General features: G+C 69.2%; 54 protein-coding genes and 1 pseudogene (1 of these 55 running past the window's edge). 28 read left to right on the top strand and 27 right to left on the bottom strand.

The window, feature by feature from the left end; all coding sequences use genetic code 11:
• The 3 genes from tilS to dacB form a co-directional block, all read right to left on the bottom strand.
• Nucleotides 1–155, bottom strand: partial view of a tRNA lysidine(34) synthetase TilS gene (gene tilS, locus FLX08_RS26110; RefSeq protein ID WP_142622346.1) — the start only. The gene continues 856 nt to the left of window position 1, outside the view; only the first 155 of its 1,011 coding nucleotides appear in the window; its start codon is at nt 153–155; its stop codon lies beyond the left edge, outside the window.
• Between the two features lie 92 nt (nt 156–247).
• Complete coding sequence (locus FLX08_RS26105) at nt 248–1,297, bottom strand: zinc-dependent metalloprotease (protein WP_208761663.1); 1,050 nt, start codon at nt 1,295–1,297, stop codon at nt 248–250.
• 57 nt (nt 1,298–1,354) lie between these two features.
• The gene (gene dacB, locus FLX08_RS26100; RefSeq protein ID WP_244312893.1) at nt 1,355–2,740 is read right to left on the bottom strand and encodes a D-alanyl-D-alanine carboxypeptidase/D-alanyl-D-alanine endopeptidase; all 1,386 of its coding nucleotides are present in this window, start codon (nt 2,738–2,740) and stop codon (nt 1,355–1,357) included.
• Between the two features lie 86 nt (nt 2,741–2,826).
• On the opposite strand from dacB, the gene FLX08_RS26095 reads away from it, so the two are divergent.
• Nucleotides 2,827–3,330: an inorganic diphosphatase gene (locus FLX08_RS26095; protein ID WP_142622344.1), complete on the top strand. Its 504-nt coding sequence runs from the start codon at nt 2,827–2,829 to the stop codon at nt 3,328–3,330.
• 1 nt (nt 3,331) lies between these two features.
• On the opposite strand, the gene FLX08_RS26090 is transcribed toward FLX08_RS26095, so the two are convergent.
• The 4 genes from FLX08_RS26090 to FLX08_RS26075 all read right to left on the bottom strand — a co-directional run bounded on the left by FLX08_RS26090 (nt 3,332) and on the right by FLX08_RS26075 (nt 8,737).
• Entirely contained in the window at nt 3,332–4,498 is a 1,167-nt protein-coding gene (locus FLX08_RS26090) for a C40 family peptidase (protein WP_142622342.1), read from the bottom strand.
• A 103-nt stretch (nt 4,499–4,601) separates the two neighbouring features.
• Entirely contained in the window at nt 4,602–6,638 is a 2,037-nt protein-coding gene (locus FLX08_RS26085) for a hypothetical protein (RefSeq protein ID WP_142622339.1), read from the bottom strand.
• A 177-nt stretch (nt 6,639–6,815) separates the two neighbouring features.
• Entirely contained in the window at nt 6,816–7,916 is a 1,101-nt protein-coding gene (locus FLX08_RS26080) for a saccharopine dehydrogenase NADP-binding domain-containing protein (RefSeq protein ID WP_142622337.1), read from the bottom strand.
• 47 nt (nt 7,917–7,963) lie between these two features.
• On the bottom strand, nt 7,964–8,737 hold the full coding sequence (locus FLX08_RS26075) for an FxLYD domain-containing protein (RefSeq protein WP_142622335.1): 774 nt from the start codon (nt 8,735–8,737) through the stop codon (nt 7,964–7,966).
• Nucleotides 8,738–9,021: 284 nt separating this feature from the next.
• On the opposite strand from FLX08_RS26075, the gene FLX08_RS26070 reads away from it, so the two are divergent.
• From FLX08_RS26070 to FLX08_RS26060, 3 genes are all read left to right on the top strand, one after another.
• Nucleotides 9,022–9,891, top strand: a complete 870-nt coding sequence (locus tag FLX08_RS26070) for a helix-turn-helix transcriptional regulator (RefSeq protein WP_244312892.1) — start codon at nt 9,022–9,024, stop codon at nt 9,889–9,891.
• A gap of 82 nt (nt 9,892–9,973) precedes the next feature.
• Nucleotides 9,974–10,984, top strand: a complete 1,011-nt coding sequence (locus FLX08_RS26065; RefSeq protein WP_142622331.1) for an alcohol dehydrogenase catalytic domain-containing protein — start codon at nt 9,974–9,976, stop codon at nt 10,982–10,984.
• 16 nt (nt 10,985–11,000) lie between these two features.
• A complete protein-coding gene (locus FLX08_RS26060) occupies nt 11,001–11,894 on the top strand; it encodes an SDR family NAD(P)-dependent oxidoreductase (protein WP_142622329.1) in 894 nt (297 codons plus the stop codon).
• A gap of 21 nt (nt 11,895–11,915) precedes the next feature.
• On the opposite strand, the gene FLX08_RS26055 is transcribed toward FLX08_RS26060, so the two are convergent.
• A complete protein-coding gene (locus FLX08_RS26055; RefSeq protein WP_142622327.1) occupies nt 11,916–13,526 on the bottom strand; it encodes an ABC-F family ATP-binding cassette domain-containing protein in 1,611 nt (536 codons plus the stop codon).
• A gap of 165 nt (nt 13,527–13,691) precedes the next feature.
• Between FLX08_RS26055 and FLX08_RS26050 the strand changes: the two genes are divergently transcribed.
• The 6 genes from FLX08_RS26050 to FLX08_RS26025 all read left to right on the top strand — a co-directional run bounded on the left by FLX08_RS26050 (nt 13,692) and on the right by FLX08_RS26025 (nt 19,673).
• Nucleotides 13,692–14,267 carry an RNA polymerase sigma factor gene (locus tag FLX08_RS26050; protein WP_142622325.1) on the top strand — a complete coding sequence of 192 codons (576 nt, stop codon included), beginning with the start codon at nt 13,692–13,694 and terminating at the stop codon, nt 14,265–14,267.
• On the top strand, nt 14,260–15,432 hold the full coding sequence (locus FLX08_RS26045; protein ID WP_142622323.1) for a CU044_5270 family protein: 1,173 nt from the start codon (nt 14,260–14,262) through the stop codon (nt 15,430–15,432). The genes FLX08_RS26050 and FLX08_RS26045 overlap by 8 nt, the downstream gene beginning before the upstream one ends.
• A gap of 53 nt (nt 15,433–15,485) precedes the next feature.
• Entirely contained in the window at nt 15,486–15,776 is a 291-nt protein-coding gene (locus FLX08_RS26040; RefSeq protein ID WP_142622321.1) for a hypothetical protein, read from the top strand.
• 213 nt (nt 15,777–15,989) lie between these two features.
• Nucleotides 15,990–17,084: an AMP-binding protein gene (locus FLX08_RS26035; RefSeq protein ID WP_142622319.1), complete on the top strand. Its 1,095-nt coding sequence runs from the start codon at nt 15,990–15,992 to the stop codon at nt 17,082–17,084.
• Nucleotides 17,084–18,454: an aldehyde dehydrogenase family protein gene (locus tag FLX08_RS26030; protein ID WP_142622317.1), complete on the top strand. Its 1,371-nt coding sequence runs from the start codon at nt 17,084–17,086 to the stop codon at nt 18,452–18,454. The genes FLX08_RS26035 and FLX08_RS26030 overlap by 1 nt, the downstream gene beginning before the upstream one ends.
• A 103-nt stretch (nt 18,455–18,557) precedes the next feature.
• On the top strand, nt 18,558–19,673 hold the full coding sequence (locus tag FLX08_RS26025; protein ID WP_142622315.1) for an alpha/beta hydrolase family protein: 1,116 nt from the start codon (nt 18,558–18,560) through the stop codon (nt 19,671–19,673).
• Nucleotides 19,674–19,694: 21 nt separating this feature from the next.
• Here the strand turns inward: FLX08_RS26025 and FLX08_RS26020 are convergent, their stop codons facing one another.
• A complete protein-coding gene (locus FLX08_RS26020; protein ID WP_142622313.1) occupies nt 19,695–20,417 on the bottom strand; it encodes a GNAT family N-acetyltransferase in 723 nt (240 codons plus the stop codon).
• Between the two features lie 128 nt (nt 20,418–20,545).
• Here FLX08_RS26020 and FLX08_RS26015 point away from each other — a divergent pair, with 128 nt between their 5' ends.
• From FLX08_RS26015 to FLX08_RS26005, 3 genes are all read left to right on the top strand, one after another.
• Nucleotides 20,546–22,093, top strand: a complete 1,548-nt coding sequence (locus FLX08_RS26015; protein WP_142622311.1) for a hypothetical protein — start codon at nt 20,546–20,548, stop codon at nt 22,091–22,093.
• 382 nt (nt 22,094–22,475) lie between these two features.
• Complete coding sequence (locus FLX08_RS26010) at nt 22,476–23,132, top strand: class I SAM-dependent methyltransferase (RefSeq protein ID WP_208761662.1); 657 nt, start codon at nt 22,476–22,478, stop codon at nt 23,130–23,132.
• A 253-nt stretch (nt 23,133–23,385) separates the two neighbouring features.
• Nucleotides 23,386–24,540: a hypothetical protein gene (locus FLX08_RS26005; RefSeq protein ID WP_142622309.1), complete on the top strand. Its 1,155-nt coding sequence runs from the start codon at nt 23,386–23,388 to the stop codon at nt 24,538–24,540.
• A gap of 87 nt (nt 24,541–24,627) precedes the next feature.
• Here FLX08_RS26005 and FLX08_RS26000 read toward each other — a convergent pair whose 3' ends face one another.
• From FLX08_RS26000 to FLX08_RS25970, 6 genes are all read right to left on the bottom strand, one after another.
• Complete coding sequence (locus FLX08_RS26000; RefSeq protein ID WP_167530572.1) at nt 24,628–25,245, bottom strand: permease-like cell division protein FtsX; 618 nt, start codon at nt 25,243–25,245, stop codon at nt 24,628–24,630.
• Between the two features lie 37 nt (nt 25,246–25,282).
• Nucleotides 25,283–25,810, bottom strand: coding sequence for a sigma-70 family RNA polymerase sigma factor (locus FLX08_RS25990; RefSeq protein WP_142622305.1), 528 nt, complete (start codon nt 25,808–25,810; stop codon nt 25,283–25,285).
• A gap of 113 nt (nt 25,811–25,923) precedes the next feature.
• A complete protein-coding gene (locus tag FLX08_RS25985; protein WP_142622303.1) occupies nt 25,924–26,307 on the bottom strand; it encodes a nuclear transport factor 2 family protein in 384 nt (127 codons plus the stop codon).
• Nucleotides 26,308–26,466: 159 nt separating this feature from the next.
• Entirely contained in the window at nt 26,467–26,847 is a 381-nt protein-coding gene (locus tag FLX08_RS25980) for a hypothetical protein (protein ID WP_142622301.1), read from the bottom strand.
• A gap of 10 nt (nt 26,848–26,857) precedes the next feature.
• On the bottom strand, nt 26,858–27,889 hold the full coding sequence (locus FLX08_RS25975; protein ID WP_167530571.1) for an RDD family protein: 1,032 nt from the start codon (nt 27,887–27,889) through the stop codon (nt 26,858–26,860).
• A 120-nt stretch (nt 27,890–28,009) separates the two neighbouring features.
• Entirely contained in the window at nt 28,010–30,256 is a 2,247-nt protein-coding gene (locus FLX08_RS25970; protein WP_208761661.1) for an ATP-binding protein, read from the bottom strand.
• Nucleotides 30,257–30,420: 164 nt separating this feature from the next.
• Here FLX08_RS25970 and FLX08_RS25965 point away from each other — a divergent pair, with 164 nt between their 5' ends.
• Together FLX08_RS25965 and FLX08_RS25960 are read left to right on the top strand one after the other, a co-directional pair.
• Nucleotides 30,421–30,876, top strand: a complete 456-nt coding sequence (locus FLX08_RS25965; protein WP_142622295.1) for a carboxymuconolactone decarboxylase family protein — start codon at nt 30,421–30,423, stop codon at nt 30,874–30,876.
• 53 nt (nt 30,877–30,929) lie between these two features.
• A complete protein-coding gene (locus tag FLX08_RS25960; protein ID WP_142622293.1) occupies nt 30,930–31,379 on the top strand; it encodes an iron chaperone in 450 nt (149 codons plus the stop codon).
• 23 nt (nt 31,380–31,402) lie between these two features.
• On the opposite strand, the gene FLX08_RS25955 is transcribed toward FLX08_RS25960, so the two are convergent.
• Together FLX08_RS25955 and FLX08_RS25950 are read right to left on the bottom strand one after the other, a co-directional pair.
• Entirely contained in the window at nt 31,403–32,407 is a 1,005-nt protein-coding gene (locus FLX08_RS25955) for an aldo/keto reductase (RefSeq protein ID WP_142622291.1), read from the bottom strand.
• Entirely contained in the window at nt 32,404–32,850 is a 447-nt protein-coding gene (locus FLX08_RS25950) for a VOC family protein (protein WP_142622290.1), read from the bottom strand. The genes FLX08_RS25955 and FLX08_RS25950 overlap by 4 nt, the downstream gene beginning before the upstream one ends.
• 88 nt (nt 32,851–32,938) lie before the next feature.
• On the opposite strand from FLX08_RS25950, the gene FLX08_RS25945 reads away from it, so the two are divergent.
• Nucleotides 32,939–33,565 (top strand): TetR/AcrR family transcriptional regulator, encoded by a 627-nt coding sequence (locus FLX08_RS25945; RefSeq protein WP_142622288.1) that lies wholly within the window; start codon nt 32,939–32,941, stop codon nt 33,563–33,565.
• A 24-nt stretch (nt 33,566–33,589) separates the two neighbouring features.
• Here the strand turns inward: FLX08_RS25945 and FLX08_RS25940 are convergent, their stop codons facing one another.
• On the bottom strand, nt 33,590–34,513 hold the full coding sequence (locus FLX08_RS25940) for a LysR family transcriptional regulator (RefSeq protein WP_142622286.1): 924 nt from the start codon (nt 34,511–34,513) through the stop codon (nt 33,590–33,592).
• A 149-nt stretch (nt 34,514–34,662) separates the two neighbouring features.
• On the opposite strand from FLX08_RS25940, the gene FLX08_RS25935 reads away from it, so the two are divergent.
• A complete protein-coding gene (locus FLX08_RS25935; RefSeq protein ID WP_142622284.1) occupies nt 34,663–35,094 on the top strand; it encodes a PAS domain-containing protein in 432 nt (143 codons plus the stop codon).
• A 59-nt stretch (nt 35,095–35,153) separates the two neighbouring features.
• On the opposite strand, the gene FLX08_RS25930 is transcribed toward FLX08_RS25935, so the two are convergent.
• A complete protein-coding gene (locus FLX08_RS25930) occupies nt 35,154–35,489 on the bottom strand; it encodes a hypothetical protein (protein ID WP_142622282.1) in 336 nt (111 codons plus the stop codon).
• 10 nt (nt 35,490–35,499) lie between these two features.
• A complete protein-coding gene (locus FLX08_RS25925) occupies nt 35,500–36,084 on the bottom strand; it encodes a DUF5958 family protein (RefSeq protein ID WP_208761660.1) in 585 nt (194 codons plus the stop codon).
• Nucleotides 36,085–36,331: 247 nt separating this feature from the next.
• Between FLX08_RS25925 and FLX08_RS25920 the strand changes: the two genes are divergently transcribed.
• Nucleotides 36,332–38,506, top strand: coding sequence for a phosphocholine-specific phospholipase C (locus FLX08_RS25920; protein WP_142622280.1), 2,175 nt, complete (start codon nt 36,332–36,334; stop codon nt 38,504–38,506).
• Between the two features lie 302 nt (nt 38,507–38,808).
• Here FLX08_RS25920 and FLX08_RS25915 read toward each other — a convergent pair whose 3' ends face one another.
• Nucleotides 38,809–39,774: a ketopantoate reductase family protein gene (locus FLX08_RS25915; RefSeq protein ID WP_142622278.1), complete on the bottom strand. Its 966-nt coding sequence runs from the start codon at nt 39,772–39,774 to the stop codon at nt 38,809–38,811.
• A gap of 87 nt (nt 39,775–39,861) precedes the next feature.
• On the opposite strand from FLX08_RS25915, the gene FLX08_RS25910 reads away from it, so the two are divergent.
• Together FLX08_RS25910 and FLX08_RS25905 are read left to right on the top strand one after the other, a co-directional pair.
• The gene (locus tag FLX08_RS25910; RefSeq protein ID WP_142622276.1) at nt 39,862–40,431 is read left to right on the top strand and encodes a TetR/AcrR family transcriptional regulator; all 570 of its coding nucleotides are present in this window, start codon (nt 39,862–39,864) and stop codon (nt 40,429–40,431) included.
• Nucleotides 40,432–40,470: 39 nt separating this feature from the next.
• The gene (locus tag FLX08_RS25905; RefSeq protein WP_142622274.1) at nt 40,471–41,592 is read left to right on the top strand and encodes a sensor histidine kinase; all 1,122 of its coding nucleotides are present in this window, start codon (nt 40,471–40,473) and stop codon (nt 41,590–41,592) included.
• Nucleotides 41,593–41,813: 221 nt separating this feature from the next.
• Here the strand turns inward: FLX08_RS25905 and FLX08_RS25900 are convergent, their stop codons facing one another.
• Nucleotides 41,814–42,920, bottom strand: a complete 1,107-nt coding sequence (locus FLX08_RS25900) for a sensor histidine kinase (protein ID WP_142622272.1) — start codon at nt 42,918–42,920, stop codon at nt 41,814–41,816.
• A complete protein-coding gene (locus FLX08_RS25895; RefSeq protein ID WP_142622270.1) occupies nt 42,917–43,582 on the bottom strand; it encodes a response regulator transcription factor in 666 nt (221 codons plus the stop codon). The genes FLX08_RS25900 and FLX08_RS25895 overlap by 4 nt, the downstream gene beginning before the upstream one ends.
• Nucleotides 43,583–43,784: 202 nt before the next feature.
• Between FLX08_RS25895 and FLX08_RS25890 the strand changes: the two genes are divergently transcribed.
• Together FLX08_RS25890 and FLX08_RS43460 are read left to right on the top strand one after the other, a co-directional pair.
• Nucleotides 43,785–44,840 carry a ChaN family lipoprotein gene (locus FLX08_RS25890; protein WP_142622268.1) on the top strand — a complete coding sequence of 352 codons (1,056 nt, stop codon included), beginning with the start codon at nt 43,785–43,787 and terminating at the stop codon, nt 44,838–44,840.
• A gap of 238 nt (nt 44,841–45,078) precedes the next feature.
• Nucleotides 45,079–45,318: pseudogene (locus FLX08_RS43460) on the top strand (transposase); the annotation flags it as partial.
• Here the strand turns inward: FLX08_RS43460 and FLX08_RS25880 are convergent.
• The 4 genes from FLX08_RS25880 to FLX08_RS25865 form a co-directional block, all read right to left on the bottom strand.
• Nucleotides 45,236–45,625: an HAD family hydrolase gene (locus tag FLX08_RS25880; RefSeq protein ID WP_244312897.1), complete on the bottom strand. Its 390-nt coding sequence runs from the start codon at nt 45,623–45,625 to the stop codon at nt 45,236–45,238. The pseudogene FLX08_RS43460 and the gene FLX08_RS25880 sit on opposite strands and share 83 nt — an antisense overlap.
• 269 nt (nt 45,626–45,894) lie before the next feature.
• Entirely contained in the window at nt 45,895–46,947 is a 1,053-nt protein-coding gene (locus tag FLX08_RS25875; protein WP_142622266.1) for a hypothetical protein, read from the bottom strand.
• Between the two features lie 134 nt (nt 46,948–47,081).
• Nucleotides 47,082–47,741: an HAD family hydrolase gene (locus FLX08_RS25870; RefSeq protein WP_167530570.1), complete on the bottom strand. Its 660-nt coding sequence runs from the start codon at nt 47,739–47,741 to the stop codon at nt 47,082–47,084.
• A gap of 258 nt (nt 47,742–47,999) precedes the next feature.
• On the bottom strand, nt 48,000–48,443 hold the full coding sequence (locus FLX08_RS25865; protein WP_280117132.1) for a very short patch repair endonuclease: 444 nt from the start codon (nt 48,441–48,443) through the stop codon (nt 48,000–48,002).
• Nucleotides 48,444–48,733: 290 nt separating this feature from the next.
• Here FLX08_RS25865 and FLX08_RS25860 point away from each other — a divergent pair, with 290 nt between their 5' ends.
• From FLX08_RS25860 to FLX08_RS25835, 6 genes are all read left to right on the top strand, one after another.
• Complete coding sequence (locus tag FLX08_RS25860; RefSeq protein WP_167530569.1) at nt 48,734–49,912, top strand: DNA cytosine methyltransferase; 1,179 nt, start codon at nt 48,734–48,736, stop codon at nt 49,910–49,912.
• A 113-nt stretch (nt 49,913–50,025) separates the two neighbouring features.
• Nucleotides 50,026–54,246, top strand: coding sequence for a bifunctional RecB family nuclease/DEAD/DEAH box helicase (locus FLX08_RS25855; RefSeq protein WP_142622260.1), 4,221 nt, complete (start codon nt 50,026–50,028; stop codon nt 54,244–54,246).
• A 495-nt stretch (nt 54,247–54,741) separates the two neighbouring features.
• Complete coding sequence (locus tag FLX08_RS25850; RefSeq protein ID WP_208761658.1) at nt 54,742–55,065, top strand: hypothetical protein; 324 nt, start codon at nt 54,742–54,744, stop codon at nt 55,063–55,065.
• Nucleotides 55,066–55,150: 85 nt separating this feature from the next.
• A complete protein-coding gene (locus FLX08_RS25845; protein ID WP_142622256.1) occupies nt 55,151–55,348 on the top strand; it encodes a hypothetical protein in 198 nt (65 codons plus the stop codon).
• Between the two features lie 393 nt (nt 55,349–55,741).
• Entirely contained in the window at nt 55,742–55,942 is a 201-nt protein-coding gene (locus FLX08_RS25840) for a hypothetical protein (RefSeq protein WP_142622254.1), read from the top strand.
• Between the two features lie 211 nt (nt 55,943–56,153).
• Nucleotides 56,154–56,609, top strand: a complete 456-nt coding sequence (locus tag FLX08_RS25835; RefSeq protein WP_142622252.1) for a hypothetical protein — start codon at nt 56,154–56,156, stop codon at nt 56,607–56,609.
• Nucleotides 56,610–56,903 lie beyond the last annotated feature (294 nt).

Here is a 56,903-nt window from a genome sequence, read left to right as displayed (position 1 = left end):
GTGGCCGCCGCCAGCGCCAGCGAGTCGGCGCCGCCGCTGCAGGCCACGAGGACGAGCGCACCGGACGACTCCCGCGACCCGGGAGAGACGGCGAGATCCGCGAGCGACAGCCGTACGGCGCGGCGGACGTCGGCGACGGCGGGATGCGGGCCCATGCGGCCATTCTGGCCGCCCCGGGCGGGCATGGGAAAACGCCCGACCGGCGGGCCGGGCGGGCGCGATCGGGCGGAGGCCGGGTGGATCCGCGTCAGGCGGAGGTCAGGACGCGCGACATCCAGGCGTGCGGGTCCGTGATCTCCTCGCGGTCGGGCAGGGTCTCAGGCGAGGTCCAGACCTTGTTGAACGACTCCATGCCGGCCTCGTCCACGACGGTGCGGACGAAGTGGGAGCCCTCGGCATACTGCTTCATCTTCAGCTCGATGCCGAGCAGGCGGCGTACGAGCTGGTCGAAGCGCGAACCGCCCTCGCGGCGGCGCTGGAACTTGGCGCGGATCTCGGCGACCGACGGCACGACGGACGGGCCCACCGCGTCCATGACGTAGTCGCCGTGCCCCTCCACCAGCGTCATCACGGCCGTCACGCGGTCGAGCACGGCCTTCTGCTCGGGCGTCTGAATGGCCTCGATCAGGTTGCCCTCGCCGCCCCGGAAGGCGTCGGCGACCGCGTCGGAGGCGGCGCGCAGGCGCTCCAGCAGGGTCGTCAGGTCCATCTCGGACGCGAGGAGGAACTCGGTCATCTGGCCGCGGACGTACTCCCGGAGCCAGGGGACGCCGGTGAACTGCACCCGGTGGGTCTCCTCGTGGAGGCACACCCACAGGCGGAAGTCACGGGGATCGACGCCCAGCTCGCGCTCGGCGTGCACGATGTTGGGCGCCACCAGCGTCAGGCGGCCGGTCGGGGCGTTGCCCGAGGGGTCGGGCGGGAGGAACAGCTCATACTGCCCGAGCACCCGGGAGGCGAGGAAGGCCAGCACCGCGCCGACCTCCAGCCCGGTGATGCGCGAGCCGACCGCGCCGACGACCGCCGGCATGTTCGACATCTTCTGCGTCAGCGGCTCCAGCACCACGCGGAAGCCGTCCACGTTCGCACGGATCCACCCGGGACGGTCGACCACGGTCGCCGCCTCGGGCGTCGCCGAGTCGATGCGGGTGAACTCCCGCACGTGCCCCTCGGCGTCCCGCGACAGCCTCCGCAGTTCGAGGACCGCCTGCCTGGCCTCCTCGCGGCTCACCTGAGGGCCGGGCCGCACAAGGCGCACCCCGGTCGCGACGGCCAGATCCCAGTCGATCACCTGCATACCCACCACCGTACGTTCTCCGACTTCTCGCCGCGCATGCAGGCGCGAGGGGGATAACTAGCTCTGGGAGACGATCGTGGCCATTTTGTCGAGGGCGGTGATCGCCTCCGGGGGGTTGGCCACTTGGTCGGCCATGAACGCGAAGGTCAGCAACCGGCCCTCGGATGTGTACGCGATGCCCGCCAGGGTGTTCACCCCGTTCAAAGTGCCCGTCTTCGCGCGCACCAATCCGGCGCCGGCCTTCGTATCGGACTTCCCATATCGATCGTGGAGAGTGCCGGTGAAATGCGCGACCGGCAGGCCGCTGATCAGCGAGTGCAGCTCCGGATGGGCGGGGGACGCCGCCACGGAGAGGATGTGGGCGAGGGCCGTCGGCGTGATCCTGTTCCTGGTGGACAGCCCGCTGCCGTCGTGGACCTCCACGCCGCCGCCCACGCGGAGGCGGGTGAGCACGCGCCCGACCGCCGCGGGCACGCCCTGGAAGGTGTGCGGCAGGCCCTCCTTGATGGCGGCATGACGGGCGAGCGCCTCGGCGAGATCGTTGTCGCTGTGGGTGAGCATCCGCTCGACGAGCGCGTAGATCGGGCCGGACTCCACCCGGGCCAGCTCCTGCGCGGTGGGCGCCGCCTTCGCGGCGTCGACCCCCTTGCCCACCTTGATGCCGTTCTTCCTGAGCAGGGTGGCGAATGCATCGGCGGTGGCCTGGGCCGGGTCCGGATAGCGGGCGCCGTTGGCGGCCCGGCCCTCGTCCATCATGAGCGCGGCGACCGGGGCGACGCTGCCCTCCGGGATGTATGTCGGCTTCCAGCCCGGCGCCGTCCGCGGCCCGTTGAAGAGGGACGCGTCGTACGACAGGTCCACCGAGGTGATCTTGGCGGCCTTGAGCGCCTTGGCCGTGCTCGACGCGAGCCGGGCGAGCGACGCCGGGCGCGGATAGGTCTTCTCCTGCTCGGCGGCGCTCGTCCGCGGGCCGGCCAGGGTCGGGTCGCCGCCGCCGACCAGGACGATCGACCTGGCGGAGGCCCCCCGTACGACCCGGGTGGCGAGGCGGGCGTCCGGCCCCACGGTGGCCAGCACCGTCAGGCCGGTGACGAGCTTGGTGGTCGAGGCCGGGGTGATGGCGGCGCCCGAGCGGCCGTCGAAGATCGGCGTCCCCGTCGCGACGTCGAGCACGATCCCGGCGACGCTGCCACCGAGGGCGGGGTCACCCATCGCAGCGGTGAGCCGGGTGGTCAAAGTACCCTTGGCGGGGAGAGCCCCGTCCCCCGCCGCGGCCAGAACCGGACCCGCGGTCACCAGGGGGATCGGGGTCGGCTTCGGGGACGCGACCGGAGCCGGGGTCCTGTCGGCGTCATGGGTGATCCAATAAGTGCCCGCGAGGACGACGAAGATCTGCAGCAGGGCGAGGGTGGCCACCACCATCCACCGCTCACGTCGCACCACAACGCCCTCATTTCGCGCCGACCTTGACCACGCCTACGAGACATTAACGCCAGCCCGGGAGACCGGGGACTCATGCGGAGGAACGAGTGGAGTTCGACGTTGTCGTTGAGATCCCCAAGGGACAACGGAACAAGTACGAGGTTGACCACAAGACCGGCCGCATACGTCTGGACCGCCTGCTTTTCACGTCTACCCAATACCCCGCCGACTACGGGTTCATCGAGAACACCCTCGGTGAGGACGGAGACCCGCTCGACGCGCTGGTCCTGCTCCAGGAGCCGACTTTTCCCGGTTGCCTGATCAGCTGCCGCGCTGTCGGAATGTTCCGGATGACCGACGAGAAGGGCGGCGACGACAAGGTCCTGTGCGTTCCGGCGACCGATCCCCGGATGGAGCACATCCGTGACATCCACCACGTCGCCGAGTTCGACCGGCTGGAGATCCAGCACTTCTTCGAGGTCTACAAGGACCTGGAGCCCGGCAAGTCGGTCGAGGGCGCCAACTGGGTGGGCCGCACCGAGGCCGAGGCCGAGATCCTCGCCAGCATCCGGCGCTTCCAGGAAACCGAGCACCACGACGAGGAGCACTGACTCAGCCGGGCCTGGTGGCGCCGACCAGATCGTGGCGCCAGATGGGCGAGATGCGCACCACGTCCCCCGTCTGGGGGGCGTGGACCATCATGCCGCGCCCTATGTAGATGCCCACATGATGGATGTCGCCGGGATTCCTGCTCAACCGGCCGTAGAAGATGAGGTCGCCGGTGCGCAGATCCCTGAGCGGGACGTGCCGTCCCGACGTCCACTGCGTGCCGGTCCAGTGATCGAGTGACACCCCGGCCCGCTGCCAGGCCCGCATCGTCAGCCCCGAGCAGTCGAAACCGGACGGGCCTGCGGCGGCCCACACGTACGGCTTGCCGATCTGTTTGAGCGCCCATTGGGCGGCCGTCTCGCCGGGTCCCGACCCGAGCCGCCCGGCCCAGGCCGGCGGTTTCAGACTCCTGTGTGCGGGGAGCGCCGTCCGCCTCACCACCTGCCGGGCCTTGGCCCTCGCCTCTTTCAGCTCGTCGACGCGGTCGCGCGCGGCTTCCAGGCGTTTGGAGATCTCCGCTTTTTCCTGCTCGATCTTCTTGGTCTGTTCGAGCTGTTCTTCGACGGCCCGCTGTGCCGCGTCCTTCGCCTGTCGCACCTCTTCGGCGCTCTGCGACTGCTCGGAGTAGGCACGGGCCGCCTGTTCTCGGAGGATTTCGAAGACCTGTTGCGCGTCTTTCAGCCGTTGCAGCGAAGCGGCCTGCTCGTCGCCGAGTTGCGTCAGCACGCTGGCTCTTCGCAGGAAGCGGTCCACGTCGCCGATGCCGCCGAGCATGGCCGCGGCGGACGGTGACAGCCGCAGCGTGCCGTACCCCTCGGCCACTCTCGCCGCCACCTCTCCGCGCAGCCGGGCGACCTGGTCGGCCGCCTGGCGGACCCGCCGCGCCGACTGCTCGTATGTGGCCTGCGCCTGCTCAAGCTGGACGAGCTGCCCGTTGTACGTCTCCACGAGCCGCTCGGCCTCGGTGTCCAGCGCCTCACGGCGGGCCTGCGCGGCCGCGAGATCGGCCTCGGCCCTGCCCAGTTCCTTCGCGCGCTCCTGCACCTGCTGTCGTGCCTTGGCGACGTCCTTCGCGGACGGTTTCGGATCGGCTCCCGCCGGGGCTCCGAAGGTCAGGACGAGACTTGACCCGAGCCCGGCGACCAGCCCCGATGCTCTGAGGAGTGGCAATTCCTTCCCCTTCCCTGCTCCACTCCCCTCACTTCCCGGCGACTACTCTCCGTACACATTTAAGTTACGCCCAGTAATCAACCTATGTGGTAGGTCGTCCCGTTTAGACGGGGAAAGCCCTTCGGGGTCCTCCGGAGCCTCCCGCCCCGGGGGTGCCGGAGGTGTCACGACGCTCCCTCGCGTGTTCGGAACCGCCGTCCCGAGGCCCTCCGGGCAGGCCCGGCGGGGAGCCGTCCCGGCCGGGGCGACCGGGAGCCGGACCGTCGCGGCGCGAGCCGTCCCGGCCGGAGCCACCGGGTTTGGCCTGCCGTGGCGGGCCGTCCTGCCTGACGCGCGGTGTCTTCGCGCCACCCGGTGTCTTCGCGCCACCCGGCGTCTTCCCGCCGCCTCCGGCGGCCGGTGCCTTCACGTTCGCGGGGTTCCGGGGCCTTCCGCCCGGGAAGCCCTGCCCCCGCCCACCGGCTCCTGCGACGGGCGCCACGCGCCAGCCGCCGTGTCCGAGGCGCCAGGGCGGTACGGATGAGGGCCCGCGGTGGTGAGCGGAGAGCTTGCGGGAAGGCGTGGACGTCGGCGGCCACTCCATGGAGGGACGGGGATGGTGCTGGTGGTCGTGCCAGGGCGGGCGGTGTCCCGGCCAGTGCGCGGGAGGCGGTCCGCCCCGGGGCGGCCAGCCCGGGCTGTGGCCGCCGGGCCCGTGTCCACCAGAACCCGGCCAACCCGAGCCGCCGGGGGTCGGCCCGGTGCCCGGAGTGCCCGGAGTGCCCGGAGTGCCCGGCGTCCCCGGGGTGCCCGGGGTGCCGGGGGTGACGGGAGTGATCGTGGGCTCGGGCGTCGGGCCGGACGGCGAGACGCCCGAGCCCTGCGAGGACGACGTCGCGGGGTGCGAGGACGGTTTCCCGTGCGGCGCGGGCCGGTGCGGCCGGTTGGCGGAGGGCGGCACGGGGGCGGGCAGCGGCATCGGGCGCGGCAGGGCGACCGGCCGCGCGGGAACCACGGGCGCGACCGGCTCGGCCAGGTCCGGGGAGACCGAGGGCACGGGCGAACTCCCGTCGGCCCCGTCGGCCTCGGTCCCGTCGGCGTCGGTCCCGTCAGCCTCGTCCGGCGACCCCTCGGGAGAGGCGGCGCCGCCGGAGGGGCCGGCCGACGCCTCCGCCGGGGGGAGCCGGAGCGGGCCGATCGTGTCGGCGGCCTGCTCGCGCAGGTCGCCGGCGAACTGGGCGAACACGAGCGCGATCGTCGCCACCGCCGCCAGGGCGGCCACGGCGCCCGCCACCGCCTGTGCGAGCCTGCCCTCGCGACGGCCGGCTCTCGGGAAGCCCGCGGCGCTGAGCCTGCCGACGCGTTTGGCGACGTACCGCCGATAGGGGACGAGCTCGGGGTCGATGAAGCTGCTGAGCACCCGCACCCGCAGGGTCTCGGGCAGGGCGATCTGCGGGAGCAGGCCGAACACCTTGGCCGGGGATACCTGCCGGACGCGCTGGCGCGCGCAGGTCTCGCACCGCGCCAGATGCCGGAGGAGCTGGGCCCGCGTCTGCGGGGTGAGCTCTCCTGTGAACCCCGTGAGGACGGCGGACGCCCGCGTGCAGTCGTGGGTGGCACGCCTGGCCAGGATCTCGACGGTCACCGTCTCGCGCAGGCGTTCGGTGGCCGCTTCGAGGAGCCCCTCGGCATAGCGCTCGCCGGTGCCGAGCACGGCGGCCAGGTCCCGGCCGGTCAGCCCGTGCCGGGTGACGAGTTCGAGCACCTCCCGGTCCTCGACCGACAGCGCGCCCACGGCGCTGCTCGCGACGAGGCGCAGGTCGGCCTCGGCGCCTTCGGCCGTGACGCCGGGGAAGGGCACGGTCACGACCGGGATCGGCCCGGTGTCCGGTCCGTCCCCCGCGCCCGGCGTCCGGCGGCGCATGCACTCGCCGCGGGCCAGGGCGTACAGCCAGGTGCGGAACCTGTCCGGGTCGGCCAGCGAGCCGACAAGCGCCTCCGCGGCGATCAGCGTGTCGCGCAGGGCGACCTGGGCGGCGTCGGGCCCGGCCAGCAAGGTGCGGCAATACCGGTAGAGATTGCCCGCATATGTGTCATATAGGGCGGCCAGCGCTCCCGGATCCCGGGCCTGCAACGCCTCGACCAGGACGCCATCATTCATATAACTGAGAGTAAATGCTCAGTAACTCCCCGCTCCACCCGTTCTTGCGAAGTGGCACACCTACATCGTCAGCTTTTACACTCCGCCATCCCGTTAATTTGCCGGAGTTCGCCGTTTTATTGCATGACTAATCGCGATAAATCCGGCCCATGGCGCAAGACGCCGTACGGGCGTCTCTCACTCCCGAACGGCCATTCCCGCCTCGGCGCAGCCCCGCGTGAGCGCGTCGAGGCCGAAGGCGTCCACGGGGCCCAGGGCGCCGGTGCCGTGCACGCCCTCGGCCAGCGCCGTCGTCGCCGCCCAGGCGAGCACACCGGCCGTGAACTCGTACGGATCGCCTCCGGCCAGGTGGACGGCGGCCAGGCGGCGGCCTCCCGCGTCGTACGCCTCGGCCACGATGCGCGACGACACGCCCACCGCGGCCGGCGCCGCACTCCCGCCCGCGCGGAGCACCCGGTCGGCCAGTGCGTCGGTCGCCCGCCGGATCCCCGGCAGCGCGGCGATGACGGGCGTCGCCTTGGCCAGCACGCCCGCGACCCTGGTCAGCCCGCCCAGCCAGCCGAGATAGACGTTCACCTCGCGCAGGCCGGGATGCGCGGGCGGCAGCGTGAAGTGTTCGGAGGCCCCGATGGCCAGGCCGTGCCGCACACGGCCGTCCACCAGGAACTTGCGGGTGCGGCCGTGCTCGGGGACGATCCGGCCCTCGCGGAAGCCGTACATCGGTTCGAGGACCATTCCCAGCGCGGAGGCGCGGGTCCCGGCACTCGCGCGCCGCGCCGTGCCGCTGCCCTCCACGAAGTAGCCGACGTCCACGCGGACGGCCCCCGATCCGGCCTTGCGCAGGGCCAGGGACGCGGCGAGGTTGCCGGGCACGTAGTCGTATCCGAAGGCGGTGAGCAGGGCCGCGCCCCGGGCCGCCGCAGCGGGGCCGTACCGCTGGAAGATCCGCTTGACGAACGTTGGCTCTCCGGCGGTGTCGAGGTAGACGGCGCCCGCCTCGGTCGCGGCGGTGACCGCGGCCTCCCCCCATCGGACGAACGGGCCGACGGTCGAGATCAGCACGTCACCCGGACTGACGATCTTTCGTACGGACTCGGGGCGGCCGACGTCGGCGACCGCGATCGGCAGTCCCCCGCCCAGCGCGTCGGCGAGTGCGGCGAGCCGCGTCTGGTCCCGACCGGCCAGCAGCGGCCGGGCCCCGCGCGCGGCGAGCGCCTCGGCGGTGAGCCTGCCGGTGAAGCCGGTGGCTCCGAACAGCACGATCCTCGGGGTGGCCATCCCGCTACGGTAACCCGCCCGTCCTGTCAAGATCGGCAGTGGGCCGCTCACTGGCGTCGGTCATTGGGCGGCGGATATCCCCGGTCCTTGTCGAACGGCTCCGTCGTCGGCGCGATCGTGTGCAGCGAAACGGCTCCCGCCTGCGCCAGGTCCTCGTACGTCTTGGCGGTCGAGCCCCAGGTCGTGGCCTGCACGTCGGTCGCACCGGCCGTTCCGCGCACGCCCTCGACGGTGATGACGAACCTGCGCTTGCCCCCCGGCCGCACGTCGTCCACGTAGGACGTGGCCCCGCCGACGAGCTTGCCCGCCGCGTCACGCAGCAGGGCCGTGACGGCGAGGGCGGCGGCGGGCTTGCGGAACGGGTTGACCACGTAGCCGGTGACGAGATAGGACCCGTTCGTCAGCTTGTCGGTGCGGACGTCCGAGATCGGGAACCTGAGGAACGCCGACGGGGCACGCGGGATGGACCGCCACGAGGCGGGGCGATAGTCGATCTTCACGCGGACCGGCTGGGCGGAGCTCGGCGCCTGCCCGCTGAAGGCCAGCGGGCGGCCGGGCGGCACGGCGTCCAGCGGCTGCTCCAGGTGGACGACCTCCTTGCCTGCGGCGTCCACGGCCGTGATCACGGCGACGGCGTTCTCCCCGAAATGCCAGCGGTTGGGGTTGCTCAGCACCCCCGCCCAGGTCACCGCATATCCGGCCCCCGAGCGCACTATCGAGGACACCTGCTCCTTGAGGGCCAGTGGTTGGGGGCCCTCCTGCTTGTCTTCCCTCGCGCACGACGCCATCGCCAGCGCGGCGAGGGCGAGTGCGACGGTCATGTGGCAACGTCGCGTCACTTAGCCGTCATAACCGCTGAATGGGACGCCACCTCCGGGACACGCGCACTCCCGCCGGTATCTTTACCGGCCGTCTATCGCGGGCGGACCCCGCCTGTCTCGCCGCCCGTCTCGCCGCCCGTCTCGCCTCCTGTCTTGTCCCGCACGGGCCACGCCGCTCCTCTTTCCCCGGAAGACGGTTCCCCGGAAGGCGGTTTTCGCCGGGAAGGCGGTTTTCGCCGGGAAGGCGGAAGTATGGAGACGGGACATATGGGGGGGAGGACACGGTGGATCTCGGGGAGCTGGGGTCGTTCCTGAGGGCGCGCAGAGACCGGCTGCGCCCGGAGGCCGTCGGCCTGCCGGGCGGCAGCCGGCGACGGGTGCCCGGCCTGCGCAGGGACGAGGTGGCGGAGCTGGCGAGCCTGTCCGCCGACTACTACACCGAGTTGGAGCAGGGGCGCGGCCAGACCCCGTCGGAGCCGGTCCTGTGCGCCCTCGCCCGCGCGCTGCGCCTGGGCCCGGACGAGACCGCCCACCTGCTCCACCTGGCGGGCCATCCGGCGCCGTTGGGGGCGGAGCCCGTGCAGATGCAGTCGGCGCTGCAGCAGCTCATGACCCGGCTCGACGACACCCCCGCCATGGTGATCACCGACATCCACGAGGTGGTGGTGCAGAACCACGCCGCGCAGGTCCTCGTCGGCCCTCAAGCGGGGCTGACCGGGATCAGGGCAAGCTTCCTCTATCACTGGTTCACCGTCCCGGCCACCCGCGACCTCTATCCCGCGGACGACCACGACTATCACTCCCGGCTGCTCGTCTCCGATCTGCGCGCCGCGGTCGCGCGTCGTGGCCCGGCGGACGCCGTCAGCCGTGAGCTGGTCGGCCACCTGCTGCAGGTCAGCGACGAGTTCGCCGGGCTGTGGCGGGCGCACGAGGTCAAGGTGCGCCACGAGGAGTACAAGCGCGTCGTGAACCCGGTGCTCGGCACGCTCAAGGTCACCTGCAACAGCATCGTCACCGCCGACGCCGCCCAGCGGCTGCTCTGGTTCGTCCCCGACGACGCCGACGTCGTGCCGAGGCTGCACGCGCTCGACCCGGCCGACGTCTGGAGCGACACGCCCGGGCCGGCGTTCGGGCTGGTCAGAGGCTGGGGTTGAGCACCCCTGGCTGCACCGGAGCAGGCACAGCACGCTGGTGAAGGCGGCGCGGGGGCGTCGGCCGTGACAGACGGAGGAAACCATGCGTGCAGCACTCGCCACCGGGGCCGGCACCCCGTTGTCCCTGGTCGAACGCGAGACCCCGGAGCCGGGCCCGGGCGAGGTCCTGATCGAGATCACCGCATGCGGCCTGTGCTTCACCGACCTCAACCTGCTCCGCGGGCACTACCCGTTCGCCCGCTTCCCGATCATTCCGGGCCATGAGATCACCGGCACGGTCGCGGCGCTCGGCAGCGGCGTCACCGGCCTGTCCGTGGGTGACGCGGTCGGGGCCCAGTTCCTGTACGACTCCTGCGGCCACTGCGACTACTGCGTGTCCGGCGACCAGATCCTCTGCCCGGCCAAGCGCATCACCGGCATCACGAACGACGGCGGCTATGCCGAATATGGCCTGTTCAAGAGCGGATATGTCACCCCGCTCCCGGCCGGGCTCGACCCCGTGGCCGCGGCGCCGCTGATGTGCGCGGGCCTCACCGCGTTCAACGGCCTGCGCCGGGCCGGCGCCACGGCGAACTCCCGGGTGGCGGTCATCGGCGCCGGCGGCATCGGCGCCCTCGCCGTCCGGTACGCCGTCGCGATGGGCGCCCGGGTCGCCGTGATCGGCCGCTCGGCCGAGGGCGAGGCGGCCGCCAAGGAGCTCGGCGCGGAGACGTACGTGGCGAGCCGGGACACCGACCCCGCCGCCGCGCTCAAGGCGTGGGGCGGCGGCGCCGACGTCATCCTGAACGCCGCCCCCTCCAACGAGGCCGCCTCCGCCGTCCTCACCGGGCTCGCCCCCGACGGCACGCTGGTGCTCTGCGGCTACGACAACACGCCGCTCACCCTCAGCGCCCAGCCGATGGTGCTCAACCGGCTGCACGTCATGGCGTCCCCGTCCGGATCACCCCACGACCTGCGCGACACGCTGGCCTTCTCCGCCCAGCACGGCATCATGCCCGCGGTCACGCCCATCGACCTCGACCGGGCCCCGGAGGCTCTCGACGCCATGGGCCGCGGGTCCGGCGGCGGCCGCCGCGTCATCACGTTCGCATGATCCGTCAGGAGTATCGATGAGCAAGACCATCCTGATCACCGGTGCGAGCTCCGGCTTCGGCGCGCTGTCCGCGCGCGCCCTGGCCCGCGCCGGGCACATCGTGTATGCCGCCATGCGCGCCACCGCCGGGCGCAACGCCCCCCGCGTCGCCGAGGCGGCCGATTACGCCAGTGAACACGGCGTGGACCTGCGTACGGTCGAGCTGGACGTGCTCTCGCAGGAGTCGGTGGACGCCGCGGTGGCGACCATCCTGGCCGAGACGGGCGCCATCGACGTGGTCGTGCACAACGCCGGTCACATGGTGCTCGGCCCCACCGAGGCGTTCACCCCCGAGGAGCTCGCCGCCGTCTACGACACGAACGTGCTGGGCAGCCAGCGGCTCAACCGGGCGGTCCTGCCGCACATGCGCCAGCGAGGGCACGGCCTGCTGCTGTGGATCGGCTCCAGCTCCACCAGGGGCGGCACGCCGCCCTACCTCGCGCCCTACTTCGCCGCCAAGGCCGCGGCCGACGCCCTGGCGGTGTCGTACGCGGCCGAGCTGGCCCGCTTCGACATCGAGACCACGATCGTCGTCCCCGGCGCGTTCACCTCGGGCACCAACCACTTCGCCAACGCCGGCCACCCGGCCGAACAGGCGGTGGTCGCGGCCTACGACGAGCGGTACGGCGCGCTGATGGAGCAGGTGGGCGAGCGGCTGGCCGCGCTGCAGCCGCCCGGCGCCGACGCGTCCCTGGTCGCCGACGCCGTCCTCCAGGTCGTGGACACCCCGCACGGCACGCGGCCCTTCCGGGTGCACGTGGATCCGGTGGACGACGGGTCGGCCGAGGTGAGCGAGGTCGCCGACCGCATCCGTGCCCGCTTCCTCACCCGCATCGGGCTGGCGGACCTGCTCAGTCCGCACCCCGCCTGACCTTTTCCGAGAAGGCGGCGGCTATCGGGGGCGGACCACGCGCGTCTCGTCCCAGACCGGCTCGGGCGACTCGTACACCCGCCCGTCGGACCCGAAGACCATGTAGCGGTCGAAGTCGGCCGCGAACCAGCGGTCGTGCGTCACCGCCAGCACCGTGCCCGCGAAGGCGTCCAGGCCCTGCTGCAGGGCCTCGGCGCTGGCAAGGTCGAGGTTGTCGGTCGGCTCGTCGAGCAGCAGCAGCGTGGCTCCCGACAGTTCGAGCAGCAGGATCTGCAGGCGGGCCTGCTGGCCGCCCGACAGCGTCTCGAACCGCTGCTCGGCGACCCGCCCGGCGAGCTCGTAGCGATCCAGGGCCTTCATCGCCTCGTTCTTCAGCCGGGCGTGCTCGGTCATGACGATCTCGCAGGGCGTACGGCCGAGCAGCTCGGGCCGGGCGTGGGTCTGGGCGAAGTGCCCGGGGACGACCCGCGCGCCGAGCCTCACGGTGCCGGTGTGGCGCACGTCCTCCCCGGCGAGCAGCCGCAGGAAGTGCGACTTGCCCGAGCCGTTCGAGCCCAGCACCGCGACCCGCTCGCCATACCAGACCTCCATGTCGAAGGGCTTCATCAGCCCGGTGAGCTCCAGGCTCTCGCAGATCACGGCCCGTTTGCCCGTACGGCCGCCGCGCAGCCGCATGCTGATGACCTGGTCCTTCGCCGAGAGTTCCGGCGGCCCGGCCTCCTCGAACCTGCGCAGCCGGGTCTGGGCGGCGTGATAGGCGGAGCTCATGCCGTCGTTGTAGGTGGCCTTCTGCTTGAGCATGACCACCAGGCGCTTGAGCTTGGCGTGCTCCTCGTCCCAGCGCCTGCGCAGCTCGTCGAGCCGCTCGTTGCGCTCCCGCCGCGCCTCGGCGTACGTCGTGAAGCCGCCGCCGTGGATCCAGACGTTGCCGGACTCGACCGTGACGATCCGGTCGGCGGCGTTGGCGAGCAGCTGCCGGTCGTGGGAGACCAGCAGCACGGTCTTGGGCGTCTCGCGCAGCGCCGTCTCCAGCCACACCTTGCCCGGCACGTCGAGGTAGTTGTCGGGCTCGTCGAGCAGCAGCACCTGGTCGGGCCCGCGCAGCAGGGCCTCCAGCACGAGCCTCTTCTGCTCGCCGCCCGACAGCGTGGCGACCTCGCGATACTTCACCCGGTCGTACGGCGTGCCGAGGGCGGCCATCGCGCAGGCGTCCCAGAGCACCTCGATGTCGTAGCCCCCGGCGTCGGTGTAGTCGGTGATCGCCTGGGCGTACCGCATCTGGGTCTTCTCGTCGTCCCGCTCCATCATCGCCAGCTCGGCGGCGTCGAGCCGTTCGGCCGCCGTCCTGACCCGTTGCGGCGCGACGCTGACCAGCAGGTCCTGCACCGTGCGGCCGTCCCGGATGTTGCCGACGAACTGCCGCATCACGCCGAGCCCGCCCGAATGGGCCACCGAGCCCTCGACCGGCTGGAGATCGCCCGCGATCATCCGCAGCAGGGTCGTCTTGCCCGCGCCGTTCGGCCCGACCAGGGCCGCCTTGACGCCCTCCCCCACGCGGAACGACACGTCGTTCAGGAGCGTCCTGCCGTCCGGCAGCACATGCGTCAGATGCCCGACCTCGACGTGTCCCACAGCCGCGTTCCCTTCTCGCTCCTCGCGCAGGGTACTTGCCGGTTTCACGATCGGCATCCCAATTCTTCGCCGCCCGGCATCGTGAACCATTTCGCGGTCGGCCGGTAATAGAGGGCGACCGTACCCGCCGTCGCGCGAGGCGACTGATGAAGGGGCCCGATATTCATGGCGGAATCCGCCACGGCCGTCGACGCCGCGGACATGACGCTGATCCAGCGGTCGTTGCGGGAGCCCGAGATCTTCGCCGTGCTCTTCGACCGGCATGCGCCCTCCCTGCACCGGTATGCCGTCCGCCGCCTGGGGCCGGACAACGCCGAGGACGTGGTGTCCGAGACGTTCCTCGCCGCATTCCAGAACCGGCATCGCTACGACGTCCGCCACGCCGACGCCCGTCCCTGGCTGTACGGCATCGCCTCCAACGTCATCGGCAAGCGCCGGCGCAACGAGATCACCCTCTATCGGGCATACGTCCGCAGCGGCGTCCACCCCGCTGACGCGTCCGGCGGCCTGGTGGAGGACGAAGTGACGACGCTGGCGGTGAACCTGCCGCTCGCGGCGGCGCTCGCCGCGCTCAGACCGTGCGACCGCCACGTGCTGCTGCTCGTCGCCTGGGCCGACCTGACCTACGAGGAGGTGTCGCGGGCGCTCGGCATCCCCCTCGGCACCGTCCGCTCACGACTCAACAGAGCACGCAGGAAGATCCGCGAGGCCCTGGCGACCCTGGAGGACCACGATGGATGAAATCACCCCTGTCCGCCGGCTGTGGGCCGAGGTGCCCGAGGGCTCGGACGAGGACCTGTGCGGCGCGCGCGGCGCGCTGCTGGCCGCGGCCCGCGCGCCGCGATCACGGGCCTGGATGCTGCCGGTCTCCCGCACAGGGCTGAGGATCGCGCTCGCGGCCGGCGTGGCCGCCGCGCTCACCGCAGGAGTGCTCGTGGCGGAGATCCGGCCGGACAGATTCGGGCCCAGCGGCGTCGCCGGGCTTCTGGCCGCGCCTCCTGCGAACGCGCGTGAACTCCTGGAACGCGCCGCGCGGACCGCCGCGGCAGAGCCAGAGCGTCGCCCCGGTGAGTACGTCCACCTCAAGATGCGCACGATGAGCTACTGGTCCGTGAGAAGTGCCGGGATGCAGGTCACGGGCACCGAGGAGCGCTGGATCCCGGCCGGCGGCACCGGCCCCTGGCTCCGCCGGGAACGGCAGATCGGCACGGCTCCCGCTCCGGGCATCGCGCTGCCCAGCCCGCCGCTGGAGCTCAGCAAGGAGCCCGTTGACACGCTGACCGACACTCCCACCTGCCCGTCGGCCGACGCCGTCACCGCATCGCGGATGGCCACCTGGCCTCTCGACGAGGCCTGGCTGCGGCGGCGGATCGAGACCGAGGCGGCCAAGGCCACGGCCATATCGGAGCACCTGCGGTTCTGGGGAGCCGTGGGGAACCTCATCCGCGACAGCGTCTTCCGCCCGGCCCTCACGGCGGCACTGTTCCGGATCGCCGCCGGAATCGACGGGATCACCATCGTCCCGGACGCCGTGGATGCGGCGGGCCGGCACGGCATCGGGGTCACGATGGAGGAGGACTACGCCCGGACCGAGCTCATCTTCGACAAGAGCACCTATCGCTACCTGGGCGACCGCACGGTGGCGACCCGCGACAGGACGAGATCGTTCACGACCCGGCCCCTGAGCAGGGCGGACATCGACCGGATCGTCCGGGACATGGTCGCCAGGGGCGCGGATCCCGAGGAGTCGCGCAGGGAGATCGAAGCGGATGCCAGGCCAAGGAAGGTGACGACACGTACGCCGAAGGGAGCGGTGATCGGCTCAAGCGCCGTCGTCAAGGTGGGCGTGACGGAGGCTCTGCCCTCCCTCGCGCCGCGCCTCTCCCGCGTCAAGGTTCCCTGCTGATGCTTGGCCCCGCCGCCTGCGGGAACCGTGTGGCGGAGAGGTGAGGAGGCGCCATGCCGCGTGGGGAGCCTTCGGTGGCCGCTTCGGGCGAGTGGCGGGACGAGGACGGCGTACGCAAGCCCGCGGGCGAGGCGCACGCCTGGTGGCCCGGCACCAACCAGACCGTGTGCGGGCTCGCGATCAGCCGGTCGCGGCTGTACCGGTTCCATCACGTCCCCTGGCCGGACGCGTTCCCGGAGTCGGGCGGCGCGGCCGACGAGGTGCGCAGGGTGTGCCCCCGCTGCCGGGCCGCGACGGGGAAGGGCCAGGGCCGGCTCTGGCAGCGCACCTCCCCCCGCCCTTGACCAACCGGCACAGAGAGACGGGCACACAGAGAGACGGGCACACAGAGAGACCGGCAGGGAGAACGCCCCCGAATCCGGCCCTTGGGAACCGGCCGCGGTACCGACGATCCGGTGCCCGGTCTTTTCCGCAGTGCCGGGATCTCTTGACCTGGTGGCGAATCGCCCGGAAATAGCCTGGCTTTTCAGGGGATTTCCGAGTCAAAGGGGCCGGATATGTCAACAGATCCGATCCTCGACTGCCCGTTCGACCAGGTCCCGGAGGGTCCGAAGTTCATCGAGGCCGCCATGCGGTGGCACTTCAGCCCCGAGACCGGCTCGCCGTACTGGCTGGAGCGGGCGAAGACGCTCGGCTTCGACCCGCGTGAGGACGTGCGCACCTTCGAGGACCTGCGCCGGTTTCCCAACGTGGCCAACGAGCTGCGCGACGTCCGGGTGGAGGACCTGATCCCCCGGGGGTACGGCCCGGACGCTGACGTGGTCGGCGTGTACGAGAGCGGGGGCACGACCGGGCGGCCCAAGCGCGTCGTGCTGCTGCGCGACTGGATGGAACGGCTGACTCACCGCACCGAGCAGGATCTGCAGGCCAAGGGCTACCCCGAGAGCGGTCACTGGCTGGCGCTCGTGCCGACCGGACCGCACATTTTCGGCGAGCTGGTCCGCTGGCAGGCCGCGCGGCGGGGCGGCGTCCACTTCACCGTCGACATGGACCCCCGATGGGTCAAGAGGTGCATCGCCGAGGGCCGCGCCGAGGAGGCCGAGCGCTACGCCGAGCACCTGGTCGACCAGTGCGCCCGCATCCTGGAGACCCAGGACGTGCGGGTCCTGGTGACCACACCGCCGCTGCTGACGCGGCTGGCCCGCAGGAACGCGCTCGTCGACCTGATCAACGCGAAGATCGACGCGATCGGCTGGGGCGGCGCGCACATGGACCCCGACACCCACTATCTGCTCCGCACCGAGGTCTTCCCGGACGTCAGGCTGCACGGCACGTACGGCAGCACGATGATCCTCGGCGGGCTGGGCGAGCGCATCGTGCCGCCGGAGCAGGACATCGTCATCTTCGACACGTTCTCGCCCTTCATCACGTTTTCCGTGGTCGACCCGGAGAGCGGCGAGCCCGTCCGGTACGGCGACCGCGGCCAGGTGGTGATGCACCACGTGAGCAAGAGCTTCCTGCTGCCCAACAACCTCGAACGCGACCTGGCCACGCGTGTGGCGGCGCCGCCGGGGCAGCTGGGCGACTCCGTCGCCGACGTCGGCCCGCTCCCCACCTTCGAGAACGAGCAGGTCATCGAGGGGGTGTACTGATGGACGAGCTGATCCGGCTCGGCGCGCTGGGCACGGGCGGGCCCTACCACAGCCGCAGCCGGTTGACGATCACCGAGCTGACCGGGACGCCGGTCGCCGAGCTGAGCCTGGTGCCGCGGCTGTTCGTGCAGCGGACGATGGCGGCCCTGCATGAGGCGCGGACCCTGCCGGCCCACGATCGGGCGGCGGCCCTCGCCAGGGCGGGACGGCTCTTCGCGACCGGCGTGGTGGACGGCATCACGGCGGAGGAATACCAGCACATCGTCACCCGCGTCTCGGGGATGCCGATCACCGTGGTCAGGGCGGCGACCGAGGGCATCGGACGGCGCGCCGCCGAGGCGTACCGCACCACCCGGTACGCCCGTCCGCAGGGCGCGGTGGACGACTGGCGCGACCCGCTCACCCGCAACGGCCACGCGGTCTGGACGCGGCGCGGCGACGTCTTCGCCGTGCACGCCGCGGGGAACCACCCGGGCGTGCACACGCTGTGGCTGGAGGCCCTGGCGCTCGGCTACCGGGTCGCGGTGCGGCCCTCGCGGCGCGAGCCGTTCACCCCGCATCGCCTGATCACGGCGCTGCGGGAGTCGGGGTTCGGCGACGACCACGTGGTGCTCCTGCCGACCGACTACGCGGTGGCCGACGACGTCATCCGCGACGCCGACCTCGCCATGGTGTACGGCGGCGAGGAGGTCGTGAACAAGTACGGCAACGACGTCAGAGTGCTGCCGCAGGGCCCGGGACGGTCCAAGATCCTGCTCACCGGCCACGACTGGGAGTCCCACCTGGGGACGATCGTGGAGTCGGTCAGCGCCTTCGGGGGGACCGCCTGCGTGAACGCGACCGCCGTCTTCGTGGAGGGCGATCCCGCACCGGTGGCCGAGGCCGTCGCGGAACGGCTGGCGGCGATCCCGAGCCTGCCGCCGGAGGACGACCGCGCGGTGCTGCCCGTCCAGCCGGTCGCGGACGCGCACGCGATCGAGAAGTACCTGCTCGACCACGTGAACGGCGCGACGCCCGTGCTCGGCGGCGACGGCGTGGTGGACGAGCTGGGCGACGGCAGCGCGGCCCTGCGGCCGGCCGTCTTCCGGGTGGACCGGCCGGACGCGCCTCAAACGGGCATCGAGCTGGCGTTCCCCTGCGTGTGGTTCGCGCCCTGGAGCCGGGCGGACGGCATCGAACCGCTCAGGAACACGCTCGTGCTGACCGCGATCACGGATGACGAGGGGCTGGTCGACCGCCTGGTGGAGGATCCGTCGATCAGGAACGTCTACCTGGGGGACACTCCCACCTATCTGATGCCGCCGTGGGTGCCGCACGACGGCTACCTCGGCGAGTTCCTCATGCGCACAAAAGGTGTCATCCGCACTTAGCCCACTGCGTGCCCTTGAACAACTGCGTGCCCTTGAACAACTATGTGCCCTTGAACAACTATGTGCCCTTAAACAACCGCAAAAGGCCCAGTAGATTGCGGGCATGCTCAGGACGAGACGGTGGCGGCGCCGCCTGCTGTGGACGCTCGCCGTCGTCGTGGTGCTCGCCGTGGCCGCCGTCGGCGGCGCGGGCTGGTACTACTCCGGCCTGGTCATCGACCCCGTCCACACCTCCGGCTATCCCCTGGAGGTGACGGCCGTCGACGGCGACCAGGTCACCATCAAGGGCGGCTCCGACACGGCCGCCCCCGGCACGTACGGCCTGACCTGGTCGGACGGCAACGCACTGCTGGGCCAGGTGGTCACGAGCGGGGCCGGCACGGTGACCAGGAAGGTCACCGAGGTCGTGCGCGGCGAGCTGCGTCCCGGGGTGCGCGCCTACTTCGACCGCTGGCTGTGGGGCCACGAGACCCCGGCCGCCGCCGGCGTGCCGTACACGGATGTGAAGATCCCCTCGCCGCTCGGCGACTTCCCCGGCTGGCGGACCGAGGGCACCTCGACGACCTGGGTGATCGCCGTACACGGCCGCAACGGCGGCCCGGCGGAGGCCCTGCGCGTGCTGCCGGTTTTCCACAGCCTGGGGATGCCGGTGCTGGGCATCACCTACCGCAACGACGAGAACGCCCCGGCGAGCGAGGACGGCACGTTCCACCTCGGCGCCACCGAGTGGCAGGACGTCGCGGCGGCCGTCACGTACGCCAGGAAGCAGGGCGCGACCGGGATCGTCCTGTACGGCTGGTCGATGGGCGGGGGCATCGTGCCGATGACCGTGCGCAACCTGCCCGGCGAGCCGATCAAGGCCATGATCCTCGACAGCCCGGTCATCGACTGGCGGGCGCCGATCGCCCTCGGGGCCGAGCAGATGGGTGTGCCCGGCTTCCTCGTGTCGGTCGGCGAATGGGTCATCGAACGGCGCACCGGCGTGTCCTTCGACGACATCGACCACCTGCGGCACGCCCGCGAGTTCACGATCCCCACGCTGGTCTTCGTGGACGACGACGACGCGACCGTGCCGACCGGTCCTGCACTGCGGTTCGCCGAGGCCCGCCCCGACATCGTCAGGCTCGTACGGACGAGCGGAGGCGGGCACACCGGCTCCTGGAACGCGGACCCCGGGCGTTACGAGCGCGAGGTCAAGGAGTTCGTCTCGTCCCTGTGACGGGCCCCTACGGCGTTCTGATCAGCCGGGGACGACCACGGTCATCGAGCTGCCGACCGGGGCGAAGCCGAGCCGTTCGTACACGCGTCTGGCCGGGTTGCCCTCCGACACGGCCAGGCCCAGCCGCTCCCATCCGCCGGCCGCCGCCCTCTCCCGTACGGCGGCCAGCATGCGCGTGCCGAGGCCGGAGGGCGTGCGGCCGGGGTGGCGGAAGACCTCGACCACCCAGGGCCGGCCGTGGTAGAGCGTGACCAGCACGCCGCCCGCGACCACCTCGTCCCGGTCGACGGCGAGCACGCCGCAGGGGAGGACCTCGCCGGTCACCTTCCCCTCCAGCACCGGGGTGAGGACGTCGCGCAGCGCGGCGGCGTCGTCCAGGGGCCGGTGGTCGGGGTGGCCCGGCGGATAGGCCGCCCGCCAGGCGTCGAACAGCTCCTCCGCCGGGCGGTCGCAGGGCGTGAACCGGAAGCCGTCGGGCGGCCCTGCCTCGGCGGGCGGCGCCGTACGCAGGTCACAGGCCATCTCGTGGGCGTGGCGCAGCACGCGGGCGCCGCGCGCGGCGAGCGCCTCGCCGAGCTCGACCGGCCCCGCCACCGCCCAGCCCGGCAGCTTCTCCATGATCGCGTCTACCGCCCCCGGGCCCATGACCTCGACCAGGTCGGCGCACGGCAGCCCATAGCGCTCGTCCTCTACATAACCGAAAACCGGGAGGCCGTCCGCCCCGGTCAGAAGCACGCGTTCCATACGGGGGAGGCTCCCCGAGCCCGACGAGGACGGGCAACACCTTTTCCGGCCGGATGATCGTCCCGAGCATGAGGTGTCCGTACATTTGATCTCTTCGTGGACGCGGCCGGGCGAGTGGGAGTGGTGGGATGGTGCGGTCACCTGGGTTCCGGCCGTGGGCGGTCGCGACCGTGATGTCGCTGCTGCCCCTGACGCTGAGCGTGCTTCCGGACTCGTGGTTCACGACCTCGTACATGCTGGTCAGCCCGCCGGTCTGCCCGGGGTCGGATCTCGAGATCGCGGTGTATTCCCGCCTGTCGCACGTGCTCGGGTGGAACTTCGTCCTCGTCCCCCTGGCCTTCGCGGTCTGGCTGCTCACCCGGGCGGGGCGTGCCGCCAGGGTCACGGGCCGCGCCGTGGCGGCCTACGTGCTGCTGCAGGCCCTTTTCGGCCCCGCGCTCATGGCCTACGACCTTCTCACGGTGGGAGCCGGGTGCCGGCAGGTGTGGGGGCCGTCGGCCGCCTGGAACCTGGGCATGGCCGCCTACCAGACGGTCTACGGGGTCCTGATCCTGCGAGCCGTCCGGCCCGCGGGGTCCCGCCCGCGCGTCCGGCTGCGCCGTACGGCCGGAATCCTGGGGGTGTGCTGCCTCCTGCTGGCGGTGCCCGTGGCCGATCGGGGGGCCGACGGCCGCTACACCGGCCTCGACGTGACTCCGAGCGTGTACGCCGGCGCCGCCGGCACGGGCGCCCCCGACGAGACGGAGTGGCTGGTGACCAGCATCGTGGCCGATCATTCAGCCGATGACGAGAGCGTGCTCTTGGAGGAGGACGACTGCGACACATGGACGGTGCTCCACCAGTCCTACGGGGACACCCCGCCCCGTGACCGTGAGCGCGCCTTCCTCTGCACAGCACGGGACGTCGCGGGATACGCTCCGCGGCTCGTGACGCTGCCCGACCGGGAGTTGCTCGCCTTCGGCCGGGCGCTGTGCGGGGTCGCCGACCGCCCCTCCACCGAGCCACGCGTCCGCACGCTGCTCGACCAGGCCGGGGCGTACGACTGGAGCTGGTCGCTCATGAACGCACTGGTCTTCCTGTGCCCGGACACGGTCGCCCGGAAGCGGCCCGAACTGGTGCTTTCGGAGGCCGAGGCGCAGAAGAAGGAGGACGACCACCAGGCGGAGATGACCGCTCACTGCGCGGACCCCGCGCGCCGCCCGCGTGCGGTGCGGCGGGCGACCACCGCCCTCTTCGTGGGCGAGGGCGGCGGCTACCTCGTCGAAGGCGATACGTACGGCACCGGCGCGGGCAGGCCCCGCCGGCTCGACCGGGCATTCGACGCGGTCATCGACCGGCTGACCACGACCTCCGTCTCGGTCCGCACCGCGGTGGAGAACTCCTCGATCTGCGTGAGCGTGAAGGCGCTGAACCGGGCTCCGCGCGTACGGCTCAGGGGCTGGGACACGGTCGCCGAGACCGGCGTCGTCAGCATGGGCGGCAGGATCGAGCTCCTCGGAGAGGGCGACGCGCCCCTGCCGAACCTCGCCGTGGCGGGGCCCGGCCGCTACCGCGTCCGCGTCTACGTGCGCGGACAGGAGGAGGCACTGAGGTACGCGTCGGAGCGCCCGGTCGAGGAGCACCTGGTCCTCGTGTTCCCCGGCACGTCCGGGAAAACCCTCTTCCTCCGGGGTTGAGCACCGGGCCGCGGAGGTCGACTCGGAAAAAGATGGCGTGGCCGGGAACAACAACTCCGGACACGTGGTTGGATGAAGCGTGGCCGGTGTGCAGGTGTCCCCGGGCCTCACCTAATTTGCCTTCGCGGACTACCGTTCGGCTGGAGCCGCGTTGTGCCTTTCGCCGAGAGGCGACCCGGCACCGGCACCACACGTGCGGGACCCCGGCAGGAGATCCTCCTGCCGGGGTCCTGGCGTCTGCGGGGGTCTCTCGATGTCTCTACAGGATCTCCACGGGTCTCCCGGAGTGAACCGTTCACGCATGACGCCTGAGCCCTGCGGATATCAACCCCCTTACCCCTTTGCATCCACTTTTGTCGGCTGCGGGTGACAAGATGCGTCCGTGCCTGATTTGGATCCGCAGTCGATCGCCTCCTACTGGGACGCGGAGGCAGACACCTTCGACGACGAGGCCGACCATGGGCTGCGCGACCTCCGGGTCCGCACGGCCTGGGCGGGACGGCTGCGGTCCTGGATGCCGCGGCCTCCCACCGACGTCCTCGACCTGGGCTGCGGCACCGGGTCGCTGACGCTGCTGCTGGCCGAGCAGGGACATCGGCCGGTGGGCGTGGACCTGTCCCCCAGGATGGCCGAGACGGCCCGGGGCAAGCTCGCCGCCGCCGGCTTCACCGCGCCCGTCCTCACCGGCGACGCGAGCGACCCGCCGGCCGACGCCGGCGCCTCCTTCGACGTCGTCCTGGCCCGGCATCTCCTGTGGACCCTGCCCGCGCCGGAGCGCGCGTTGCACACCTGGATGGGTCTGCTGCGCCCGCACGGCCGGCTGATCCTCATCGAGGGCAACTGGCAGGCCTCCGGGGACGGCCCGCCGTACGTGCCGGGCGCCCGCTCCCTGCCCTGGCTCGGCGGGGTGAGCGCCGAACCGCTCGTCGAGGTGCTCCGACCGTACGCGTCGAGTGTGGCGGTGGAACCGCTGACCGACCCGGTGCTGTGGGGAAAGCCCGTCCACGACGAGCGATACGCCGTCATCGCCCACCGCTGAGCTGCGTATTTCGCGGAAAGCACGCAATGCCGATTCCGTAAACGTCTCGACAATTAGTCGAGCGTATTGCCCGCGAAATGTGCGGGCAAAACGGAGCCTGGTCATCGCGTCGTCGCCGACAGCCACGCCCATGGGCACACATGAACTGCCGCAGCGGACGGCCCGGGAGGGGTCAACTCGCCTGGACGGGCTCCGGAGGCGTGTGCCAACGATTGAGATACGACCCGATCGCTGATCGGAGAGGAGTATCTCTATGCACGGCACTCGATTCTCATTACTGCTGGGTCCGGCAGTCCTGTCCGCAGTCACGCTCTGGCCGGCCATCGCATCGGCCGCCACCACCGCCCACCCCTCCGGCCTCGCCGCCGCGCTGAGCGCGCCGCGGGCCGATGAGCCGGGCACCGACCTCGGCGAGCAGTCGGAGGAGGCGGCTCGGGAGAGCGGACGCGCGTACCAGGAGGAGAGCGGGTACGGGCGGGAGAGCGCCCAGGAAGAAGAAGGTTCATCGAGCGAGGAGTCGAGCGGCAGCACCCAGTCGGAGAGCAACATCGGCTACCAGCGCTCGCGGCCCTCGCTGAGCGAGTCGTCACTGGGCGAGTCGTCGCTGCGTTCGTCGTCGCTGCGTTCATCGTCACTGCGCTCGGCGTCACTGCGCCAGTCGTCGCTGCGCTCGTCGTTGCTGCGCAGCAGCAATCCGACGCTCAGCGAGCAGTCGTCCAGCCGTCCGATCAGCTATACGCGGACCATCACCTACCAGCGCCCGGTCACCCAGACGCGAATGGTGACGGAGAGCCGTCCGGTCACGTTCACCCGGCACGTCACCTACCAGCGCCCGGTCACCGAGACGCGCACGGTCACCCGGATGCGTCCGGTCACCGAAACGCGCCAGATCACCTACCAGCGCCCCGTGACCTACACGCGCATGGTCACCGAGAGCCGCCCGGTCATCCACCAGGAGACCTTCCAGCGGCCCGTCACCCAGACGCGGTACGTCACCGAGTCACGTCCTGTGACGCGGTACGTCACCTATCAGCGTCCCGTGGTGAGCTACGTCACCGAGAGCCGCCCGGTCACCCACCAGGAGACCTTCCAGCGGCCCGTCACCGAGACGAAGTACGTCACCGAGTCACGCCCCGTGACCCGCCAGGTCACCTACCAGCGCCCGGTCACGCAGACGCGCTTCGTCACCGAAAGCCGTCCGGTCAGCTACACGCGGATGGTGCCGGAGACTCACGAGGTGCAGTCCACGCGCTTCGTCACCGAGAGCCGTCCAGTCAGCTATACGCGCATGATGACCTACCAGCGCCCGGTCACCGAGACGAAGTACGTGACCGAGTCACGGCAGGTCACCAGCTACAGCCGGCCCATGATGCACCAGTCCTCCTCCAGCGAGGACTGCGACCCGTGAGCCGGGAAGCGAGGTCCTGACAGCGCGTAGGGCCACGAGGGGCACGGACGGTTCCCGCCCGTGCCCCTTCCGCGCGTGCGCTCAGCGTCATTCGTCGAGGACGTCGCAGCGCCCGGAGTCGTTCGGGTCGTTCCTCAGGCACCCTTCGTCCACGGCGTTGGACACCCCGGGCAGGTCGATCGCCGCCCTCAACACGGCCTGGGGGTCGGCGCCGGGGACGAGTTTCAGGCGGAAGGACTCCGGCATGTCCTCGACCCTGGTCGCCTCCAGCAACTCGAGGTCCGCGTCGCTCCTGCGGAAGTTCTCGAACGCCGTCCGCCGGTCCTCGAACACGATGGTCCGCACGTCGCGGCGGGCCCGGAGAGCCCGGCTGATGTTCTCCTTCTCCCATGTGGTGACCGCGCCGCCCCTGCAGCGCTTGAAGGGGGAGCCGTCCGTACACAGGAAGACCGAGACGTCGACCGCCGAATCCGCGGCGCCGCTCAGCGTCGCGGAGAGAGCGACCTCCCGGGGGTCCGGAGACGGGTTCGCGAGCCGTGCCACGCCTGCGATCGTGCCGGCCACCGCGAGCGCCGCCGCGGCGATCGCGAGGCCGCGCGGCCGGGTGCCGCGTGGGGCGGGCAGCGCGTGGTCGAGGCCGTCGTCCGGCACCGTACGCGCACGGGCCGCCATGGCGTCACGGAGCCGATCCTCGATGGTGCTCATGCCGCCCCCTCGCCTTCGGCTCGCTCGGCAGGTTCGCTCATTCGTCCTCTCCCAGTTCGCTAAGGAGTCTGGCCAGAGCCCTTGCGGTCGTGGATCTGACCGTGCTCTGCCCCACCCCCATGACCAGGGCGATCTCGGATTCCGCCAGGTCGAGGTAGTAGCGCAGCACCAGCGCCTCCCGCTGGCGCCGGGGCAGCCGGGCCAGCGCGAGCAGCACCTGCCTGCGGGACTCGCCGATGAGGACGGCGGTCTCCGCCGAGTCGGCGAGGCCGGTGACCCGCTGCGTGCGGCGCAGCATGACCGCGCGGCGGCGCAGCACCGACCGCGACCCGTTGAGCACACAGGTCCGCAGATAGGCGAGCGTCAGATCCGGGGGCCGCCGCCCGCCGTGCAGCCGGGCGAAGACGTCCTGCACCACGTCTTCGGCCGTCTCCAGGTCGCCGACGAGCAGCACCGCGAGCCGCACCAGGCCGACCCGGTGCTCGCGGTACAGGCCCGCCAGATCGGCCCGGGGAGGCGGTGCGGGCGGCGCGAGCGCCGTCGGTCGTAGGGATTCACGATCCATGCAGTGTGAACGCGCAGCCACGCCGATCCGCTGCTCGCGGATTTCCGGCCGCACACGTTGGAAGGCCCCTCCGGACGATGGTCCGAAGGGGCCTCGCGCGTCGTGACCTGGTGTCACGCCTCGCCGGCGTGGGCCGCCAGGACGCGCCAGCCGTACTCGTCGGTATGCACCCAGGTGCGCGTGTAGCGCAGCCGTCCGGCGAACGGCTCGCCGGCGAAGGTGCCTTCGAGCGTGCCGAGGAAGCACGTGACTCCGGTCGTCCCCGAGACGACGACGGTGAGGTCCTCCTCGGCCACCTTCGTCATCACCTGCGTACGCGAGCGGTGGTTGTGGAGATCGAGCTGTTTGGCCTCCGTGTGCAGGCGGCCGTCCGGCGGTCCCGTGAAGACGAGCCGCTCGTCGAGCAGCCGGTCGAGCTCCTCCACGTCACCGAGGAGCTGCGCCTTCTGCAGCCGCCGCTCGGCCTCGTACAGCTCGTCCAGAAGCGTGCCTGCCATGTCGGTCCTCTCCGTCGTGACGCGTCTCGGGCGACACAACGGTAGTCCCGAGCGGCTCACTACCCGGCGTTCCGCCTGCTCCCTGGAAGGTTGCAGAACGGGCAGAACAGCTCACGCTGGACGCATACCTTGACCCCGCCGTTGACCGACGCCACCTGCTCAGGGCACGACGCGGGTCGAGGGCTCCCGCGGCCAGAATTGGATTAAGAACCGCTCCCGCGGATCCGCGTCGTCATCGGCCCGCGTGTACACCCGTACGTTCCACAGCCGTTCCGGCTCGCCGAGCAGCAGGAACCCGTCCTGCACGTCCGAGTGCAGCGTCGTCGCGCAGACTTCTCCGGTCTCCGAGCGGAAGACGCCGGTGACGACGTCCGCCCAGGCGTCGCGCTGGTCCTCCGGCTCGTCGTCCCATGCTTCGAGCGTGAGGCTCACGAGGTCGTCCTCTGCCGAGAGCCCGAGGCCGCGGTGGTCGGACGGCTCGAAGGGGTCCCAGGACGACGACACGTCGACGACGAAGAAGGCGCCGTCGTGGACGTGCATTTCACCGTCACTACGCGAGATCAGAGGCATGCGGGTCGCCTGTGGTGAGAGACGGGTGACGTACGACCGCCGCTCCCAGCAGCCGGTCGTGCAGGACCTGGCCGCCGGCGTCCAGGAACGCCGCCAGCCCGCCGGCGAGCAGGAGCACCAGCCCGATGTCAGGAACGAGGGCGAGGAAGGGGAAGGCCAGCGTGCGCAGGGCCGCCCTGCCCGCTCCCAGCCGTCCGCCCGTCCGCGCGTCGACGACGCGTACGCGCAGCAGCCGCTTGCCGAGCGTCCGCCCCCACACGGCGTGCTGCGCCCAGACATAGAGGAGCAACGTGAACAGGGCGAGCAGTTCCTCGGGCCGCCCCCTGCCCTCCAGCACGTCGCCGAGTCGTCCCAGCAGGCCCTGGTCGAACCAGGTGAACCAGATGCTCGAATCGACCAGCGACCAGGCCGGTTCCAGGACCAGGCGGAGAGCCGCGACGACGACCAGGTAGTCGATCAGAGCCGCCACCGGACGACGCCACGCCGTCCCGGTGCTCTCGATGGCCGGTTTTCCCCCGGCCGCCGTACGCGCCGCGGCGAACACGAGCGCCGCCGCCAGAAGGAGGCACAGCTGGTTCGATCCCCAGCTGTCGAGCACCCTGCGGAACCACTCGGCGCTGAGTATCGGAATCGTCTGTACGCAGCCCTCCGGCTCGAGGTACATCGGGGTGAGGGGCTCGACGACGGCGATCACGACGAGGAGCCCCGCCACCCGCCGGCCGACGATCTCGCGGCCCGTGTCGCGTACGTACGCCAGGAGCCCCAGGAGCACGGCCAGAGCGGGAACCGCCCAGCTCTCGGCGGTTTCCATCACCCTCGACAGGTCATCGCGCAGCGTGGAGAGCGGCCATTCGTCGCCGCCCAGCATACCGACGCACCCCTGGATCTCGAAGAATCCGTGCTCCAGTTCCCACCGCTCCCGCCGCAGCTCCCACGTCGGAACGGCGGCCAGGGCCGCCGCGACGAGCCAGGCGGGAACGGCGAGCGTCGCCGGCAGGTGTGGACGCCTCACGCCCGGTCCAGGTCCGGCAGGAACGGGTGCATCACGACCCGGCATGATCATCTCCTCCCGCGACCCCCCAACCTAACGGCCGGGCGGTGGGCAGGAACCCGAAATGATCAGAAAAAAGCCTCAGCGGGCGGCGCGCACGGCGTCCCGCGCCGCGCGGGCGAGCTCCTCGTCGTGCGGCCGGCCCAGCTCACGCGCGAGCTCGATCGTCCGGTCGAGCAGGGCCAGCGCCTCGTCAGGGCGGCCCGCCGCGCGGCAGGTCTCGGCGTAGGTGTGCAGGAAATCGATCTCCATCTGCACCTCGGCCAGCGGTTCCAGCAGCTCGAAGGCCCGCCGGTGGTGGTCGAGCGCCTTCTCGGGCGAACCCGTGATCCGCAGCGCGACACCGAGATAGTTGTGACACCAGGCCTGGTTGTGCTGGAGATTGTGCTGCTCGGACAGCGTCAACGCGTCGTGCAGCGTGCGTAGCGACTCCGCCTGATCGTCCGGCGCCAGCGCGAGACCGAGCGTGACGAGCCCGGTGACCCGCGCGGGCCCGTCCGCCAGGGCGAGGGACGCCCGGGCGAGCTCGACGGCTTCGCCACGCCGCCCGAGGTGGAGCGTCACCCATCCGTCGAAGGCCAGCGCCTGCGACTGCCCCATCCGGTGCCCGAGCTTCTCGAACAGCTCGCGTGCCCGGCGGAAGTGCGCCCGCGCCGCTTCGAGGTCGCCGAGGTCTCGGCGTACGAAGCCGATGCGCAGCGCGAGGGCGGCGGCGATGTCGTCGTCCGGCCCCGACCGCTCGGCCGCCTCGTAGGCCGACAGCGCCTCGCCGAGACGTCCGGCGGCGGCATGGGCGAAGCCGAGGTCCGCGAGCAGCGCGGCCCGCTGCCGACCACGGCCGAGACGCCCCGCGGCGTCCGCGGCGGCCTCGAGCAGGCGTGCCTGGTCGTCGGTGCCGCGGTGCCGGAAGAACCAGACCCGCATGGCCTGCGGCAGCTCGGCCACCACCTCGTCCATGCCGAGCCGTACGGCGGCGTCGAAGCAGGCCACGAGGTTGACGTATTCGAGGTCGAACCACGCCATCGCCTTCGCCGGGTCTCCCGGCGCGGGGTCCTTGCGGTGCGGCGAGGGCAGCGTGCGGTCGTGGGCGACGGCCTGCGCCAGGTAGTGCGTCAGCACCCGGCGCAGCGCGGCCTCGGCCCGTGGCTCCTCGTCGGCGGCGAGGTCCGCCGCGTACTGCCGGATCAGATCGTGCATCCGATATCGCCCGGGCGTGGGCTCCTGCACCAGGTGGGCGTCGACCAGCTCCTCCAGCGCGGCGGCGGCCCGGTCGGGCGGCATGTCGGCGAGCGCGCCCGCCGCCGACGCGTCGAAGTCGGTGCCCGGCAGCACGCCCAGCAGCCGGAACATGCGGCGCTGAGCCGTGTCGAGCTGCTGCAGCGACATGCCGAAGGCCGAGTCGAAGCGGCTGGGGGTGGCGCGCAGCCGCTCGGCCAGCACGGCCACCGTCCAGCCCGGGCGGTGGCGAAGCCGCGCGCCCGCCATCCGCAGCGCCAGCGGGAGCCCGCCGCACTGGCGCAGCACCTGGCCGACCGCCTCCTCTTCGGTGAGCGAGAGCCCGGCGGCCCGGCCGAACAGGTGCGCCGCGTCGTCGTCGGCCAGCGGCTCCAGGGACACCGGCGGCACCGCGTCCAGGCTGACCAGCCGGTGGCGGCTGGTGACCAGCACCGCGGACTTCCCCGCGCCCGGGAGCAGCGGACGCACCTGCTCGGCGTCGACCGCGTTGTCGAGCACGACGAGAACCCGCAGGCGGGACAGCTCCGACCGCCACAGCGCCGCGCGTTCGGCGGTGCCGGCCGGGGGGTGCGTGACGTCCAGCGCGCCCAGCAGCCGGCCCAGCGCGGCGTGCGGCTCCAGCGGCTCCTGCCCCGGGGTGAAGCCCTGCAGGTCGAGATAGAGCCCGCCGTCCGGGAACGCGGGGACGAGCCGATGGGCCACGTGTACGGCCAGGCTGGTCTTGCCCACACCCGCCATGCCGTCGATCGCCGACGCTCCGGTGGTGCGGATCAGCTCTTCGACCAGCGCGCACTCCGCTTCCCTGCCGGTGAAGTCGAACAGGTCGGCCGGCAGATCGTTGCGCCGCCGGGCGGGCGCCGCTCCGGCTTCGGCCGCCTCGGCCCACAGCGCGCGCAGGGGCCGGGGATCGCGTCCCACGGCCCGGCACAGCGCCACGACGGCCTCCCACGGCGGCACGAGCCGGCCGGTCAGATATCGCGACAACGACGAGCTGCTCAGCCCTGTCTGGCGGGCGAGGGCGCGCAGGCTGAGCCCGCTCAGCTCCTTGATCCGGGCGAGCTGAGCCACCAGTCGTTCCTGGGGGCTGGACACGTGAAACACCGTACCCGTCCCGGCCCGTACGGACGGATCGGCGACGCGTTCGCGCAGGTCAAGAGCGCTATCGGTGTCCCACGGTGTCCCACGGGGCAGGCGGCACCGGGCACGGCGATGGTCGGATAACGCCTGTCGGAAACACCCGCGACGAAGGAGCAGCGATGTCGACCGAGCGCATGCCGAACCCGGCGGCTCTGATCCCCGAGGCGATGGAGGCCCTGATGGCGCTCAACAGGGCCGTCGCGGGCGCCGGAGTGGACGGCAGGGTGCTGGCGCTGAGCCACCTGCGGGCCAGCCAGATCAACGGCTGTGCTCCCTGCGTCGCCGGGGGCGTCCACGAGGCCCGGCGGCACGGCGCGACCGCAGACCAGGTGCACGCCGTCGCCGCGTGGCGGGAGACGCCGTGGTTCAGCGACGAGGAGCGCGCCGCGCTGGCCCTGACCGAGGCCGTGACCCGGCTCGCCGACCGGCCCGACCCCGTGCCCGACGAGGTGTGGGACATGGCCGCCACGCACTTCGACCAGAAGGAGCTGGCCGCGCTGCTGCTCAACATCGCGATCGCCAACGCCTTCAACCGGCTCAACGTGCCGGCCCGCCGGCAGGCGGGCCAGTGGTGACGCCGTCCCCCATCACCGTTCACAACGACACATCACAGAGAGAGGAAGTCGTCATGTCGAAGACCACCACCGCCAAGGGCCAGACGTACGACGGGTTCACCGAGGAAGAGCGCGACGCGATGAAGGATCGCGCCAAGGAGCTCAAGACGAGCGCGCGGCGGGGCGCCAAGGCCGACACGGAGAGCGAGGTGCTCGCGAAGATCGCCGAGATGCCGGAGTCCGACCGGGTCATCGCCGAGCGGCTGCACGCCGTGATCAAGGCCAGCGCGCCCACCCTGACCCCGAAGCTGTGGTACGGCATGCCGGCGTACGCCCACAACGGCAAGATGGTCTGCTTCTTCCAGGCCGCGGCGAAGTTCAAGGCCCGCTACGCGACGCTCGGCTTCAGCGACGCGGCCAACCTCGACGACGGCGCCATGTGGCCGGCGTCGTACGCCCTGACCGAGCTGACCCCCGAGGTCGAGGCGAGGATCGCCGCGCTCCTGAAGCAGGCGCTGACCTGAGAAGGTCCGGCTTTTTCGTGACGTCAGCCCACGAGCGCCGAACCGAAGACCCACGGGGACGTCTGGGAGATGAAGTCCCCGGGGAATCCGAGCTCGAAGCCGGTGGCCTCCTCCAGACGGGCGATGCTTTCCGGCGGCAGGGTGAGGTCGGCGGCGGCGAGGTTGTCGCGGAGCTGGTCGAGATCGCGCGCCCCGACGATGGGATGGATCACGCGCGACCGGCTCGCGGTCCACGCGATGGCCACCTGGGAGGGCGTCGCGCCGAGGTCGTCGGCGACGTCCTGCACCACCCGGGACATCGCGTGATCACGGGCCGAGAGCGACTCCGCCTTCAGCCGGCCACCGGTCGCGGGGGCGCCGGGGCGGGTGTACTTGCCGGACAGCACGCCGCCGCCCAGCGGGCTCCACGCGGTGACGCCCAGCCCCAGCGACTCGGCCATCGGCAGCAGCTCGCGTTCGATGTCACGCTGGAGCAGGCTGTACGGCACCTGGAGACCGATGAACGGGCTCCACCCATGCCACTGCGCCAGCGTGTTGGCCCGCGACACGATCCAAGCGGGGGCGTCGGAGATCCCCACGTACAGAACCTTGCCGGAGCGGACCGCGTCGTCCAGTGCGCGCATGGTCTCCTCGATCGGCGTGTCGCGGTCCCACATGTGCACCCAGTAGACGTCCAGGTAGTCCGTACGCAGCCGGCGCAGGCTGGTCTCCAGCGACGCCCGCAGGTTCTTGCGGTGGTTCCCGGCCGCGTTGGGGTCGGCGCGGTCGCGCGACACGGTGTATTTCGTGCCCAGCACGAACGACTCGCGCCTGCCCTCCAGCAGCTCGCCGAGTATCCGCTCGCTGGCCCCGTCGCGGTAGTTGATCGCAGTGTCGATCATGTTGCCGCCGGCCTCGGCGTACAGGTCGAGCATGCGCCGGCACTCCGGCAGCGGCGCGCCGACGCCGCCCTGCTCGCCGAAGGTCATGGCGCCCAGGATCAGCTCGGAGACCCGCAGGCCGCTCGCGCCCAGCGTCCGGTATCTCATGCCGTCACCGATCCGGTGAACAGCTTCGCGGCGGCGGCGGCGATCTCTTCCTGCGACACGTCTCTTATGTGCTGGTTCAGTGCCCAGCGATGCCCGTACGGGTCGAGCAACTGGCCGGTGCGCTCACCCCAGAAGGCGTCGTGCAGGGGCTCGAAGACCGTGGCGCCCTCCTTCAGCGCCCGTTCCCAGGCGGCGTCGACGTCCGCGACCTGCAGGTGCAGGGCCGCGGACGTGCCGCCGAGCGCGGCCGGGGAACACATGCCCCGCTCGGGCATCTCCCCTGCCACAGCGAGACGGGTGTCGCCGAGCACGAGGTCGACGGTCAGGGTGCGCCCTCCGGGCAGGGTGAGACGGCCGGTCTCGCGCGCGCCCAATGCCTCGGCGTACCAGGCGGCGGCCTTGTCGGGATCGGAGACGACCAGATGGATCGCGATGTGCGTCATGGCAAGGACCATACACACTGTCTGGACATATCGTCCAGATCAAATGTATGGACGTGCCGTCCATACATGCCGTCGTACTCTTGGTCGCATGTCTTCCAAGCGCACCGTTCCCTCCGCGCGCCGTTCGGGCGCCGCGGCCTCCGCAGAGCTTCGGGAGCGCATCCTGTCGGCGACGCGTGAGCTGCTGCGGGAGCGCTGCTTCGACACCCTGAGCGTGAGCGACATCCTGACCGCGGCCAAGGTGTCCCGGGCCAGCTTCTACTTCTATTTCCCGAGTAAGCAGGCGGTGCTCGCCGAGCTCGTACGCGAGGCCGTGACGCAGGGACAGCAGGCGGCCGAGCCCTGGACCGGCGGGCGGCAGGACCCGGCTGCCGCGCTCCGGGCCGGCGTGACCGACGGCGCACGGCTGTGGCGCGCGAACGCGGGCGTGCTCATGGCGATCGTGGAGAGCTGGGGCTCCGATGACGACCTGCGCGCCCTGTGGCTCGAACAGATGGACCTGTTCACCGAGGCCGCCGTGGCCCGCATCCGATCCGACCCGGAGGCGCTGCGGCACCTCGGCGACGCGGACGTACGCGCCGTGGCCGCCTCGCTGACCTGGCTGGGCGAACGGCTCTACTACCTCGCCGCCGCAGGGGTGCCGCCCTTCGACGACGAGCAGGTCCTCATCGACGTGCTCACCAATGCGTGGACCTCGCTGCTCTACGGCCGGTGAACCAGGCGGCGCCCTCTCCCACGCTCAGGCCACGCCGCCGTCGTCCGGTGGGGCGGGGGGCACCTCGTGTGCGGTGAGGCGTACGGCGAGCGCCGCCGCGGCGCCGGAGAGCCCGGACCAGCGCCGGCCGCACAACAGCAGGTTGCGCTTGGCCCAGGAGTTCGTCAGGTCCACGACCCGCAGGTCGTACGTACGCCGCCAACGGTCGATCGCGCGCGCGGGAACCACCGCGATGCCGACGCCGGCCGCCACCGCGCTGCAGATCGCCTCCGTCGTCGGCAGATGCGCCCGATAGCGAGGGCGGAGCCCGAGCGGCTGGGCCTGCCCGCTCAGGTGCTCCTGCAGCGGGTTCCCCTCGGTGAAGCCGACGAACGGGTGGCCGAGGCACTCGCTGAACGCGACGTGAGCCCGCGCGGCCAGCGCGTGGCCTGGCGGCGTGACGACGACCAGCGGGTCGGGACGCAGCATCGCCCGTTCCAGCCGGCCCGAGTCCACCGTGTCGGCGATGATCCCCAGCTCCGCCCGGCCGTCGGTGACGGCGGCGACTATCTCGTGGCTCGGCCGCTCCTCCAGCTCCAGGTCGATGTCGGGATTGTCGGCCATGAAGCCGACTATCACCGACGACACGAGCGTTTCGGTTGCCGAAGTATTCGCCGAGATCACCAATGTGGACCGCAGGCCGTCGGAATATCGCGACAATTCAGAACGCATCCGAGCAATCTGCTCAACGACCTGACGGGCATGGGCCACCAGCAGCCACCCTGCCGGTGACGGCACGACACCACGGCGATGCCGGATCAGCAGCGGCGCTCCCAGAGCCTTCTCCATCGCCTTGATCCTCGTGCTGGCCGAAGCCAGCGACAGGTGTGACCGCTCCGCGCCCCCGGTGATGCTGCCCTCGTCGACTACCTGTAGGAACAGCTGAAGATCGGTCAGGTCGTACGTCATGGTCGAGACGCTACCCACCTCGGTCCCACTGGGGAGGCTTCGGGTGAGCCGAAGGCTCGCCCCCAGAAGAACTCATTGTGAACTCGGGTGCAGACGTCAAGACTTTGTACTGATAACAGGATCTACAGATTCCCCATTGGGAGGCATGAATGAACCACATCGCCGCGGACTGGGGTTTGGACCAATGGGCGGACCGGATCCTCGAACAGGCCGGCGTCGGAGTCACCATCCTGGATCGCCACGGAACGGTGATGTACTACAACAAGTGGGCTTCGGAGCACCTCGACCGGAAGCCCGAATACATCGGAGACGACGTCCGGAAGCGACATCGCCGAGCGGTGACCAATCCCCGTTTCGACGCCATGCTCCGGCTCTTCGAAGAGGGCCGCGTCGAGCCGGTGCGCTACGTCGCCAGGCCGTACGGCAAAACCACGATCCTGGTCACGGTCTCACCGATCCGAGTGGACGGCGAGCTGGTCGGCTTCTCGCAGATCGTCCTTCTCAAGGACGAGATCCAGGAGCTCTGCGCCCGGTTCGACACGTCAGGACGCGAATCCTTCGAGCGAGAAATGCTGCCCTGACCTCGATCTTTCCTGCCCATGACGGTGACAGGCCGATACGCGAAAGCCGCGAGGCCTCGTCAGACAGAGGGGCTCTGCCGGCGGCTCGCCGGACCGAGGTCCCGTCCGTCGAGAACCTCGATGTCCGTGATCTTCGTCGCGGTCGAGTCCAAGCTCAGCCAGACAACGTGGTCACCGTCGCGTTCCAACTGCACCACATAGCAACCTGAAGACCCTGGCGGGGCGGTCAAGAGGTTGGCGCACGTGGGTTTACAGGTGCACACGCCGTAGAACAGCAGGTCCTTGACCGTGTCGGCGAGCGGATCGCTTTCGTCCTGCTCGCGCAGCAGAGTGATGATCTCGGCGGCGAGGTCGGGAAACACATCCGTCAGGCGGGGATGCGGTTCGGCAGTCACGAACGGCACGTTACACAAGCGCCCATCCCGCTCGTAATAAGCGAATTGCTTGAAAACGGAGCCAGTCAGCCCCGCTGGAGGCGGTTACGGGCTGGTCGCATGAACGGGCGTCGCGGTAGCGGTCGCTGTACGCAGCGCCAGGCCGGCAAGCTTGTTCAGAGGCCCGGATCCCTTCGCGATCGGGCAGTGGCCGTTCCGTTTCGCGTAGGTTCTTCAGGTGGTGCCATGCGTGGCCGCATCCGGCGGCGCAGTAGCGCTCACGCCGACGCCCATCCGCGACCGTCAGGAGCGCGACCAGAAGACGGAATGCCTTGACGTGCTCGTCCTGTGGCAGATTGACGATCTTCGCCAGTTGCCCGGGCAGTCGCCCGCGCGTTATCAGTACCGCCGGAGTGTGGGTGACCCGAATACCCGCCAACTGGACACTTTCCGGCCCGTCCTCGGCGACGGCACCGGCCTGCATGCAGTAGTAGGCAAGCTCGCGGAGCACGACCAACTGGTGCTCGGCTTCCAGCCCCTCGAACCAGACGACACCCTGCGGCATCGGACGAAGGCCCTGCGCCAGTTCATTCAGAATGACCGCATGCTCGTGCACGTCACTCTGCCTATCATCACGGCCCCTCGCTGAGCACCGGCGCGACTTCACGAGTTGCTACGCGCGGCCTGGAACAGCTTGCTGATCCCCGTGGGGGGTGGTCCGTGTCGCTGGCCTGCTTTGGCTGCCTTCGTGCCCGTACGGACGGCACCGATCGGCAATGTCGGCTTTGGCTTCCCGTCGCCTCCGGGCAAGATCTCGCGGTTAGCGTCGTGCGGCCACATTCCGCACGTGAAGGTCTGAAGCCATGCCTGAACTGTCCCGCAGAAACTTCCTCGGCACTGCCGCTGCCGTAACAGGAGCGGCCGCCGTCGGCGCCGCGTTGCCCGGCGCGAGCGCCGCCGCGGCCACCCCGCAGAAGAAGCCCGGTCACCCGCCCAAGCCGTACGGCGACATCCGTGACGTCAAGCACGTCATCGTGATCATGCAGGAGAACCGCAGCTTCGATCACTACTTCGGCGCGATGAAGGGCGTGCGCGGTTTCGGTGACCGCTCGACCATCGTGCTCCCCGGTGGCAAGACCGTCTGGGAGCAGCCGAAGACGTTGACCGACGGGGCCGAGACGCAGTACCCGTGGCGGCTGAGCGGCGCCAAGACCTGGAGTGGGGCGACCCCGCCGAGCGCCGAGCTCGGCGCCGCCAACTACGGCGGCACCAGCCACGGTTGGACCGACCAGCACGGCGCCTGGTACGGCGGCCTCATGAACGGCTGGTACTACGCCAAGGGCGGCCCGACCACGCTGGGCTACCTGGACCGCCGTGACCTGCCGTTCCACTACGCCCTCGCCGACGCCTACACGGTCGGCGACGCCTACCACTGCTCCGTGCTCAGCGCCACCGGGCCCAACCGCACCTTCCTGTGGGGCGGAACGATCAACGCCGACCACAAGCACGGCAGCTTCACCGCGTACGACGGCGGCGACGAGCGCGGCAAGTTCCTGCCCTGGGAGTCCTACGCCGAGACGCTCCAGAAGGCGGGCGTCAGCTGGCGGGTCTACCAGTGCGCCGACGACTACGGCGACAACGGCCTGGAGTATTTCAACACCTTCGGCAAACTCGACCCCACCCAGGGCGGGACGGCCGCACCGGGCGACGTCTTCTACGACAACGGCGTGAAGAACGTCCCCGAGCCGGTCACCGGGCTGTCGGGCAACGCCGACAACCTCATCGCCGCGATCCGCGCCGACGTGCTCGGGGGCACCCTGCCGCAGGTGAACTGGATCGTGAACAACCAGTTCTTCTCCGAGCACCCGGTCACGGCGCCCAGCAACGGCGCGTACTTCCTCCGCGGCGTGCTCGAGGCCCTCAACGCCGACCCCGACGTGTTCGACTCGACCGTGGTGATGATCAACTACGACGAGAACGACGGTCAGTTCGACCACGTCCCGCCGCCCGTGCCGGGGCCGGGCGAGGCGGACGAGTTCGTCTCCGGCACCATGGCCGCGTACGGCGTCACCGAGCCACTCCCCGTCGGGCTCGGCTTCCGCGTGCCGCTCATCCTCGTCTCGCCCTGGACCCGCGGCGGCTGGGTGACCTCGGAGGTCTCCGACCACACCTCGGTCATCCAGTTCATCGAGAAGTGGACCAGCGCGCTCGGCAAGCCCGCCATCTCGCCCAACATCAGCGACTGGCGGCGCAAGGTCTGCGGCGACCTGACGTACGCCTTCGACTTCGAGAAGCCCGTTTACGGCATGCCCGACCTGCCCGAGACCGGGCCGCTCATCCCCGAGACGCGGTACACCCCGCTGCCGGGCGACAACACGATGCCGACGCAGGAGGAGGGCACCAAGCGGGCGCGGCCGCTGCCGTACCAGCCGAACGCCAACCTGACCGGGTTCACCGGCGGGCCGTCCGGCACCGTGGCGAACCTGACGTTCAGCAACGAGGCCCCGTTCGTGACCAAGGCGAGCCACTTCTCCGTGTACAACAACCGCGCCGGGATCCCGTCGCTGGCGCAGTATCCGGCCGCGTTCCCGGGCCAGTACACGGTCGCCGCGGAGTCGACCGTGTCCGGCACCGGCGCCGTGGGCTCCTCCGCCGGCGACACCGCGTACGACATCACCGTCATCGGCCCGAACCGTTTCCTGCGCCGATTCGCCGGCGACGTCGCCACGGCGGGCAAGGACCTCGTCGTCGAGGCGGACTACTACGACGGCAAGTCGACGAAGAACCCGAAGCTGAAGCTCTGGCTGCGCAACAACGGCAACACCCGCGTGACGTTCACGATCACCCACAACAACTACATCTCCGGCAAGCCGCACACCGTGAAGGTCAACGCGCACGGCAAGGAGGCGTGGACGGTGAACCCGGTGAAGGAAAGCGACGGCTGGTACGACGTGACGGTCACGGTCGACATCGACGGGGGCTGGTCGCAGCGGTTCGTCGGCCACCTCGAGACCGGTGAGGCCAGCATCACCGGCTGATCCGGCGACCACATCGACGGCAGGCCCTTCCCACCACACGGCGCTTCCCACCACACGGCGCTTCCCACCACACGGCCCTTCCCGCCACGCCTTGACCGCGAGTGAATCGCGTCCGGGCCCGCGGGGAGGGCCTGCCCTTCCCGGGCGCCGCGGCATGCCGTTGCCGACCGGTCAGCGCGGGGCGGGAAAGACCCGGCCGGCCTGTGAACGGCGGTCGGTCGACCGGTGCGACGCGTTCGGCTCCGGAAGCGGCGGATCGAGGAGCCGGCTATGGACCACCGGGACCGACGACATCGGTGAAATCAACCTCGACCGGTCGCCTCGCGGGAAAAGTATGGTTTCGCCGCTTCCAGCCGCGGCACCGAGATGCCCAATCGGCGTGCTTCGGCCAGGGTGTCCCGGCACACCTCACGCGGCTCCTCGGCCTCGGGGTCGGAGTGCGCGGCGAAATTCGCCCGTAGGGGCGCGAAATGAGCGGTCACCCAGGCGAGCAGCGGGGCGGTCAGCCAGGTGGGCACACGGAACAGCAGCACACCGCCCCTCTGACGCCGCAGGTCGACGCCGCGCGCCTCGATGAGCGGCAGAAGCTCGCGACCGGCCAGCAGCCCCTCGCGCAGGTCGCGCGTCGCCCCGGCCAGCTTGGACAGGGAACCCAGCCGCAGGCCCTGTGAGAACAGGCCGGCATCCGACACGAAATGGACCCACAGCCAGCCGCGGAAGTCAGGCCGCTCCTTGATCCGGAGCCCGGCCTCGCGAAACGCCTGGCGCACGGCCCGCTCCCGGTCGGTCGGGGGCGGGCCGAGGGTGCCGAAGACGACCGACGGCAGCAGCGCCCCACGGAGCACGCCGTCCGCGCCGAAACCGCCACCGGCCTGGGGAAAGCCCCAGGCGACCCGGTCGACGGGGAGTGTGCCGATCGCGGACAGCGGCTCGGCCCAGATGTTGCCGAAGACCAGCACCGTGGCCTGGCCGACACGCGGGGACAGGAAGGCCGTCGCCTCCGGGAGGCGATGGTGCGGCACGCTGAGCACGATCAAGTCGAAGTCGTGGTCCGGCTCCAGCGCCTCGCGATAGCGCACCGGCCACCTCTCGACGACGCGCCGCCCCCACACCCGGCGCCGCATATCGATCAGGTCGAGGTCCACCGCGTCTCCGTACGTCGCCGCACGGCCCGGCCGGACGTAGAACTCGACGTCATGTCCCGCCTGTTGCAGGGCCCAGCCGTACACGGTGGCGATCACGCCCCGGCCGAACATCAGGATCTTCACGCTGCACCTCGCGGGGTATGATCTGGAGACAATCTCCACTTTGAAAAATATGGAGGTCATCTCCACTTTGTCAACGCGAGGGAGCGCATGACCGCCCACAAGCCGCTGCGGGCCGACGCCCGACGCAACCGCGATGTCCTGATCGCCAAGGCACGAGAGGTCTTCGACGCCGGCGACTTCTTCGACCTACGCTTCGACGACTTCGCACGCCTGGCCGGAGTGGGCACCGGCACGCTCTATCGCCACTTCCCCACGCGGGAGGCACTGGCCGAGGCGGTCTACCACGGGGAGGTCGCCGCGCTGTGCGACCGCGCCCGGCAGCTCCAGGCCGCGCTGCCCCCGGCGGAGGCTCTGGCGACCTTCCTACGCGGCATGGTCGAGCACATAGACGCCCACGAGGGCCTGGCCCGGACGCTGTCCACGCTCATGGCCGATCGCTCGGGTGCCCTCGCCGAGGGCACCCGAGCACTGGAACAGGCCGTCACCGACCTGCTGGCCGCCGCCGCGCAGGACGGCGCCGTTCGCGACGACGTGGGCGCCGGCGCCGTGATGATGGCGCTGCACGGCATCGGCGCGGCCCATGACCGCCCCGATTGGCGGGCCGCGGCCGACGACGTCATCACCCTCGTGCTGGACGGGCTGCGCCACCCGCTGTGACAGCGTCGCCGCCCACCGGCACGCTAGCGTTACGGCCTGATGAACCGACTTTTCCGGGGCGACGTCGAAGGCCCCCAGCTCCTGCAACGGGCCTTCTGGATGTCGTTCGGGCTGCTGTTCCTGACCCCGGTCGGGGTGGCGGTGGCCCATTACGAGGGAACGCGGCGCTGGCTGGGCCTGGCGGCCATGGTGGTGTTCGCGCTGATGTACTACGCGGCGGCGTTCGTACGGTGGAGATGGGACGACCCGTACACGGTGCGGTCGGTGACGGTGCTGGTGACGTTCGCGCTGCTGGCGGCAGGGCTGCCGCCGCTGTTCGGGCTCGACTGGCTGGGTCTGCCGATCTACCTGGCATACGTGCTGGCGATGTCGCTGCCGCCGCGGTGGGCCTCGTACGGGGTGCTGGGGTCGACGGCCGTCGTAGCCGTGGACGGGATGCTGCTCGGCGCCCCGGCCACGATGATCGGCGGATTCGCTCTGGTGCTGCTGGCGCTCGGGATGATGATGGTCGCGCTCCGGCACTCGCGGACGCTGGTGGTGCAGCTGCGCGAGGCTCGCGGCGAGGTCGCCCGGCTCGCCGCCGCCGACGAGCGGTTGCGCATCGCCCGCGACCTGCACGACCTGCTCGGCCACAGCATGTCGCTGATCGTGCTGAAGAGCGAGCTGGCGCGGCGGCTGGCCGACCGGGACCTGGCCCGCGCCATCACCGAGATCGGCGACATCGAGTCGGTGGCCCGGTCGTCGCTGGCGGACGTGCGCGAGGCGATCTCCGGCTACCGGCGGCGTGACCTGAGCGAGGAACTGGACGGCGCGCGGACGGTCCTCGCAGCGGCCGGAGTGGACACGACGGTGCGGATGGCGGGCGCGCCCCTGCCGGAGGCGGCCGACGGCGTGTTCGGCTGGGCGGTGCGCGAATCGGTCACCAACCTCGTCCGCCACGCACGCGCCTCCCGCTGCGTCATCGAGGTGGGACGCGACGGCGACGACGCGGTGCTGGAGGTCCGCGACAACGGCCGGGCCAAGGGGAAGCACGTTCCCGGCAACGGCCTGAACGGCCTGTCCGAGCGCATCGCGGCCGAGGGCGGCACGATGGAGTCCGGCCCGCTGCCGGGCGGCGGCTTCCGGGTGGCCCTCCGCGTTCCCATCGGGTCTGCCTCATGATCAGAGTCAAGCCGGCGGAGAAGGCCGGATGGTTCAATACCGGCCGGGACGAGTGGAGAGACCTCGGCCCGTCACGGCAACCACTGTGACCAGTGGCAAGACGCCACGAAGGAGGGCCTTGGCGGCGATCGCCCCGTCCACGTACGACGGGTGGCGAAGTGAGTGATTGTCACAGCCTGAGCCCTCAGGACGTCGGTGTCGGCGGACGTCTTCGGCGGGCGTCAGTCGAACAGTACCGTCATGTCCAAGCCCCCCTCGGGGCGTGGATGGGCGGTCAACTGCGCGCCGTGTGCTTCGGCGACGGCCTGCACGATGACCAGGCCCAGTCCGTGGCCGTCGGCGGTGTGGGTTCGTTCCGTACCGAGTCGCTGGAACGGTTGGAACAGCCGCCGTACGTCCTGCGATCGGATGGTTGGGCCGGTGTTGCCGATCGACAGGCGCGCGTGACCGTTCGTGAGTTCGGTGGTGATGGTGACGTGCCCGTCGGGAACATTGTGGCGGAGCGCGTTGTCGACCAGATTGCCGATCATGCTGGCGATGAGGTGGGGGTCACCGCTCAGCGGTGCAGGGTCCAGCGATGCCTGAACCGTAATGGATCGCCGGCTGGCCTTTGCACCGCGCGACGTCATCACCCGGTTGGTGACATCAGCCAGGTCGACCACTTCCCAGTGCTCGATACCCTTCTGGCCTTCCGCCAGCGTGAGCAGGGCGTCGATCAACCGTTCCTGCCGTTCTCCGAGACTGAGCGCTTCCTCGCACGCGGCTCGCAGGCTCGCCTCGCTCGCGCAGGGGTCCGCGAGCGCGACCTGGAGTACGGCGCGCTGACCGGCCAGCGGGGTGCGCAGCTCGTGCGAGGCGTTGGCCACGAAGTGACGCTGCGCTGCGAACGAGGAGTCCAGCCGCTCGAACAGGTCGTCGAGGGTGCGCCCCAGCTTGGTCAGCTCATCGTCCGGGCCGTGCAGGCCGAGCCGCCGGTTGAGGTTGGTGGCGGAGATCTCCTGGGCGGTCGCGGTCATGGCGCGCAGCGGGCGGAGGAAGCGTCCGGCCAGCCACCACGCGGCCGGCACGGTAAGGACCACGACGATGACCGCGACGGTCGCGAGCGCGGCGTCGACCTGCTGGGTGGCCGTGTCGGGCGGAAGGACGGCATCCCCCGCCTGGAGGCGGGTCCGACCTCTCCCGAAGAGGAAGCCGGCGACCAGCAGCATCGGCACGGCCACGGCCAGAACCAGGCCGGCGTACAGCGCCGTGAGCTGCACGCGCAGGGACGGCCTGCGCAGGTGACGCCGGGCACGGCCGGTCACCGTCAGGTGCGATGCGGGATTCATCGCGGGACTCCGATCCGGTAGCCGCCCTCGCGGACGGTTTCGATCACCGGCGGTTCGCCGAGTTTGGCCCGCAACCGGTGCACCGTCGTCTTGACGGCCGTGGTGAACGGGTCAGCGGCTTCGTCCCAGACCCGTTCCAGCAACTCCTCCGTGGACACAACCCGGTCACCGGCGGCGAGCAGGCATTCCAGCAGGGCGAACTCCTTCGGGGTCAGCATCATGCGTCGCCCGCCACGAAAGGCCACCCGCCGGCTCGGGTCCAGGGTCAGATCTTCCGCCTCGAGGATCGGAGGTACGGCGGGCGTCGAGCGGCGCCCCAGCGCGCGCACGCGGGCGACGAGTTCGGCGAAGTCGAACGGTTTGGGCAGGTAGTCGTCGGCGCCCAAGCCCAGGCCCTCGACCCGGTCTCGCACGGTGCCTGCGGCGGTGAGCATCAACACGCGCGACCCGGCGCCACCGGCGGCGATGTCACGGCACACGTCGTCGCCGGGTGTGCCGGGCAGGTCGCGGTCCAGCACCACCACGTCGTATCGGGTGGCCGCCAGGTGGGCCAGAGCGTCGTCGCCGTCGAGAACGACGTCCACCGCCATGCCCTCGCGGCGCAACCCGGCCCCGATCGCCCTCGCCAGAATCTCGAAGTCTTCGACGACCAGAACGCGCACGACCGTCCTCTTTTCGCCGGTGGGTTGGTGCCGTCCCGTCTACCGCGCTCGGTAGGCGGCGACCGCACTGCTCACGATGCCAGGGATCGGGTGTCAGCCGGGTGTCAGCGGCCGACACCCGGCTGACACCGGCCGTGCCGTACAACCATCCCGGAACAGCCTCCATCACACGAGCGAAATTCTCATTCGGAAAGGACCGGACGTGGAAGATCCACAGTTGACGCGGCGTAGGTTCCTGGCCGTCACCGGTGCCAGTGCAGCGGCCGGTGGACTGCTGACGACCAGCTCGACCGCCAGCACCGATGCGGCCACACCGGACCTCACCCGGGCGGTGCTGGCGGCCTTCAAGCGCCACCAGCTCGTTGCGATCGGTGAGTCACACGGTCAGCAGGAACACGGTGACGCGCAGCAGATGCTGCTCGCCGATCCGCGGTTGCCGCAGGTGGTCGACGACATCGTCGTCGAGTTCGGCAACGCGCTGCACCAGCCCACCATGGACAGGTTCGTCGCCGGCGGGGCGGTCGATGACCCGGTGTTGCGGCAGGTCTGGCGGAACACCACGCAGTCGCCCGGGGCCACCGGCGACCAGCCGATCCGTGAACAGTTCTTCCGGACTGTGCGGGCCGTCAACTGGACGCTGCCCCCAGAGCGAAGGATCCGGGTGCTGCTCGGGGACCCGCCGATCGACTGGTCCCGCATCACCACACAAGACCAGGTGGATGACTTTCTCGACCAACGTGATGCCCACATGGCGTCAGTGGTGGAGCGGGAAGTGCTCGCCAAGGGACGCCGGGCACTGATCTGCTACGGCAGCGGGCATGTGATGCACTCGCCGGCACCAGGGCAGAACGCCGACCACGGAGTTCCACTGATCGAGGAACAGACCGGCCAGCACGTCTACGTGATCGTGGCCGGCAGCCATCCCCGCCTGACAACCTGTCCCCGGCGCACCGTGATCCCGTGCCGGGGCACGTGGCTGGAATCCACCGACGCGGGCGAGTTCATGGACGCGCCGCGGCTGTGCGGCGTCCCGTTGGGGAAGCTGGCCGACGCCGTGCTGTACCTGGGGCAGCCGACGGACCTGACGCAGTCGCTGTGGAACCCTGCGATCTTCCTGGATCCGGAGTACTGGGCAGAACTCCAGCGGCGCAACGCGCTCAGCGGCAACGTGATCGACCTGGAACAGTACCGGCAGGAGCAGCCGATCACCTGGCCCGCGCCGTCTCCCGTGAGCTGCGCCACCGACCAGGGTCAGTGACTGCAAGATGCGCGGATTCACCCGGTTTGCGGCGAAACTCCGCCAACTCTCCGGCTGAACCTCTGCCATACGCATCCATGTTGCTCCTGGCCGGCGTGTTCGCGTCCGGGGAGATGGTGTGCGGGTGATCAAGCCCTGCGGTTGGTGCGGGTGAGATCGATGTGACATGAGACGGCCACTTCGTAATCCTTCGATTCGCTCACATCAACACGAAGGGGACGAAGTGGCCGTCAATGACATTGTGCCCGCTGCCGGGGAGTACTTCGAAGACACCCTGGCCGCGGCGAGCCCGGACCTGCTGCGCACGATGATCCGGGAGTTCGCCCAGCGGATGATGGACGCCGAGGTCGAGCAGATCTGCGGTGCCGGCTACGGCGAGGTGTCCGACCAGCGGGTCAACACCCGCAACGGCTACCGCAGCCGGCCGTGGGACACCCGGGCCGGGTCGATCGACCTGGCCGTGCCCCGGCTGCGCCGGCGACGTCGGCGACGAGGTTGTCTCCGATCATCCGGCCTCCCGCGTGGATGCTCATCCCACACCGCCTTGCAGCGATCTCGAACAGCCCTCGGTCGGGCTTCCGAATGCCCTCGACACCGGAGAGTGTGAAGCTGTCCACCGCCTCGGCCAATCCGGTCTGCTGGATCTTGCCGAACTGGTTGTCCGCGGTCCCGTTGGTGACGACGGCCACCTTCCAGCTGGCCGCGCGAAGCCGCGACAATCCGTCGATCACCTCAGGTCGACAGCGGACGAGGTACGGCATGCGCTTCCGGTAGCGTCCCCACAGCTCCTCGGCTGGCTCGGAAAGGTTGAAGTGCTCGCGGACCTGGGCGAAAAACGCCTCCTGGGTAGCCAGCCTGGTCCAGAGAGATTAATCATCCAACAGCTTCATGGTCCAGGCCACGATCGTTTGCAAACTCCGCAGCCCACACCCGGAAAGCTTCGTCCAGGTTGACGAGGGTGTTGTCTAGGTCAAAGAGCGCGAGCCGCTGCACAGCTCGCATCGTACGAGCAGCACAGCCCCTCAGGGGAGATCGGAGCTGCTGCAAATCGCCGTCACCCGTGCCCAGCGTGGCATGTGTTCTGCGTACGTCGGCATAGAACGGGGAGCCTGCTCCGTTCGTCCAGCACTACGCGATCGCCCAGCGGCTGGTCGAGCCTGACGACGCCCTGGCTGCGCTCGGCCTCGCCTCCGACACAGGTGCCGTAACCCTGGAAGGGCAACTGGAGTCCTAGGACCACCACATCTGGCTTCTCGCTGGCTCGCAGGGTGACGTCGGGCGGTTCTTCACCGATGCAGAAGCCGTATTCGTACTTCACCAGCAGTATGTGTTCGTCGAGCACCCCGAAGTCCGTGACGTCGGCTGCCAGGTGGTCGCCGACGGCGTCTTCGATGGTCCCGATCGCCTTCTGATCGACCGCGACGTGGTCGATGGGGCCAGCGAGGTTGGAGAAGTACAGCCTCCAGGCCGGTACGGTCGCCATGCCGCGTGTGGTCTTCAGCCGCGTGGTCGTGAAGGCGGCGCCGGTCAGCTTGTACTCCTCGTCGTCAGGGAAGATGTTCTCGTCGGGGTAGGGGGACAGCGCCAACATCGCCTCTCGCGGCCCGATCACGGGCACCCGCATCGTTGATCCGCCGTCCCAGCGGATCTGCGCCTCGGCCGGCGGAGCGGGCAGCGGGCCGGCCACGACCCAGCCGTACTCATTGTTGATCTGCTCGCTCACCTTCCGCGACATCATGCTCAGGTCTTCGAGCGGGACGAAACCTTTGCGCCAGATCTCCGCGGCCCCGCTGGTCCGCCAGGTCGAGACGGCTTGTGCGGCGTCTTCTTCAAACGTCGGTCTCAACATGCCAGAGCTGTCGCTGAGGAGTAGCACCGCCGCCAGAAGTATCGCGGCTAATCGCATGTGCTGATCTTGGCAGAGCGCCGCCGCTGACGTCGGCGGCGTCGACTGACTGGCCTTGCTAGGAAGATCGGGGCCTGTCTTTCCTTCCCGGCGCGGCACACGAACGGATTCGGACAACCTCAGGCGAAGCTGGAGAGCGATCTGCGAGGCGCCGGTCGCAGAAGTGAGCGGATCGCCACGGCCGCAACTCGAATACTTCATTACGAGTTAGATCACGACCGTCCAGTGCCGTCCAGGCTCGTCCTCCGCCCCTGATCGCGTGGCCTCGGCATGGCCCCTCAGTCCACGGCCGTCCAGGAGCGTCCAAGGTTGTTGTTAGCATCCGCGTTAGCAAATCACCGCTCTGCGCTGAGGATCTCCATCGCCTGGAGCACGTCGGTAACAACGTGGTCCGCCTGATGCTCATGACCGGGCCATGTTCCCCGGTCGACCCAGATCGTGTGAAGTCCGGCCGCGCGTCCGCCGGCGATGTCAGCGATGAGGTTGTCTCCGATCATCCAGCCCCCGGCGTCGAGAGTCATGCCACACCGTTTGGCAGCGATCTCGAACAGCCTGCGGTCTGGCTTACGAATGCCCTCGATGCCTGAGAGGGCGTAGGCGTCGACGGCCTCGGCCAACCCTGTCTGCTGGATCTTCCCGAACTGGTTGTCAGCGGTCCCGTTGGTGACGATGGCTACTTTCCAGCCGGACATGCGGAGTCGCGAAAGCCTATCCATCACTTCGGGCCGACAGCGGACGAGGTACGGCATGCGCTTCCGGTAGCTGCCCCACAGCTCCTCAACCGACTCCGAAAGGGCGAAACGCTCGCGCACCTTGGTGAAAAACACCGCACGATGCGGGTAGCCCGCCTGATCCAGAGCGATCAACCAGTCAACCGCCTCGCGGCTGAGGCCGTGCTCGTCAACGAACTCTGCGGCCCAAAGGTGGAAGGCTTCGTAGAGGTTCACAAGGGTGTTGTCCAAGTCAAAGAGCGCAAGCCGCTTCACGAGATGCATCGTATGAGCAGCACAGGAGCCTCCTCCGCGAGACGGTTCTGATGACCTTGAGGTTTAAGAGCGGTGCGGTTATCTCGTCCGTGCCGGCCCTCACTTGGGCCTCAGCTTGCAGTGAACCGGTTCGTGGGCCATGACGTGGCCGCTTTCGAGGTTCAGCAAATTGCCCGGTTACGCATCCAGGAGCTGGGGTGGAGCGTGCTCGCAAGATCCTGACCAAGCTGACATCACCGTATGCGACGGCTCCACTTCGTGAGACTCTCACAAAGCATTGCGTTGGCAGCCACGCACAGCTTCCAGGACCCGTTCCACGGCCGACTGGATAGCCTCGTGCTCCCAGATGCGTATCGGGATCCATCCAGCTGCCTTGAGAGCCTGGTCGACCTCTCGGTCCCTGTTCTTGTTTCGCTCGATTTTCGCAGACCAGTAAGCAGAATTACTAACGGGTGGGCGGTGATGCTCGGGACAGCCGTGCCAGAAGCATCCGTCAATGAACACCGCGACCCGGGCGCGAGAGAAGACGAGGTCGGCGGTGCTACGGATCGTGTTGAGGGGGCGGGTGTCGACCCGGTACCGGAGACCGCAGGCGTGCACGGCCCGCCTTACAGCCAATTCGGGGCGAGTATCTCGGCGACGGTTGCCCTGCATCACCTTTCGAACAGAGCTAGAGGTAGCCCAGGAATCTTGTGGAGGAGTAGCCCTCACTTCCCTCCTTCGGGTGATCAATGTTCCCTGTCTCAACCATCGTGCCTCGTGTCAATGCATGCTGCCAACCATCACAGCAGGTGATCGAGCAGGTTGGCCGAGTGAAGTCGGATGGTTCCACCCCGAACTTGCAGATCGGCCTGGGCGGCTGAGCTTGACATTTGACCGGGAAACCGTTGAGCTCTGAGGGTGCGGGGAGATCAACCGCACGCACAGACTTCCACACACACGCTTCTAGAGAGGAAGGCGGCGCAGTGGGTGGCCAAGATGCCACGAGGGACAACGGTACGGTGCTGTCGATCTTCACCGGGGCAGGAGGTCTCGACCTCGGCCTGGAGGCTGCTGGACTTGGGACGATCGGGTGCGTCGAGAAGGACACGGACTGCCTACGCACACTGGAAGTTAACCGACCGGGATGGAAGCTGCTGGACACGGCCGACATCATCGATGCCGCCGTCACACTCCGGCCGCGTGACCTGGGCCTCAGGCGCCGAGAACTTGACGTGCTCGCCGGCGGTCCGCCCTGTCAGCCCTTCTCAACAGCCGGACAGTGGGCACGTTCCGGCCGACGTGGTATGGACGATGCACGAGCGAACACAATTCTAGCGATGCTCGACCTGTTAGAACGATTCTTACCGCGTGTACTTCTGATCGAGAATGTCGCTGGCTTCCTCCATGGCCAGGTGTCCGCCCGGCCGTTCATAGAAGAGCGACTTACTCAGATCAACAACGAGAACAGGACTAGGTATCGCTTGTCGGCACTGGTAGTCGACGCGGCTGACTATGGGGTGCCTCAGCACAGACGGCGCATCATCGCCGTGGCTTCTCGCGATGGTCGGGGCTTCAAGCACCCTGATCCAACACATGCCGACTTTCCCATCCGGGCTTGGGACGCGATCGGAGACCTGCGCGAGGATCACCTACCGACACCGCTGGGCGCCTGGGCGGACCTGCTGCCCTGCATTCCCGAAGGCGAGAATTATCAGTACCTTACCGCTCGAGGCGGTGGCGAAGAAGTCTTTGGCTATCGAACACGCTATTGGTCGTTCCTACTCAAGCTCGCCAAGGACCGTCCAGCGTGGACACTCCCCGCTAGCCCCGGCCCGGCTGCCGGGCCGTTCCACTGGGATAGCCGTCCCCTCACCCTTAGAGAGCGGATGCGTCTGCAGAGCTTTCCTGACGAGTGGATTCTGACCGGGACACTTAATAGCCAGATTAGGCAAGTCGGCAACGCCACCCCGCCCCTCCTAGCTGAGGTCATGGCACGTGAGGTTGTGTCGCAACTCCTCAAGCGAGGACAGGTCTGGGCGACTCCACCCACCCTGTTGCGTCATCGGAGCGAATGCCCACCTCCTCCCCCGGCCGAGCCAGCCCCGGTCCCCGAGCGTTACCGGCACATGATCGGCCCCAAGCAAGCCCATCCCGGCACCGGTCTGGGCCCGGCTCCCGTGACAGCCATCGACGTCTGATGTGCTGACGCCGCCACGGGGGGCTAGCTCAGTAACCGTCGCGTTTGTTCACTCTTTGTCGGTCCTGGGGGCCATGATTGACAGACGCGCCAGCTACGTCCACAGGGGAGAGCATGTCAGGGAAGAGTGTGGGGGCATCAGGTCTTCCAGTTGTTCGCGTCAGCGAGATTGGGGAGTTTGTTCGCTACCACTCGTGCGAGCGGCGCTTCAAGTTGTCCCTCGACAACCGGAGGGCAGCCCGTCTGCTTCCCTTCGCTGAGCGGCTCTTCAACACTCTGGACCCAGTGCTTCAACAGGAGGGACGCCGGCGGGAAGACGAGTGGAGCGCCTCCCTTGATAAAGCTGGCCTGCTACACCTGGTGCCTGCGGCTATGCCACCTGACGGCGATGAGGACCCACCGTCCTGGCGAGCTTTCGCTGCCGCCGCATCCAGCCTTGGGGATGGGCAGCAGGCATACGCGCGCGAGGTGCAGCTTGAGGCCGACCTCGGGGCTTTCCACGTGCAAGGGCGCGCTGACTTCCTCCTACTGCTGTGGCGCTCTGGACGACCGCTCCTGCGGGTCGTCGAGTGCAAGGCGAGTCGTCGCGACCGGACCTATCAGCGTCTGCAGGTGGCGATCTACAGGGAACTCCTCCGGGCACTCCTCTCGCAGACCCCGCTGAGGATCGGCGGGGCTGTGCTGGGTCCCGACAACGTTGAGGCGGTCGTCGCGCGGATCGACGAGACGACTAACGAGAGCCAGGCAATTCTCGATCTCCCGCCATTCGACCTGGAGATGGAAAGTGCGGACGTCGGGCGCCTGCTCGCCCCTGACGGCCAACTGGCGCGAATTCTGCACACTCAGCAGTTGGAAAACCTCAATTACCAACTCGACGCTAAGTGCGATGGCTGCGTCTTCGACGTCCATTGTCTCCCGGAAAGCGCGCGGCTGCGTCGTCACGAACTCCTCGGAGTCAGCCCGGCGACCGCGCGGGCTTTGCGTGAGGCCGGCGTACCAAATGTCGACGCCCTCGCCGAACTGGACCTCGGCGGGACTGTCGCCGCGAGGCTGCGATCAGATCAGGCCTTCGACGAGCATCTGCCGCAGCTCGTGGAGATCGCTCGGGCCCGGCGGCGAACGCTTCCGGGCGGAGATGATGACGAGGATACCTTTGAGGTAATGGCACTACCTCATTCACCGCAGAGCCTCTTGCCAGAACACGAGAGGAACGCGCAGCGACTTGTACGGGTCTACCTCGCAGTCGACTATGACTACACGGAAAACCGAGTTGGCGCCCTGACTGCTCACATCACCAATAGCGACGCACAGCTACATACCGGATGGATCGAAGGACCGGATGGGAAGCGACGCCCGGACCCTGTGGTTAAGGAGAGGAAAAAGCTCGACGGGCAAAGAAATCCGGAGGGGCGTCAAGCGTATGAGGTCCGCCCGCTGAGCGGGGCAACGATCGTCCAGGTGGTCAGCTCCGAATGGACGGGGCGCTACGAAGAGGACACCGGCGCCGAGAGATTGTTGCTGGAAAACTTCATCCGCGAGCTGATCGATGCCGTGGCGCAGGTCGCTGACGCTGAAGAGGCATCGATTCACTTCTACGTATGGTCTCCGTCGGAGATGACCCAGCTCGTCGAGGCGTGCTCACGAGCCAGCTCCCGACTCTTGGGAGCCCTGCGGGAGCTTCTCGGGTGCCGGGAGAGCCTTGAGCAACTCATCTACTCCAGCCTTCAACAGGAAGTCGATCGGCGATACGCGCTCGGTTGGACGGGTCGTGGTCTTGTTGTCGCAACATCCCTGCGATGGTTCGGCCATCGTTATCACTGGGTACGCCGGGTGGGCGGCAAGGATGTTTCGCTCGATCAAGACCTTGAGCAAGACATTTTCGACTTCAAAACTGACCTCGATATCAACCCCGACGGCAGTTGGGCCCGTTCTGGCCAGGGACGTAAACACAAGTTCGAGATCCGGAGTCGCTTCCACGATTCGCTGACCGCTCCGTACTGGCGCGCATACTGGCAAACGCTCCCTGACCCGTCGACCGAGAAGAAGGCCGACGTTGCCAAAGCGATTGATCGCTACAACAGAATTAGCCAGCCCCAGCGGCTGCGCACCTATCTCACGGCGCGCGTCCACGCACTGCGGTGGATCGAGGAGCGCTGCACGTTCAAGAACCGCGAGATTGAGAAGCCGCCTGTTGCCATCGACGAAATCCAACGCTTCAGCCTGGGTGTGGACGACGCGTCTGCCGCAGCAATCGACTTCCTCCGGCTGGACCATTGGGTCCGCGGCGCGCAGTGGCTCTCAGACCACATGATCCCACCTGCCGCACGGGTCCCTACCGGCAGAACGCTGCCGCTCGCTGACGTCATGTCGGACGGCAAGAAACTGACCGCACGTATTGACTGCACAGGATTCGACGTCGACCTCCCCACCTTGGCGGTACGAAGCCGCTATCGCGAGGATGACTTTGTGCGGGTGGCACCGTGTGCCTCCGACCCTGACCGCGGCCAGACACCTCGTCAGCTGCTTACCGGCATTGCGTCGACATGCGTCATAAAGCGCATTGACTGGAGTACAGGGGAGATCGAACTAGAGCCCTTCCCAAGCTCTGGGGGTGGGGACCGCTACATCGTGCCGAGTGGCATTGCAGGACCGCCAGGAGTCCGATTCGCAACCGCGACCCTTGATGAGAGCATTACCGACTTCGTCGCGGGACGCGTTGAAGCCCGCCTTACCTCTAGCGTCGGGCGCCATGTGGTCGGGTGGTTCGACCCAGCGCAACCAGCCGTGCCAGCGGCACCTGCCATCCCCGAGGCCCAGAGGATGGACGACGAGGAGTTGCTCTCTCGGTTGGCCTTGCCCAGAGGCTCGCTCGCCACCGACCAGCGAACGGCCATCCTAGACGGCCTGGGCGCGACAGTGCAGCTCCTACAAGGACCGCCCGGAACCGGAAAGACCATGACAACCGCCGTCGCGATACTCACGCGAATTCAGCGCCAACTACCGGCTACCGGTGCGATCGTGCTGGTTGCTGCGACCACTCATACAGCGGTTGACAACCTGCTTGAGCGGATCCAGGGTGTCATTCCTGACTTCACGAGACATGCACGCTCAGCTAGGCGATCGATGCCTATCGTCCATGTGGCAAAGGTCGTAACGAAGCGTCCCGAATCGCCTTCAGGAAATGGCATCGAGGAGATACTGGCCACATCGTCGGCAAGGAAGATCAACCAATATACAAAGGGTGGCATCCTGGTTCTCGGTGGGACGACGGCCGCGCTACTCAAGCTCTCGACGGAACTCGTCAAGCGCAGGCCTTGGAAGGACCGCGGAGACGGATTCCAAACACGCCTGCTAATTGTCGATGAGGCGAGCATGATGGTTTTCCCTCATTTTCTCGCCCTGGCGAGCCTGGTGGAACCACAGGGGAAGATACTCCTGGCCGGCGATCATAGGCAGCTCTCACCCATCCTCGCCCACGATTGGGAGCGCGAGGATCGTCCTCCCACTGTTATCTACCAGCCTTTCACCAGCGCCTACGAGGCCGTGCGCAGGATCGCCTCGAACCCTGGGATCGGGCCGCGGAGCGTTCGCCAGTCAGCTCTTAGCTACACATTCCGACTGCCTCCCCTGATTGTTGACCTCATCAGCAGGCTGTACCGCCTCGACCAGATCGAGCTCGAAGGCATCGCACGCGCACTACCTGATCCGTCCGCGGCACCGATGGCCACCGGAGCAGATCTCAGCGATCCGCTGGCTGCGGCTTGGGCGGGCGATAGTGGGCTTTTCCTCGTGCTCCATGACGAACACGCTTCCCGGCAGGCTAACGAGGTGGAAGGCGAGATCATCGAGTCGATCCTCGCCAAAGCGCCACCTATGAGCCCTGGAAGCATCGCCGTCATCACACCGCATCGTGCTCAACGGGCACTTTTGACCAGCAGGCTCAGCCAGCACACGGTACCGGCAGGACCGGTGGACGTTATCGACACGGTCGAACGAGTTCAGGGAGGCGAACGGCGAGTCGTGCTCGTCTCGGGAACCGCGAGCGATCCTTCCGCAATCGCGTCAACAGCTGAGTTCCTCCTAGACCTCAATAGGTCCAACGTGGCGTTCTCCCGTGCACAGGACAGGCTCATCGTCGTTTGTTCGCGCAGCCTGCTCGACCACGTTCCTGCCGACCTGGAGCACTACCAAGGTGCCATGCTCTGGAAGTCCCTGCGCGCCCTCTGCTCGGAGGTCGTGGCCACCGGGGAGATGGCTAATCACCGTGTGCAGGTGCTTACTGTTCCTATGGATTCCGTGGATGAGCCGAAAAGCCCTATGGCGGATCACCAATGAGCCCATCCAGTGGGTGGCGGCAAACACTTGCCGCGCCATTTCCGATATCCACAGTGCGGACGCAGCAGCTCACCCGCTCGTCAAATGCCCGTACCCTTCCGGGTTAGCTCCGATCTTGTCGGCGGCCCCGTGGCGCGGTGATTTTTAGCTTGCTCTTGGGCGAGCGGGAACGGACGTGGTGGTCATCTCCTCGTCGGGCAGGCGTAGCCATGCTGGGCCGGACGCCTGGGGTCAAGCCGTCGTTCGTGTGTACATGCCTCCCGGTGACCTTCCGCGCTTACTGGTTGGCCTGCCGGCATCGACGGCTTGACCTTGGGCGGCCGGTCTGGCATCCCTTCGGGGTGACCGGCGAGGAGATGACCGCCTCCCACTTGTACCTTTCCGGCTCATCTCCGAGACCTCCCGCAGGTAGTTGTCGACCTCATCTCCATCGGAGGGCCGGGGGTGTGGGGGCGGAGCCCCCGCATGCTTGAAGGTGCGCGGTATCGTCCGGGCGTGGTCGAGCAGGTCTGGCAGCTGCGTCGTGGTGGGGAGATCCTCGGCGAGATCCGGGTGGACGAAGGTGACTTCCCCTGGTTGTCGGGGCGCTTTGTCGCCCGTTCCGGCTATGCGGCTGTGGAGCCGCTGTTCGTGGAGGAACTCGCCCTCATCGAGGCAGACGGCGAGCTTGACTACGACGCCTGGGAAGCGGTGTATGCGCGCATCAGCGACCAGGTGAAGTTGATCGCCCCGGACGGCTGGCCGGTAACGGACTTCCTCCTGCACATCAGCGGACAGGACGCATGGTTCCGCTGGAGCGACGTCCCATTGAAGGAGTAGTAGGCCGTGGGCTGGCGGCAGCACGCTCTTCCGGGCGCGGAGCTGGGGGAAGGTTAGGCGGAGCCCCCTGTGGCTCTTTTTCGTGGTGTCTGGGGAGCTGTACCGCGTCGCCCTGGTCGTCGTCCTGGCCGCAGTGGTCTCCGATCGTCTGGCGTTCCGTCTCGGTGGCTGGGAGCGCGTGGGCGGCGCCGGCCGGGACCGGCCGAAGAGCCGCACGCCCGGCTGGCTGGCCGACCGGCGCGCGAGGCGGGCCGCCGTAGGCGGCTCGCCCTTGACTCAGTAAGGAAAGTTTGCATCCGATCATGGAACTAGACACATGGAACTGCGGTCTTGGGCTAGGAGCCGCAGCACTCAGTCTCGCGGTCTCCACGCGTCCCTGCTGGTCTAGGGGCGAGCCTGCTTCCAAGGTGTCTCGAAGGGGCCTACCAGCGACACCATCGGGATAGCTAACGAGTGACGACGCAGCAGCTCCATCTTGTCACTACTGTGACTTAACATCCGGCAACCTGTCGGACTAGCCTCTCGTCTTACCTGCATGCGCCGGAGGCCAGCGGAAACACCGTTGAGTGATCAACGTATAGCGGCGCCCGCACGTGTTTTCTGTCGGACATCGAGGTTACATTGACACCAGGAGACCGATTCGCGTGGCTCGACGGGGGTCTAAGAGGAGGTCAGGATGGCCGTACTACACCAACTAGAGGCGCAGTCCGAAGGACTGGAGGTCATCGAGCTAACAGCCGAGGAGTACGAGGTAGCCAAGCAACGGGCCCTGGACGAACTCGGTGTTACCTATGATGAGTTGGCTCGACAGGCTAAAGAGCGGCGCTTCGACTCGCTCCGGCACCGGAAGCTCTGGCTCCTCGTCCGAGAGTACTGACCGGGCACGGCTCCTACAGGAAGCCCGCAAGTTCGGCGAGTACGTTCAACGCACCTTAAATGCCACGATCTGCGACAATCTCAAGTTATCCGCAGTCATCTCCCCGCAAGACCACAACGTTGTCATCGTGGCTAAGGGCCTGACCAAGTCCAGCCTAGTCAGCCAAGCATTTCCGCTCCGCAGAAGAAGCGGCAGCCGCGTAAGATCGTGGATGGACCTCTCCTTCCGGTTCTGCTACGACCCGGAAGGAGAGTACCTAACTGTTCTCTCAACCTTCGTCGGCGTGTATGGTGACGCCGAGGGCGAGGACCGTTTGTGTCACTTCGACTACGAACGCAATAAGGCCGACGGGTATCCGGAAGCGCACATACAGGTATATGGAGCCTCTTCTGTCCTTGAGAAGTGGGGCGGAAACCTACTCGAGCGAGGACTGCATCGTCTCCACTTCCCTGCAGGACATCGGCGATTCCGTTGGTGCCTGGAGGATGTGATCGAGTTTGTAGCCCGCGAGGGCATCGCCGACGCCAAACCAGGCTGGGCCGAGGCGATCGAGCCTGGGCGGCGTCGATTCCATCAAATGCAGCTAAAAGCGGCAATTCGGCGAGATATGGACACCGCCATCGCTTATCTTAGGGAAGAGGGCTACACCATCGCACCTCCACAATAAGCAGTCGGTCGCGATAATCAGTCGGTTCCTGCCCTACCCAGCTCCGCCAGTACTTCCGGGAGACTGGGCCTCTGGCCCATAACATCCTGTGCGTCGCCTTCGGGGTTGTCGGCCCTCATCTTCCCAGCAGGGGATCGTCATGCTGGGATCGGATCTTATTCACCGTAAGGGAGCCAGACGGCTGGCAGGTCAGCCTTGCCGTTCCCTGTCGGCCTCGATCACAGTTCGGTCCGCAGGGAGCTTACGGACCTCGCCGTCTGGCTCGGTGATGACCAGGATGGGGACGCCTTCGGC

The sequence above is a fragment of the Microbispora hainanensis genome, assembly GCF_006874475.1.
GTDB classification, from domain to species: Bacteria; Actinomycetota; Actinomycetes; order Streptosporangiales; family Streptosporangiaceae; genus Microbispora; species Microbispora hainanensis.
The sequence above is the reverse complement of the archived record's forward strand: the minus strand, read 5'-3'. Positions and strand labels throughout refer to the sequence as shown.

Excerpts from the sequence above, each read along its gene's own strand:
- FLX08_RS25965 (WP_142622295.1), top strand. The coding sequence starts at position 30,421 with ATGTCGACCGAGCGCATGCCGAACCCGGCGGCTCTGATCCCCGAGGCG.
- FLX08_RS26015 (WP_142622311.1), top strand. The coding sequence starts at position 20,546 with ATGGTGCGGTCACCTGGGTTCCGGCCGTGGGCGGTCGCGACCGTGATG.
- FLX08_RS26025 (WP_142622315.1), top strand. The coding sequence starts at position 18,558 with ATGCTCAGGACGAGACGGTGGCGGCGCCGCCTGCTGTGGACGCTCGCC.
- FLX08_RS26005 (WP_142622309.1), top strand. The coding sequence starts at position 23,386 with ATGCACGGCACTCGATTCTCATTACTGCTGGGTCCGGCAGTCCTGTCC.
- FLX08_RS25910 (WP_142622276.1), top strand. The coding sequence starts at position 39,862 with ATGACCGCCCACAAGCCGCTGCGGGCCGACGCCCGACGCAACCGCGAT.
- FLX08_RS25840 (WP_142622254.1), top strand. The coding sequence starts at position 55,742 with ATGGCCGTACTACACCAACTAGAGGCGCAGTCCGAAGGACTGGAGGTC.
- FLX08_RS26065 (WP_142622331.1), top strand. The coding sequence starts at position 9,974 with ATGCGTGCAGCACTCGCCACCGGGGCCGGCACCCCGTTGTCCCTGGTC.
- FLX08_RS25985 (WP_142622303.1), bottom strand. The coding sequence starts at position 26,307 with ATGGCAGGCACGCTTCTGGACGAGCTGTACGAGGCCGAGCGGCGGCTG.
- FLX08_RS25955 (WP_142622291.1), bottom strand. The coding sequence starts at position 32,407 with ATGAGATACCGGACGCTGGGCGCGAGCGGCCTGCGGGTCTCCGAGCTG.
- FLX08_RS25980 (WP_142622301.1), bottom strand. The coding sequence starts at position 26,847 with ATGCACGTCCACGACGGCGCCTTCTTCGTCGTCGACGTGTCGTCGTCC.
- FLX08_RS26075 (WP_142622335.1), bottom strand. The coding sequence starts at position 8,737 with ATGACCGTCGCACTCGCCCTCGCCGCGCTGGCGATGGCGTCGTGCGCG.
- FLX08_RS25935 (WP_142622284.1), top strand. The coding sequence starts at position 34,663 with ATGAACCACATCGCCGCGGACTGGGGTTTGGACCAATGGGCGGACCGG.
- FLX08_RS25960 (WP_142622293.1), top strand. The coding sequence starts at position 30,930 with ATGTCGAAGACCACCACCGCCAAGGGCCAGACGTACGACGGGTTCACC.
- FLX08_RS25950 (WP_142622290.1), bottom strand. The coding sequence starts at position 32,850 with ATGACGCACATCGCGATCCATCTGGTCGTCTCCGATCCCGACAAGGCC.
- FLX08_RS26105 (WP_208761663.1), bottom strand. The coding sequence starts at position 1,297 with ATGCAGGTGATCGACTGGGATCTGGCCGTCGCGACCGGGGTGCGCCTT.
- FLX08_RS26020 (WP_142622313.1), bottom strand. The coding sequence starts at position 20,417 with ATGGAACGCGTGCTTCTGACCGGGGCGGACGGCCTCCCGGTTTTCGGT.
- FLX08_RS25835 (WP_142622252.1), top strand. The coding sequence starts at position 56,154 with ATGGACCTCTCCTTCCGGTTCTGCTACGACCCGGAAGGAGAGTACCTA.
- FLX08_RS25905 (WP_142622274.1), top strand. The coding sequence starts at position 40,471 with ATGAACCGACTTTTCCGGGGCGACGTCGAAGGCCCCCAGCTCCTGCAA.
- FLX08_RS26045 (WP_142622323.1), top strand. The coding sequence starts at position 14,260 with ATGGATGAAATCACCCCTGTCCGCCGGCTGTGGGCCGAGGTGCCCGAG.
- FLX08_RS25990 (WP_142622305.1), bottom strand. The coding sequence starts at position 25,810 with ATGGATCGTGAATCCCTACGACCGACGGCGCTCGCGCCGCCCGCACCG.
- FLX08_RS26080 (WP_142622337.1), bottom strand. The coding sequence starts at position 7,916 with ATGGCCACCCCGAGGATCGTGCTGTTCGGAGCCACCGGCTTCACCGGC.
- FLX08_RS25900 (WP_142622272.1), bottom strand. The coding sequence starts at position 42,920 with ATGAATCCCGCATCGCACCTGACGGTGACCGGCCGTGCCCGGCGTCAC.
- FLX08_RS26050 (WP_142622325.1), top strand. The coding sequence starts at position 13,692 with ATGGCGGAATCCGCCACGGCCGTCGACGCCGCGGACATGACGCTGATC.
- FLX08_RS25940 (WP_142622286.1), bottom strand. The coding sequence starts at position 34,513 with ATGACGTACGACCTGACCGATCTTCAGCTGTTCCTACAGGTAGTCGAC.
- FLX08_RS26085 (WP_142622339.1), bottom strand. The coding sequence starts at position 6,638 with ATGAATGATGGCGTCCTGGTCGAGGCGTTGCAGGCCCGGGATCCGGGA.
- FLX08_RS26030 (WP_142622317.1), top strand. The coding sequence starts at position 17,084 with ATGGACGAGCTGATCCGGCTCGGCGCGCTGGGCACGGGCGGGCCCTAC.
- FLX08_RS25855 (WP_142622260.1), top strand. The coding sequence starts at position 50,026 with ATGTCAGGGAAGAGTGTGGGGGCATCAGGTCTTCCAGTTGTTCGCGTC.
- FLX08_RS26000 (WP_167530572.1), bottom strand. The coding sequence starts at position 25,245 with ATGAGCACCATCGAGGATCGGCTCCGTGACGCCATGGCGGCCCGTGCG.
- FLX08_RS26060 (WP_142622329.1), top strand. The coding sequence starts at position 11,001 with ATGAGCAAGACCATCCTGATCACCGGTGCGAGCTCCGGCTTCGGCGCG.
- FLX08_RS25945 (WP_142622288.1), top strand. The coding sequence starts at position 32,939 with ATGTCTTCCAAGCGCACCGTTCCCTCCGCGCGCCGTTCGGGCGCCGCG.
- FLX08_RS26035 (WP_142622319.1), top strand. The coding sequence starts at position 15,990 with ATGTCAACAGATCCGATCCTCGACTGCCCGTTCGACCAGGTCCCGGAG.
- FLX08_RS25870 (WP_167530570.1), bottom strand. The coding sequence starts at position 47,741 with ATGCATCTCGTGAAGCGGCTTGCGCTCTTTGACTTGGACAACACCCTT.
- FLX08_RS26040 (WP_142622321.1), top strand. The coding sequence starts at position 15,486 with ATGCCGCGTGGGGAGCCTTCGGTGGCCGCTTCGGGCGAGTGGCGGGAC.
- FLX08_RS25920 (WP_142622280.1), top strand. The coding sequence starts at position 36,332 with ATGCCTGAACTGTCCCGCAGAAACTTCCTCGGCACTGCCGCTGCCGTA.
- FLX08_RS25875 (WP_142622266.1), bottom strand. The coding sequence starts at position 46,947 with ATGAAGTATTCGAGTTGCGGCCGTGGCGATCCGCTCACTTCTGCGACC.